Origin of the sequence: Alteromonas confluentis, assembly GCF_001757105.1 — a bacterium.
In the GTDB taxonomy this organism is placed as follows: Bacteria; Pseudomonadota; Gammaproteobacteria; order Enterobacterales; family Alteromonadaceae; genus Alteromonas; species Alteromonas confluentis.
In genome coordinates this window covers 170,713-228,383 of the sequence record NZ_MDHN01000010.1, presented here as the reverse complement: position 1 = coordinate 228,383, position 57,671 = coordinate 170,713, and the positions used below count along the sequence as shown (strand labels likewise).

At 48.2% G+C, this 57,671-nt stretch carries 48 protein-coding genes and 1 tRNA gene (2 of these 49 only partly in view); 24 read left to right on the top strand and 25 right to left on the bottom strand.

What is annotated here, in order from left to right; translation table 11 throughout:
• From BFC18_RS05560 to gap, 3 genes are all read right to left on the bottom strand, one after another.
• Positions 1–1,231: the 5' portion of a DUF3500 domain-containing protein gene (locus BFC18_RS05560; RefSeq protein ID WP_070124237.1), read on the bottom strand. Its footprint begins 35 nt before the window's first position; only the first 1,231 of its 1,266 coding nucleotides appear in the window; its start codon is at positions 1,229–1,231; the stop codon falls past the left edge of the window.
• A 125-nt stretch (positions 1,232–1,356) separates the two neighbouring features.
• Positions 1,357–2,208 (bottom strand): D-hexose-6-phosphate mutarotase, encoded by an 852-nt coding sequence (locus tag BFC18_RS05555; protein WP_070124235.1) that lies wholly within the window; start codon positions 2,206–2,208, stop codon positions 1,357–1,359.
• Positions 2,209–2,333: 125 nt separating this feature from the next.
• Complete coding sequence (gene gap, locus BFC18_RS05550) at positions 2,334–3,329, bottom strand: type I glyceraldehyde-3-phosphate dehydrogenase (RefSeq protein WP_070124233.1); 996 nt, start codon at positions 3,327–3,329, stop codon at positions 2,334–2,336.
• 243 nt (positions 3,330–3,572) lie between these two features.
• On the opposite strand from gap, the gene malQ reads away from it, so the two are divergent.
• The 13 genes from malQ (at position 3,573) to BFC18_RS05485 (ending at position 21,183) form a co-directional block, all read left to right on the top strand.
• The gene (malQ, locus tag BFC18_RS05545) at positions 3,573–5,780 is read left to right on the top strand and encodes a 4-alpha-glucanotransferase (RefSeq protein ID WP_070124231.1); all 2,208 of its coding nucleotides are present in this window, start codon (positions 3,573–3,575) and stop codon (positions 5,778–5,780) included.
• A 51-nt stretch (positions 5,781–5,831) separates the two neighbouring features.
• Positions 5,832–8,000 (top strand): 1,4-alpha-glucan branching protein GlgB, encoded by a 2,169-nt coding sequence (gene glgB / locus BFC18_RS05540; RefSeq protein WP_070124229.1) that lies wholly within the window; start codon positions 5,832–5,834, stop codon positions 7,998–8,000.
• 14 nt (positions 8,001–8,014) lie between these two features.
• Positions 8,015–10,090 carry a glycogen debranching protein GlgX gene (gene glgX, locus BFC18_RS05535; protein ID WP_070124227.1) on the top strand — a complete coding sequence of 692 codons (2,076 nt, stop codon included), beginning with the start codon at positions 8,015–8,017 and terminating at the stop codon, positions 10,088–10,090.
• A 138-nt stretch (positions 10,091–10,228) separates the two neighbouring features.
• Positions 10,229–11,776 (top strand): NADP-dependent phosphogluconate dehydrogenase, encoded by a 1,548-nt coding sequence (gene gndA, locus BFC18_RS05530; protein ID WP_070124225.1) that lies wholly within the window; start codon positions 10,229–10,231, stop codon positions 11,774–11,776.
• A gap of 21 nt (positions 11,777–11,797) precedes the next feature.
• Positions 11,798–12,199: a peptide-methionine (R)-S-oxide reductase MsrB gene (msrB, locus tag BFC18_RS05525; protein ID WP_070124223.1), complete on the top strand. Its 402-nt coding sequence runs from the start codon at positions 11,798–11,800 to the stop codon at positions 12,197–12,199.
• Positions 12,200–12,671: 472 nt separating this feature from the next.
• A complete protein-coding gene (locus tag BFC18_RS05520) occupies positions 12,672–14,117 on the top strand; it encodes a glyceraldehyde-3-phosphate dehydrogenase (protein WP_070124221.1) in 1,446 nt (481 codons plus the stop codon).
• A 218-nt stretch (positions 14,118–14,335) separates the two neighbouring features.
• Entirely contained in the window at positions 14,336–15,463 is a 1,128-nt protein-coding gene (locus tag BFC18_RS05515) for a M14 family metallopeptidase (protein WP_070124219.1), read from the top strand.
• 68 nt (positions 15,464–15,531) lie between these two features.
• Positions 15,532–17,196, top strand: coding sequence for an alanine/glycine:cation symporter family protein (locus BFC18_RS05510; RefSeq protein ID WP_070124217.1), 1,665 nt, complete (start codon positions 15,532–15,534; stop codon positions 17,194–17,196).
• Positions 17,197–17,315: 119 nt separating this feature from the next.
• A complete protein-coding gene (locus tag BFC18_RS05505) occupies positions 17,316–17,645 on the top strand; it encodes a zinc ribbon domain-containing protein (RefSeq protein WP_070124215.1) in 330 nt (109 codons plus the stop codon).
• Entirely contained in the window at positions 17,642–17,932 is a 291-nt protein-coding gene (locus tag BFC18_RS05500) for a YeaC family protein (protein ID WP_070124213.1), read from the top strand. The genes BFC18_RS05505 and BFC18_RS05500 overlap by 4 nt, the downstream gene beginning before the upstream one ends.
• Entirely contained in the window at positions 17,922–20,717 is a 2,796-nt protein-coding gene (locus BFC18_RS05495; protein ID WP_070124211.1) for a DUF349 domain-containing protein, read from the top strand. The genes BFC18_RS05500 and BFC18_RS05495 overlap by 11 nt, the downstream gene beginning before the upstream one ends.
• A complete protein-coding gene (locus BFC18_RS05490; RefSeq protein ID WP_070124209.1) occupies positions 20,717–20,935 on the top strand; it encodes a hypothetical protein in 219 nt (72 codons plus the stop codon). Before BFC18_RS05495 ends, BFC18_RS05490 begins: the two co-directional genes overlap by 1 nt.
• Positions 20,935–21,183 carry a hypothetical protein gene (locus BFC18_RS05485; RefSeq protein ID WP_070124207.1) on the top strand — a complete coding sequence of 83 codons (249 nt, stop codon included), beginning with the start codon at positions 20,935–20,937 and terminating at the stop codon, positions 21,181–21,183. The genes BFC18_RS05490 and BFC18_RS05485 overlap by 1 nt, the downstream gene beginning before the upstream one ends.
• Positions 21,184–21,302: 119 nt before the next feature.
• Here the strand turns inward: BFC18_RS05485 and BFC18_RS05480 are convergent, their stop codons facing one another.
• Entirely contained in the window at positions 21,303–22,139 is an 837-nt protein-coding gene (locus tag BFC18_RS05480; protein ID WP_070124205.1) for a DUF2797 domain-containing protein, read from the bottom strand.
• A gap of 12 nt (positions 22,140–22,151) precedes the next feature.
• Positions 22,152–23,162 carry an asparaginase gene (gene ansA / locus BFC18_RS05475; RefSeq protein WP_070124203.1) on the bottom strand — a complete coding sequence of 337 codons (1,011 nt, stop codon included), beginning with the start codon at positions 23,160–23,162 and terminating at the stop codon, positions 22,152–22,154.
• Between the two features lie 247 nt (positions 23,163–23,409).
• Between ansA and BFC18_RS05470 the strand changes: the two genes are divergently transcribed.
• Genes BFC18_RS05470 through BFC18_RS05460 form a run of 3 tightly spaced genes read left to right on the top strand, consistent with a single transcriptional unit; the run spans position 23,410 to position 26,145 of the window.
• The gene (locus BFC18_RS05470; protein ID WP_083272932.1) at positions 23,410–24,228 is read left to right on the top strand and encodes an SAM-dependent methyltransferase; all 819 of its coding nucleotides are present in this window, start codon (positions 23,410–23,412) and stop codon (positions 24,226–24,228) included.
• A complete protein-coding gene (locus BFC18_RS05465; protein ID WP_070124199.1) occupies positions 24,212–24,418 on the top strand; it encodes a hypothetical protein in 207 nt (68 codons plus the stop codon). Before BFC18_RS05470 ends, BFC18_RS05465 begins: the two co-directional genes overlap by 17 nt.
• A gap of 5 nt (positions 24,419–24,423) precedes the next feature.
• Positions 24,424–26,145, top strand: coding sequence for a GGDEF domain-containing protein (locus BFC18_RS05460; protein WP_083272931.1), 1,722 nt, complete (start codon positions 24,424–24,426; stop codon positions 26,143–26,145).
• Between the two features lie 72 nt (positions 26,146–26,217).
• Here the strand turns inward: BFC18_RS05460 and lipA are convergent, their stop codons facing one another.
• From lipA to BFC18_RS05395, 13 genes are all read right to left on the bottom strand, one after another.
• Positions 26,218–27,180 (bottom strand): lipoyl synthase, encoded by a 963-nt coding sequence (lipA, locus tag BFC18_RS05455; RefSeq protein ID WP_070124195.1) that lies wholly within the window; start codon positions 27,178–27,180, stop codon positions 26,218–26,220.
• Positions 27,173–27,757, bottom strand: a complete 585-nt coding sequence (gene lipB, locus BFC18_RS05450; RefSeq protein WP_245680346.1) for a lipoyl(octanoyl) transferase LipB — start codon at positions 27,755–27,757, stop codon at positions 27,173–27,175. Before lipB ends, lipA begins: the two co-directional genes overlap by 8 nt.
• A 72-nt stretch (positions 27,758–27,829) precedes the next feature.
• Positions 27,830–28,093 (bottom strand): DUF493 family protein YbeD, encoded by a 264-nt coding sequence (ybeD, locus tag BFC18_RS05445; protein ID WP_070124191.1) that lies wholly within the window; start codon positions 28,091–28,093, stop codon positions 27,830–27,832.
• An 85-nt stretch (positions 28,094–28,178) separates the two neighbouring features.
• A complete protein-coding gene (locus BFC18_RS05440) occupies positions 28,179–29,375 on the bottom strand; it encodes a serine hydrolase (protein WP_083272930.1) in 1,197 nt (398 codons plus the stop codon).
• 169 nt (positions 29,376–29,544) lie between these two features.
• Positions 29,545–30,396, bottom strand: a complete 852-nt coding sequence (locus tag BFC18_RS05435) for a septal ring lytic transglycosylase RlpA family protein (protein ID WP_070124189.1) — start codon at positions 30,394–30,396, stop codon at positions 29,545–29,547.
• A 3-nt stretch (positions 30,397–30,399) separates the two neighbouring features.
• On the bottom strand, positions 30,400–31,515 hold the full coding sequence (gene rodA, locus BFC18_RS05430; protein ID WP_070124187.1) for a rod shape-determining protein RodA: 1,116 nt from the start codon (positions 31,513–31,515) through the stop codon (positions 30,400–30,402).
• Positions 31,512–33,425 carry a penicillin-binding protein 2 gene (mrdA, locus tag BFC18_RS05425; protein WP_070124185.1) on the bottom strand — a complete coding sequence of 638 codons (1,914 nt, stop codon included), beginning with the start codon at positions 33,423–33,425 and terminating at the stop codon, positions 31,512–31,514. Before mrdA ends, rodA begins: the two co-directional genes overlap by 4 nt.
• A 2-nt stretch (positions 33,426–33,427) precedes the next feature.
• A complete protein-coding gene (rlmH, locus tag BFC18_RS05420; RefSeq protein WP_070124183.1) occupies positions 33,428–33,898 on the bottom strand; it encodes a 23S rRNA (pseudouridine(1915)-N(3))-methyltransferase RlmH in 471 nt (156 codons plus the stop codon).
• An 88-nt stretch (positions 33,899–33,986) separates the two neighbouring features.
• Positions 33,987–34,304, bottom strand: a complete 318-nt coding sequence (gene rsfS / locus BFC18_RS05415; RefSeq protein ID WP_070124181.1) for a ribosome silencing factor — start codon at positions 34,302–34,304, stop codon at positions 33,987–33,989.
• A 91-nt stretch (positions 34,305–34,395) separates the two neighbouring features.
• Positions 34,396–35,421 carry a DNA polymerase III subunit delta gene (gene holA, locus BFC18_RS05410; protein WP_070124180.1) on the bottom strand — a complete coding sequence of 342 codons (1,026 nt, stop codon included), beginning with the start codon at positions 35,419–35,421 and terminating at the stop codon, positions 34,396–34,398.
• Between the two features lie 9 nt (positions 35,422–35,430).
• A complete protein-coding gene (locus BFC18_RS05405; protein ID WP_070124178.1) occupies positions 35,431–35,949 on the bottom strand; it encodes an LPS-assembly lipoprotein LptE in 519 nt (172 codons plus the stop codon).
• A complete protein-coding gene (leuS, locus tag BFC18_RS05400) occupies positions 35,949–38,555 on the bottom strand; it encodes a leucine--tRNA ligase (RefSeq protein WP_070124176.1) in 2,607 nt (868 codons plus the stop codon). The genes BFC18_RS05405 and leuS overlap by 1 nt, the downstream gene beginning before the upstream one ends.
• Positions 38,556–38,672: 117 nt before the next feature.
• The gene (locus BFC18_RS05395) at positions 38,673–39,209 is read right to left on the bottom strand and encodes an SRPBCC family protein (protein ID WP_070124175.1); all 537 of its coding nucleotides are present in this window, start codon (positions 39,207–39,209) and stop codon (positions 38,673–38,675) included.
• A 276-nt stretch (positions 39,210–39,485) separates the two neighbouring features.
• On the opposite strand from BFC18_RS05395, the gene BFC18_RS05390 reads away from it, so the two are divergent.
• Both BFC18_RS05390 and BFC18_RS05385 read left to right on the top strand, forming a co-directional pair.
• Positions 39,486–41,891, top strand: a complete 2,406-nt coding sequence (locus BFC18_RS05390) for a Lon protease family protein (protein ID WP_070124174.1) — start codon at positions 39,486–39,488, stop codon at positions 41,889–41,891.
• 19 nt (positions 41,892–41,910) lie between these two features.
• A complete protein-coding gene (locus tag BFC18_RS05385; RefSeq protein ID WP_070124173.1) occupies positions 41,911–42,996 on the top strand; it encodes a DUF2891 domain-containing protein in 1,086 nt (361 codons plus the stop codon).
• A 47-nt stretch (positions 42,997–43,043) separates the two neighbouring features.
• On the opposite strand, the gene BFC18_RS05380 is transcribed toward BFC18_RS05385, so the two are convergent.
• On the bottom strand, positions 43,044–43,838 hold the full coding sequence (locus BFC18_RS05380) for an SDR family NAD(P)-dependent oxidoreductase (RefSeq protein WP_083272929.1): 795 nt from the start codon (positions 43,836–43,838) through the stop codon (positions 43,044–43,046).
• Positions 43,839–43,932: 94 nt separating this feature from the next.
• Complete coding sequence (gene yhbY / locus BFC18_RS05375; protein ID WP_070124172.1) at positions 43,933–44,226, bottom strand: ribosome assembly RNA-binding protein YhbY; 294 nt, start codon at positions 44,224–44,226, stop codon at positions 43,933–43,935.
• A gap of 459 nt (positions 44,227–44,685) precedes the next feature.
• Between yhbY and ftsH the strand changes: the two genes are divergently transcribed.
• The 6 genes from ftsH (at position 44,686) to BFC18_RS05345 (ending at position 50,263) form a co-directional block, all read left to right on the top strand.
• Positions 44,686–46,635, top strand: coding sequence for an ATP-dependent zinc metalloprotease FtsH (ftsH, locus tag BFC18_RS05370; protein WP_070124171.1), 1,950 nt, complete (start codon positions 44,686–44,688; stop codon positions 46,633–46,635).
• 97 nt (positions 46,636–46,732) lie between these two features.
• Positions 46,733–47,575 (top strand): dihydropteroate synthase, encoded by an 843-nt coding sequence (gene folP, locus BFC18_RS05365; protein WP_070124170.1) that lies wholly within the window; start codon positions 46,733–46,735, stop codon positions 47,573–47,575.
• A gap of 1 nt (position 47,576) precedes the next feature.
• Positions 47,577–48,920, top strand: coding sequence for a phosphoglucosamine mutase (gene glmM, locus BFC18_RS05360; RefSeq protein ID WP_070124169.1), 1,344 nt, complete (start codon positions 47,577–47,579; stop codon positions 48,918–48,920).
• 94 nt (positions 48,921–49,014) lie between these two features.
• Positions 49,015–49,761, top strand: coding sequence for a triose-phosphate isomerase (gene tpiA / locus BFC18_RS05355; protein WP_070124168.1), 747 nt, complete (start codon positions 49,015–49,017; stop codon positions 49,759–49,761).
• Positions 49,762–49,771: 10 nt separating this feature from the next.
• The gene (secG, locus tag BFC18_RS05350; RefSeq protein ID WP_070124288.1) at positions 49,772–50,167 is read left to right on the top strand and encodes a preprotein translocase subunit SecG; all 396 of its coding nucleotides are present in this window, start codon (positions 49,772–49,774) and stop codon (positions 50,165–50,167) included.
• A gap of 11 nt (positions 50,168–50,178) precedes the next feature.
• A tRNA-Leu gene (locus BFC18_RS05345) sits at positions 50,179–50,263 on the top strand.
• Positions 50,264–50,398: 135 nt separating this feature from the next.
• Here the strand turns inward: BFC18_RS05345 and BFC18_RS05340 are convergent.
• The 5 genes from BFC18_RS05340 to BFC18_RS05320 all read right to left on the bottom strand — a co-directional run.
• The gene (locus BFC18_RS05340; RefSeq protein WP_070124167.1) at positions 50,399–51,961 is read right to left on the bottom strand and encodes a PKD domain-containing protein; all 1,563 of its coding nucleotides are present in this window, start codon (positions 51,959–51,961) and stop codon (positions 50,399–50,401) included.
• The gene (locus BFC18_RS05335; protein ID WP_070124166.1) at positions 51,958–54,768 is read right to left on the bottom strand and encodes a hypothetical protein; all 2,811 of its coding nucleotides are present in this window, start codon (positions 54,766–54,768) and stop codon (positions 51,958–51,960) included. The genes BFC18_RS05340 and BFC18_RS05335 overlap by 4 nt, the downstream gene beginning before the upstream one ends.
• 22 nt (positions 54,769–54,790) lie before the next feature.
• Positions 54,791–55,177, bottom strand: coding sequence for a hypothetical protein (locus BFC18_RS05330; RefSeq protein WP_070124165.1), 387 nt, complete (start codon positions 55,175–55,177; stop codon positions 54,791–54,793).
• Positions 55,178–55,366: 189 nt separating this feature from the next.
• Positions 55,367–55,753, bottom strand: a complete 387-nt coding sequence (locus tag BFC18_RS05325) for a hypothetical protein (RefSeq protein ID WP_070124164.1) — start codon at positions 55,751–55,753, stop codon at positions 55,367–55,369.
• An 11-nt stretch (positions 55,754–55,764) separates the two neighbouring features.
• Positions 55,765–57,671, bottom strand: the 3' portion of a protein-coding gene (locus BFC18_RS05320; RefSeq protein WP_070124163.1) for a phage tail protein. The gene runs 3,736 nt beyond the window's last position; the window shows 1,907 of its 5,643 coding nt (coding positions 3,737–5,643); its start codon lies beyond the right edge, outside the window; its stop codon occupies positions 55,765–55,767.

Here is a 57,671-nt window from a genome sequence, read left to right as displayed (position 1 = left end):
GGTAGATAGTATGGTAGTGCGTCTCACCGCGTATCACCACGCCGCCCTGGCACGCGAGTTCAATCCAAACTCTAGGCCCGTCTATACGAAGATAAGTGCCATTGGTATCCACATCAACGCCAGCCGACTGTGAGCCAGCCCAAGCAATATACGTATCAGCTAACGCTTCGTCAGTCGTGTAGTCGGCCATCAGCGGGTCGGAAATTTCAGCTTGATAATCGTCAACCCATTGCGCCATCGCGGCGATAACCAGAGCTTGTTGTGCTTCAGTGAGTGAGGACACCAGAATACCACCGCGATCATCACCGGTAGGGTAGTCTGTGGGATAGTTACCGCTACCGTTATCGGGGCCAACTAAAACATCCGAGTAGGATTCACCTGAGAGATAGGCTTCGCTGAGTTCTGCGCTACTTAATGCGTCAAACATAGCCACCATGGCATCACCTTCCTCAACAATTGGCGCATACGTGGTGCTGTTAAGTTCAAATGCGGCTTTCGGCTCTGTCGCAAGATGGTTAGGTACTGGATAACCAACGCCATCGACAAAAGTCACGTTGTAAGCCAGGTGGTGTCCGCCAAGCTGAATCATCCAGCTTTCGTCACGTGCTGGCGTGCCAAAGATGGCGATGTAGTAATTGGCTGAGCTGTAAGTACTGCCGCCACCTTGTTCCTGAAGATAATCATCGGCTGCGAGCACGCCTTGAAAATCCTCGTAACCTTCATCGTTCAAGAGAATTTGAGCTACATCAATTAACGCAGAATAGGCAGCGTCACTGAGTTCGCCAATACGCATGCCGTTGCGTTGAACATTGCCAGTGGGCAGATTCGACCAAATCGTTCTTTCAGTATTGGAGTTATCCCAGTCGTAAAGCACGCTGGCCTGTTCGCTTTCTGAAAGGGTGTCGATAAACATTTCGGTGGCACAGATAAGTGCGTCAATTTGTGAAGTACTGTCTTCATCACACGAAGACGCTGTGACTGTGGAGCTATCTGAGCTGTCATCTGCCGTGTCGTCCTCTGTACCATCCTCGCCTGTGGTGTCATCGTCAGTGTCGTCGCCAGTCTCTGATTCATCAGTGGTATCATCACCGGTATCTGCCGATGCAGAGTCGTCTGTGGCGGTTTCAGTGGTTGGGGTAGTTGTGGTGTTGTCGCTGCTGTCTCCACCGCAGCCCTGTAAGGCCATAAGTGAGGCCAGCAAAAGTGTGGCAAGTGAAATTGGTTTGATCACAAAATTCTCCCGATGAAAAAATAATCTGCGTCATTATTCATCGGGAATGTAAGAAAACGATACTCTCTTAACGCTACTTTACCCAGCTTTACGGGGTCTTTACTTAGCTAGCGTAAATTGTGTTTTTATAAAGGCGTTACAATCTGCGTGATGCTGTGGGCATGATCCGGTTCGATGGTCACGCCGTTCGTTACCGAAGTTTCTATGCACAGCATGTGACGATATCCAAAGGCATCCATGTCTGCAATCGATGCCGCTCCCTGCCACGGGTTCCACACCACGATGGAATCGTGCCCCATGGAAGTGACGCGTGTCAGCGCAGTATTTTCGACGTCTATGGTGACATCGGGCGCGGCATGTTGATGAATACGATCGGTTTCACCAGAGAATACATAGGGGCTCGGGGTTGGCTTGATGGCCCAATCTTCGAGCTTGTCTTTATATTCACCTTCAATACCGGTAATTTCCGTTTTACCAATACTTTCCACTGCAAAGTAACTATGCAGTGCCGCGTTAAAGGTAAACGGAACGATGCCGGTGTTTTCCGTTTTTAGCGTTACCGATAATTGTTCACCCACAAGAATTTCATAGCTCACCTGACAATCGTATTCGAAACCTTCACCACGACTGAAGTTAGGCGTAAGCACAATGCGGGTGCCTGCTTCGGTGTCTTCAGACGACTGAATTTGCCAGGTTTGGGTGCGTAAAAAGCCGTGAGCTGGCAGCTCACCTTTTTCGCGGCCATGGTTGTCTGCGAACCAAGGCCAGCAAATTGGGATGCCACCACGAATAGGGCGTTCGCCATTTAAAAAGGCATGCGGACTAAGCCAGAGACGGTCAACGTTGTCTGACTTCGGCACGAACGACAGTACGTGGGCACCAAATAGACTAATTCGACTGGTAGCAAAAGCGTTGTCTACCTGTAAAAAGGTGATACCCGATGATTCTTCGACAGAAATTGAGTCACAAATACTCACGCTTTGTCTCCTTGCCAATAATTAATTCCAACTTGCATTGTGCATGGTAAAAGAAAAAGGTGCGATAGTTAATCGCACCTTTTTTGCTTTTTATTTCATTGTTTTACCCGTCTAACGGGAAAGTATTACTTGGAAATGTGCTGAACCAAATCCAGAACTTTGTTTGAGTAACCCCATTCGTTGTCATACCAAGATACAACTTTCACGAAAGTGTCGGTCAGTGCGATACCTGCATCTGCATCGAATACAGAGGTACGTGCATCACCGAGGAAGTCATTCGATACCACTGCATCTTCTGTGTAACCTAAAATACCTTTCAGCTCACCTTCAGACGCCGCTTTCATTACAGCGCAGATTTCTTCGTAAGTCGCAGGTTTTGCCAGGTTAACAGTCAGGTCAACAACGGATACGTCAGGCGTAGGTACGCGGAATGCCATACCAGTTAATTTACCGTTCAGCTCAGGGATTACCTTGCCTACAGCTTTTGCTGCACCGGTAGATGAAGGAATGATATTTTGGCCAGCGCCACGTCCGCCACGCCAGTCTTTGTGAGACGGGCCATCTACGGTTTTCTGGGTTGCTGTGGTTGCGTGTACCGTTGTCATCAAGCCGTCAACGATACCGAAGTTATCGTTAAGAACTTTAGCAACGGGTGCCAGACAGTTAGTAGTACAAGACGCGTTAGAAACGATTTCCTGACCAGCATATTCTTTATGGTTAACACCCATAACAAACATTGGCGTGTCATCTTTAGAAGGCGCAGACATCACGACTTTCTTCGCACCCGCTACCAAGTGAGCAGAAGCCGTTTCTTTGGTCAGGAACAGACCAGTTGATTCAACAACAACGTCAACATTGACATCATTCCAAGCCAAGTCAGCCGGGTTTCTTTCTGATGTAACACGAATTGTTTTACCATTTACGATTAACTGATTATCGTCTACCTTTATTTCACCATTAAAAATGCCATGGGTAGAATCATACTTCAGCATGTAAGCGATATAGTCTAAGTCGAGCAGGTCGTTGATAGCAACAACCTCGATGTCGTCACGCTGCTGTGCAGCGCGCATTACCAAGCGACCAATGCGTCCAAAGCCATTGATACCGATGCGTATAGTCATGTCATACCTCTGTTGTAAGTTGGTACAAGTGTAAATAAATTACGTAAAGTATGGATCAAAATGGCATAATTGGCAAAGCAAAATGCGCTATTTTGTTGCAAAATTACAACTATGAACTATGCAAACGTATTCAGTTTCTTCGAACACAGTCTTTATTTGATAATGCAAAAAAATGTGCGTTGACACGAATGTCCGGCATTTGCCGTACAAACCTCAACGCTAGAAAAACAGGAAAGGACACGAATGACAAATCCCGTTTTACAACGACTGGTTGAGATGCGAGGCATAGAAACCCACTATACCGATGCGTGGGGAAAGCCGGCCGCTATTTCAGCGTCAAGTCAGGCCAAATTATTGAACGTACTGGGTTACGACACCAGTAACGAACTCGCAATTGAAGAACAGCTTAAAGCAGAGGCCAGAAAGATCTGGCAAACACCGCTTAATCCTGTTCAGGTACTACGCCAATCTGAAACCTTATCTTTCTCAATTCGGTTACCCATAGAATTGGTAACCGACACTTATACTGTAAACCTCAATACAGAAGATGGGCAGACATTCGTCCACAGTTTTGTGCCGGTTGACGAAACACTGGCGCACGTGGCTGAATTAGATGACGTTGAGTTTCACGAATACATTATTGCGTTACCGTTTGATGTGCCTCTTGGTTATCACGACCTTGTCCTCTTGGTGGAAGGGGATGACGAGCCTCTGTGTTCCATGCGAATTATCATGGCGCCGAACAAATGCTTTATTCCTGAAGCCATTGAAAAGGGCAAAAAGATCTGGGGCCTTAGTGTGCAACTTTACTGCGTGCGTAGTGAAAATAACTGGGGCATGGGCGATTTTACCGATCTGGCAAACCTCACCGCTAAGGCCGCGGAATCAGGTGCTGAATTTATCGGCTTGAACCCCATTCACGCGTTGTACCCGGCAAACCCTGATGCTTGCAGCCCTTACGGACCGTCTTCTCGCCGTTGGTTAAACTACTTATACCTGGATGTAACTGCATTGCCGTATTTCGATGATGAGCATGTCCAGGCGGTGGTAAACACGGATGATTTTCAGCAGCAACTGGCAGCAGCCAGGGGCACTGATTTTATTGACTACGCTGCCGTAGCCGGTTTAAAACTGCCTGCACTCAGTGCCGTTTTCGATATTTACTATGAAAAGCATTTAAAGACCAACACGAAGCAGAATCGTGAATTTAAAGCCTTTGTTGAAGCGGGTGGCGAAAGCCTAGATATGCTGGCGGTGTACGACACGCTACAAGAAAAATTGGCAGAAGAAGGTAAACCGTCTTGGGGCTGGCCTGTGTTCCCGGATGAGTTTAAGGAATACCACAAACCAGAAGTGGCCGCGTTTAAAAAGAAAAACAAAAAACGTGTCACTTTCTTCTTGTTCTTGCAATGGCAAGCTGCGATTCAGCTTCAAGCCGCCAGTGATGTGGCCGTAGCCTCGGGTATGTCAGTGGGCTTGTACCGGGACCTTGCTGTTGGTGTTAGCGAGGGAAGTGCGGAAATCTGGGGTAATAAAGATCTCTATTGTGTGGGGGCTTCTGTGGGCGCGCCACCAGACATTCTTGGTCCATTGGGTCAGAATTGGGGCTTGCCGCCAATGGACCCCCACAAATTATACGAGCAAAAGTACCAGCCATTTATTGATTTATTTGCCTCTAACATGGCAGGTTCAGGGGCATTGCGTATAGACCACGTGATGGCACTATTGCGCTTATGGTGGGTTGTGAAAGGCGATCACGCGAAAGATGGCGGTTATGTGTATTATCCGGTAGACGATTTGCTGGCCATTCTGGCGCTGGAAAGCCACCGTAATCAAAGCTTAGTGATCGGCGAAGACCTGGGTACCGTACCTGAAGAAATTCGAGAAAAATTGGCCGATAATGGGGTACATTCATACCGCGTATTTTTCTTTGAACAGGCTGAAGACGGCGGCTTCTTTTCGCCTTCCCATTACCCGGTGCAATCGATGTCAACATTGACCACTCACGATATGCCGACACTCACGGGTTTTTGGCATTGTCTCGATTTAGAAATGGGCAAAGAGTTGGGGCTGTATCCTACTGATGAAATATTGTCTCAGTTGTACACCGACAGACACGAAAATAAACAAGCGATACTGGATACCCTCCATGGTCATCATTCCATAAGCGAAAATGTCAGTCGCGATGTGAACTATACCGGTATGAACACCGAATTGAATCGTGGTATGCAATTGCATATGGCAAGTGGTTCAAGTGCATTACTGAGTTTGCAGTTAGAAGACTGGTTGGAAATGGATAAGCCTGTTAATGTACCCGGTACGTTTAATGAATACCCTAACTGGCGCAGAAAACTCTCGCAGACGCTGGAAAGTATTTTTAATAATCAGGACATTACTCATCTTGCCCGTCAACTGACAGAAGTCAGAAAACAGGCCAGTACAGATAAGTAAAGCGGTCCGGGATCTGCCGGCATTTACCGGCAGATTTTAAAGGAGTAAGTAATGGTAGTAGAGCAGCAACTGGCACAGGCTCGATGTAATTCACCTTTTTCCGTACTGGGTCCACAAAAGACCGGCAACGGTCTTATTATCACCGCTTTTATCCCCGATGCTGATAAAGTTGCCGTGCGCAGAATCAAATCAACTAAACTGCTCGGCACACTCACCCGGCAGGGCGATTCCGATTTATTTTCAGCTCCCATCGAGGGTCTTAAAGCAGGGCAGCGCTATGAACTGGTGATCAGTCGTTCAGGCGAGGAGCATATTGTCGCCGACCCTTATCAGTTCACCGATGAAGCGTATCACGCTGTTCATTTTATCGATCATGAACCGGCAAACCTCTACAAACAGGCGGGCGCCCAGTTAAAAGTCATCGATGAAGTGGCCGGTACCCGCTTTGCCGTATATGCCCCTAATGCGACTGCCGTTTCCGTCATCGGCGATTTCAATCGCTGGGATGGTCGTTGTCATCCTATGCAAAAAACAGACATCGGTTACTGGGTGTTGTTTATTCCAGGCGTAGGCGAGGGCGAACGTTACAAATATGAGCTCAAAGATGGTTGGGGCAACCCGTTACCACACAAGGCGGATCCACTAGGATATTCTGCCGAGCAATATCCTTCACACGCGTCCCGGGTGTTTAATCACGATAACTATGATTGGCAGGATGATGCCTGGATGCAGGCGCGTCAGAACGATAAGTATCATTCGCCGATGAGTGTGTACGAAGTGCACCTGGGCTCATGGAAGCGACCAGCAGAGGACAGTGGTGAACGCTATCTGAGCTATCGCGAACTGGCTGAAACGCTCATTCCCTATGTGCTGGACATGGGTTACACGCACCTGGAACTACTGCCTGTTTCTGAATTTCCTTTTGACGGTTCATGGGGCTATCAGCCCGTTGGACTGTATGCACCAACCAGCCGCTTCGGCTCCCCTGACGATTTCAAATTTTTTGTCGATAAATGCCATCAGGCTGGCATTGGTGTCATTGTCGACTGGGTGCCTGCGCACTTTCCTGAAGATGCCCATGGCCTGGCCCGTTTCGATGGTAGCCACGTTTATGAGTACGACGACCCGCGTAAAGGCTGGCATCCAGACTGGAATTCCTGCATTTACGATTTTGGCAAAGACACCGTACGCCAGTTTTTGGTGGCGAATGCGCTGTTTTGGGCTGACAAATTCCATATCGACGGTTTACGGGTTGATGCGGTGGCGTCTATGCTTTATCTCGATTACTCGCGCAATGAAGGGGAGTGGATCCCGAACATTCACGGTGGCAACGAAAACTACGAAGCCATTAGTCTGCTGCGTTGGATGAACGAGGAAGTGTACAAGGCGCATCCTGGTATCATGACCATTGCTGAAGAGTCTACCTCGTTCCCGGGCGTGTCCAGACCGGTCTCAAGTGGCGGCCTGGGTTTCGGCTTCAAATGGAACATGGGCTGGATGCATGATTCACTACACTATATCAGCAAGGATCCGGCTTATCGTCGATACCACCATGGCGAAATTACCTTCTCGATGGTGTATGCCTTCGATGAAAACTTTGTGCTGCCGATTTCTCACGACGAGGTTGTTCACGGCAAAGGCAGTTTGATTGGTAAGATGCCTGGTGATGAGTGGCAACAGGCGGCCAACCAACGGTGTTATGCAAGCTTTATGTTTGGACACCCGGGTAAAAAGCTGAACTTTATGGGCAACGAAATTGCCCAACCCCGGGAATGGAATCACGACAGCCAATTGGATTGGTGGTTACTCGAGTTTGAAAAACACAGCGGTATTCAGTCGCTGTACCGTAAACTTAATCAGCTTTATCGTGAGTATCCCGCTCTGCATGAACTCGATCACAGTCATGAGGGCTTTGCCTGGATCGACCATAATTATGCCGAACTGAGCATGCTGTCTTTCGTTAGAAAAGCAAAGTCGAGCTCGCAGAAGGTGTATGTGGTGAATAATTTCACCCCTTCACCCCGTGAAGCTTTTCGAGTGGGCGTGCAGGATGCGGGTGAATACCAACTTATTCTCAATTCAGACAGTAGTGCGTTTTGGGGAAGCGACTTCCCGGTGGCGGAAAAAGTAACAGCGCAAGCGGTGCCGTGGAACGACCAACCCTATTCAATTGAAGTTAACCTCCCGCCACTCGCGACACTGTATTGGCTATTTGATTAGGAGAACCTGGCAAGGTGCAACAGGAATCTTTCGGCAGTAACACGGTTACAACAGGTTCACCTTCACCCTTAGGGGCAACACTTACCGGCAGCGGCTGCAATTTTGCCGTTGTCAGCCCAGATGCGCGAGCGGTGGTGCTGTGTCTTTTTCAAAGCGACACCGAAGAGCTTGTGGCGGAAATCCCCATGGCTGCAAAAACCGGACAGGTTTGGCATTGTGAGGTTGAAGGGGTAGGTGAACATCAACATTATGCATACCGGGTAGAGCGGGGAGAAGATGCGTTGCATCATGTGACCGCAGAGAAGCTGCTCATCGATCCTTATGCACAAAAGCTGAGTCGTCCCATTCACTGGAATGCCAGACATTACGAGCATGACTCCCAGTTTATGGTGCCCAAATGTGTTGTGGTCAGTCACGATAATGTTGAACGGCCACCAAGGCCGGGTTATCAGCCTCATGAGCGCATTATCTATGAAGCGCATGTGAAAGGGATGACAAAATTACATCCCAATGTGCCTGATGAAGATAAAGGAAAATATCCCGGCGCAGCGCACCCTGATGTCATACAACATCTTGTGGACTTAGGTGTGACTACGGTGCAGTTTATGCCCTTGTCTACGTTTATGCCTGAGCCTTACATCACCGAAAAGGGAATGACTAACTATTGGGGTTACAACCCGGTTAATTATTTTGCCCCTGAACCGCGTTACGGAAAAGCGGATGCGGTAAGAGAACTCAAAGCCATGGTCGATGCCTACCATAAGGCAGGTCTTGAGGTGATCGTCGACGTGGTTTACAACCACACTGCGGAAGGCGGAGACGGCGGCCCTGTGTTGTCGTTCAAAGGTCTGTTTCCCCATCAGGCGTATCTTTACGAGCAAACCAAAGCCGGCGCGATTGTATACAGTAACCATTCTGGTTGCGGAAACACGGTTAACACGTCAACGCCCATCATGATGACCATGATCATGGATGCCATGCGCTATTGGGTAGACGTTATTGGTATCGATGGTTTCCGTTTCGATTTAGCGGTCTGCCTGGGACGTGATCCACAAAACTTCTCGGCACAATCCGGCCTGTTAAAAGCCATGGCGCAAGACCCTATCTTAAAAGATATCGTGCTGGTGGCCGAGCCTTGGGATATTGGTCCTAACGGCTATCAGTTGGGCGCGTTTGCAGCTCCGTGGCTGGAAGTTAACGACCGATATCGCGATACCGTGCGCGCTTTCTGGCGTGGCGATCATGCGTTAACCGGGGAATTTGCCACCCGCTTAATGGGCTCCAGAGATATTTTCCACAAAGGATTCCGCCCCATTTACACCTCGGTGAATAACGTTACGTACCACGATGGTTTCACGCTGCATGATATGGTGAGTTACGTTGAGCGGCACAACGAAGCGAATGGCGAAAATAACCGTGATGGGCACGGGCACAACCTGTCGGCCAACTATGGTGTAGAAGGGCAAACCAGTGACGAGGCCATTTTGCAACTGCGTGAGCGACAAAAGCGCAATTTGTTCGTTTCACTGATGTTGTCTCAGGGTGTCCCGCATATTTTGGGCGGCGATGAGCTGAGTAAAACGCAAAACGGTAACAACAATGCCTATTGCCAGGATAACGCCTTAAACTGGTACGATTGGGCACTCAACAAACGTCAGTCTGACTTTTTACATTTTTGTCAGTACGTCACCGGTCTGCGACGGGAAAGCACCTTACTGTCAAACCTGTTGCTAGATGATGATGAATACCAGCGTACTACTAATGTGTCGGCAATTCGCTGGTACAAACCCGATGGCCAGGATAAAGAGTCTGAAGACTGGCAGTCGCCAAACAGTCAGGCTTTTGGTGTGGAAATTCGCGGTACTACGCAAACCGATGACAGCGGCGAACACTGGTTCCTGTGTTTCAACGCCAGTACACAAGACAAACGCTTCAATTTGCCAACCCTTTCTCCCAAAATGGCCTGGGAATTAGCCGTAGACACGCGCTATGTTTCTTTAGCGGAACAGCCTGATATTTGTATTCAGCGGGTGTTTCTGCAAGCGGCCCGAAGTGTGGCGGTGTTCAGAATGACACAAATTGTGCCGTGATCAGGTTTACTGGTGTTTAGGGAATAGGCAAACAGTCTTGTTTACACAATAAATCAACGAAAAAAGCGCTTCTTATAGTGTTCGTGCGTATAACGGGTGGTATGATCCGCAGCCATCTGTAACCTGAGGTGACACCCAATGCAAAAAGAAGATGGAAAACACACTGATCCTAAGTGTGATATTGGTTTTATTGGTTTAGGCGTAATGGGCGCCAACCTAACGCTTAACCTTGTTGATCATGGTTTTCGCGTAGCGTGCTTCGACCTGGATCAAACCAAAGTCGACGCCATCATTGCCAAAGACGAAGAAGAGCGTGGCGATTCGCCAGCCCGAGTTGAAGGGTGTAGCTCGTACACAGAATTACTCAGTAAGTTAAAGTCACCTCACATGGTAATTCTGTCTGTGCCTGCTGGTGAGCCAGTAGACCACGTTTGTTCGCACCTGATTGATGCGGGCATACAGGCCGATGACATTGTCGTCGATACGGGTAACAGTCTTTGGACTGATTCCGTAGAGCGGGAAGAGAAGTACAAAAGTAAATTCATCTTTTTCTCCACCGCTGTGTCAGGCGGTGAAGTCGGTGCCCGTTTCGGACCTTCACTTATGCCATCAGGCAATCCTTATGCCTGGACACGATTAGAACCCATCTTAAAAGCGATTTCAGCGAAGGTTGATGCACAAAGTGGTCTGCCTATCGAATCTTTCACGCCGGGTGAACCGGTAACAGAAGGCGAGCCGTGTGCCACGTATATTGGCCCAGTGGGTGCTGGTCACTATGTGAAAATGGTGCACAATGGTATCGAATACGCCGATATGCAGCTCATTTGTGAAACGTATCAGGTTATGCGTACCGCTTTGCATATGTCTGCAGCAGAAATTGCTGAAGTGTTCCGTCGCTGGAATAAAGGAAAACTTAACAGCTACCTGATTGAGATTAGCGCGGAAGTGCTTGAACAGCTCGACCCTGAAACGGGTGTACCGCTGGTGGATGTTATCCTCGACAAAGCGGGTCAAAAAGGCACCGGCCTATGGACTGCAGTCAGTGCGCTACAAGTAGGTAGCCCAGCGCAAACGATTACCTCAGCGGTATTTGCCCGCAGCCTTTCAAGTCTTAAAGATGAGCGTGTCGCTGCCAGTAAGGTATTGCGAGGCCCTGATGTGAAGCCGTTGTCTGATGAAGAGAAATTTGCAGCCATCGATAAGCTGGAATATGCGCTGTACTGTTCAAAAATCTGTGCATACGCTCAAGGCTTCCAGTTAATGGCCGTTGCCTCGAAAGAACATGGTTGGGAACTGGATTTTGGTGGTATTGCAAAAATCTGGCGTGCGGGTTGTATCATTCGCGCAGTATTCTTGCAGTCGATTGCCAAAGCATACGAAAACAACGAAGAACTGGCTAACTTGCTGCTTGACCCATTCTTTGCCGAGCAGATCACCGAATATCAATCTGATTGGCGTGAATCACTGGCGCAGGCTGCCTTGGCAGGTATTCCATGCCCGGCAATGATGTCAGCATTGAGTTATTACGATTCTTACCGCACCGCAGTGCTTCCTGCGAATCTGTTGCAAGGCCAACGCGACTATTTCGGCGCGCACACTTATCAACGTGTTGATAAGCCGGCTGGTAAGAAGTTCCACCTTGACTGGAGTGATCCAGCAAGGCCTCAGGTTGCTATCAAAAAATAGATTACCTAACCGGAGTGCATCATGACAGACAATACAGACTGGAAAAAAACGCTGACCGACGACGAGTACCATGTTACCCGTCAGGCGGGAACAGAGCGCCCGTTTACCGGTGTATTGCTGAATGAGAAACGCCCCGGTGAGTACTTGTGCAAGTGTTGTGGCGCAGTGCTATTTACTGCAGATGCAAAATTCGACTCACATTGTGGTTGGCCATCCTTCGACCGACAATCTGATGATGAGAACGTTGAGTATCATCAAGACAATAGTCACGGTATGCGCCGCACCGAAATTGTTTGTAAGTCGTGCAAAGCCCATTTGGGCCATGTATTTCCCGATGGCCCTACCGAAACCGGCCAGCGTTACTGCGTGAACTCGTTGTCTCTTTCGTTTAAAACTGAAAAGGATGAGTTGGTACGCGGCTAGCACACTTCACTTGTGGTCAAAAAATAAACACCGCTTATGTCATAAGCGGTGTTTTTGTTTATGGGATGTCCATAAATCTACAAAATACAGAAAATTACCATGAAAGTTGTTTTCAGAAATTTTGTAACTGCTAGAACAGCCATTTTCTTTATAAGTTGATCAATCAACGCTTTTCACGTTGTTTTCCTGTCCGTAATCCTACCGTTTTAAAACTGCTACCTAATTTGCTGGATGAAGATTCTTGCTGCCTGTTGGGAAGAATTCCATTTATTGTTGGAAACTTACTAAAGAAATCGACTAAAGGACAAAAAAATCTATATTTCTGAAATTTTTCAACAGTTTGGTTATCGGCATACCTTTCCATAGAATAGCTGTCGTTCATGCAGAGAACGAATTTAACACCTTGTGTACCCTACACCTTACACAGCCTGCATGAGCACTCTGGTTAAATTATATTGGCGAAGGCAAAGGCATGAATCAACAGTTTGAACAGGAATTGCAAAGCAGCTGGCAGGAGCGTCAGGAATACGCTGAAATGATGTTGCCACTGGTAGGTAAACTCTACAGAAACCATTCAGTGGAAGTATCAGTCTACGGTCGTTCATTACTGGGCGCGAGCGTGATTGATATCATTAAGGCTCACCGTAAGGTTCGTCTTCATGAAGGCATCAAGCTGCGTTTACGTGAGAGCTTTCCAATCCTAGAAGCCCTTACCACTATGTCTCTGGCGCCATCTCAAATTGACATTGGTAAGCTTGCATTCGATTTCAATTACGGCAGCGCGGTGGATCAAAAAGATCTCGACGCCTATCTGGCTGAAAAGTTGGGTGACGTGGTTAATAAAGACGACGAGCAAGTGCCACAAGATGTGGTGCTGTATGGCTTTGGACGTATCGGTCGTTTACTTGCCCGTTTGCTTATCGAAAGACAGGGTAAAGCGAACAAATTGCGTTTGCGCGCCATTGTTGTCCGTGGTGGTAAAGAGGGTGACCTTGAAAAGCGCGCCAGCTTACTGCGTCGTGACTCTGTGCATGGCCCATTCAATGGCAGCATTACTATTGACCACGAACGCCAGGCAATCAAAGCAAACGGCTCATTTATTCAAATTATTTACGCTAACAGCCCGGATGAAGTGGATTACACCAAATACGGTATCAACAATGCCATTGTTGTTGATAACACGGGTATGTGGCGTGACCGCGACGGTTTAGGTTTGCACCTGAAGTCGAAAGGTGCAGCCAAAGCACTACTGACGGCGCCGGGTAAAGGCGATATCAAGAACATCGTGCATGGCGTGAACCACGAAGATGTGTTGGCTTCAGATACCATTCTATCTGCTGCGAGTTGTACGACCAATGCGATTACGCCAGTACTGAAAGCACTGGACGAAGAATACGGTATTGAGTCAGGTCATGTGGAAACGGTACACAGTTTCACTAACGATCAAAACTTGATTGATAACTACCATAAAGCTGACCGTCGAGGCCGAGCTGCACCACTTAACATGGTTATCACCGAAACCGGTGCTGCAAAAGCCGTGGCGAAAGCCTATCCCAAGTTGGCTGGCAAACTCACAGGCAATGCGATTCGTGTACCTACCCCTAATGTGTCGATGGCGATTTTGAATCTGAATTTAAAAACGTCTACCGATAAGTTAGCCGTTAACGAATTTCTTCGCGACACCGCGCTGTTTTCTACCTTGCAACATCAAATTGATTACACCGCAAGTAAAGAAATCGTCTCTACCGATTTAGTCGGTTCACGGGCTGCCAGTGTGGTGGATTCGCAAGCGACCATCGTGGCTGAAAATCGTTTAACCCTGTACGTATGGTACGACAACGAATTTGGCTACAGCTGTCAGGTTCTACGCGTAGTACGTGACATGGCGGGGATCACTTTCCCAACGTTACCTGCATAAGTTGTAACGCAGGCGTTATTACCGGTGCTGCCATTTGGTTGCACCGGTTTTTTTATGCCTGGTGTACAAATGGCGAGGTACTCTTATTCCATGGTCTGACCAATGAACGAACTGCACAAAACTCAGACAGAATAGTCGTTGCAGGGATGTTAAACATGGTATTTACAAGGCTGTCTATGCTAAATTAAGCGGCAAAAATATAAGGGCACGACAGTACCATGCATATCTCCAGTCAATTCGACAGCGGCAACATTCGCGTAATCAAAGCCGACTCTCCAGACAACATCGTTCTGGGTATCAACAAAGACAATCAATCCGATTTCTACCAGTGGTTTCACTTCCGTTTGTTTGGTGACGTATTTGAAACACACAATATCACTATCTCTGAATTAGCGAAGTCTGCATATCCCGGTGGTTGGAAAGATTATGATGTACTGGCATCCTATGACCGTCAGACCTGGTTCCGGGTAAACAGTGAATTCGACGGCGATAACCTTACCTTCAGTTTCACTCCCGAACAGTCTTCCATTTATTTCGCTTATTTCATTCCCTACAGCTACGAACGCCACCTCGATCTCGTTGGCGATGCACAAATGTCGCTGCGCTGTGAGCACCGTTTCCTGGGCGAAACCCTCGACGGTCGTGATATGAACCTGTTGGTTATTGGTGAAGAAGAGCCCACGAAAAAGAAAATCTGGATCACGGCCCGCCAACATCCAGGAGAAACCATGGCAGAGTGGTGTGCTGAAGCCCTTATTTATCGCTTGCTTGATGAACAAGACGGGCTTGCCAGACAATTGCTCGATGAAGCCGTTTTCTATGTGGTGCCGAATATGAATCCGGATGGTTCTGCAAGAGGTCATCTGCGTACCAATGCGGTAGGAACAAACTTGAACCGCGAGTGGGCCACGCCGTCAGCGGAAAAGAGCCCGGAGGTATTGTACGTATTGAATACCATGGCTGAAACCGGTGTGGACATGTATCTGGATATCCACGGCGATGAGGCACTGCCTTACAACTTTGTTGCTGGTAGTGAGGGTATTCCATGTTACTCAGAGCGACTGGCGCACCTTGAAAACACATTCAAATCTGCATTGCTGTTGGCCACGCCTGAATTCCAGGACGAGTTTGGTTATGCCAAAGACGAACCTGGCCAAGCAAACCTCACTGTTGCGTCAAATGCGGTAGGCGAGAAATTCGACTGTCTGGCTTACACGCTCGAAATGCCTTTTAAAGATAATAAAAATTTACCGGACCCAGTTTATGGCTGGTCCGTGCAACGCTGTCGTCAACTCGGTGAAGATTTACTCGTTGCCGTACGTGCGGTAGTGTCACAACTGCGATAATAATAATCACGCAACATACATAACAACAATAGTATTGATAACAACAAAAGTATTGAGGGGAACTCGTCTTGGAAGGCTTGTATAATTTCTTAACGTCACTTGATGGCATGCTTGGGGGCGCTCCATGGTTCCCCTTCGTACTGCTTGGGGTTGGTCTATTTTTCACGGTTTATCTTAAATTTCCACAAATCCGTTTCTTTAAACATGCATGGCTGGTAGTAACCGGCAAGTATGACAAGGACGGCGAGGAAGGGGATACCACACACTTCCGTGCATTAACGACTGCACTGTCTGGTACTGTGGGCACAGGTAACATTTCCGGTGTGGCATTTGCCATATTCTTAGGTGGTCCTGCAGCACTGTTCTGGATGTGGGCAACCGCATTTTTGGGTATGACCACAAAATTTGTGGAAGTCACCCTGTCGCACAAATACCGTGTTAAAACGGAAGACGGCACCATGGCGGGTGGTCCTATGTATTACATGGACCGTCGTCTTAACATGAAATGGCTGGCAGTGGCGTTCGCTATCGCCACCGTAGTCAGTTCTTTCGGTACCGGTAACCTGCCGCAAAGTAATGGTATTGCGCAGAGTATTGAAGCGACATTCGGTTTTGACCCACTGGTAGTGGGTAGTGTACTGGGTATATTACTGGCCTTGGTTATTTTAGGTGGTATTCAGCGTATTGCTGCTTTTACCTCGAAAATTGTTCCTATTATGGCGGTTATTTATCTGATTGGTGCCCTTGCGGTTATTTTCGCGAATGCGGAGAACATTGGGCCATCTTTCGCTGCGGTTATTGGTGATGCATTTAGCGGTTCAGCAGCGGCGGGTGGTTTCCTTGGTGCATCATTAGCCTATGCATTTAACCGTGGTGTTAACCGAGGACTGTTTTCTAACGAGGCGGGTCAGGGCTCGGCGCCAATTGCGCACGCCGCGGCACGTACCAGCGAGCCGGCATCGGAAGGTATGGTGTCACTGCTGGAGCCTTTCATCGATACCATTCTGATTTGTACTGTCACCGGTCTGGTTATTTTGTCGTCTGGTGTGTGGAAAGAAAAACACCAGAATGTCTTCGATCGTTCAGACATGTACTTTGTTCAAGGTGTTTATGCAGACGACAATCCAGCTGACAAAGAAGCGCTGTACAAGTACCTCAATGACATTGAGGACAGTGGTGTTGAGAACTACACCGGTCCTATTTCGGTGGTTAACGGTACCGCGGTAAGTGAAGGCTTTACGCTGATTAACGCCCGTTCAATTGCCGAAGATGTGAATTACTCATTAGGTGATGAAGACGCCTACACAGGAACACTTCAAATTAAAGACGGCAAGCCAGTAAAAGCCAACCTTGAAGTGTCTGGTAAATCACTGGTGCACTCGGCGGCACTCACCACTATAGCCTTTACCCGTGGCTATTTCGGCAGCTTTGGTCAGTACATTGTGTCTATTGGCTTGATGTTGTTTGCCTTCTCTACGGCAATAGCCTGGTCGTACTACGGCGACCGTGCCATGACTTATCTGCTTGGGCCACGCTCTGTGATGCCATACCGAGTCATTTACGTGGCAGGCTTTGTGTGGGCATCGTTTTCAGATACCACACTGGTATGGGCATTATCGGCTGTAGCGATTGTTGTTATGACACTGCCTAACCTGTTTGGTATAGTAATGCTAAGCAAGGAAATGAAGCAGACGGTTGATGAATATTGGACGCGGGTCCGCGACGATAAGTAAAGTCAGCCAGATAACGAAAAAGGGCACGTTGGTGCCCTTTTTTGCACAATGCGTTTGTCATCGACGACTGAACAACATGACGAAGATGTAAGCAGCAAAATAAACGTACAGGAGCAATAATGGCATTAACAGATTGTCCAGCGTGTAATAAGAAGATTTCGGATAAATCCGACGTGTGCCCGCATTGCGGATTTCAGGTAGGCGATGCCTCTGCTGAAGATATTCTGAGAAAACAGAGTCTTCAGCGTTACAAAAAACAGCAGAGCATTCAAAATCAGTCACTACTGGCTGTATTGCTGTTTGTGGCTGGTTTCGGCTTTATGTATTGGGGCGGTACTCAGCCTGGTGATATGCAGCACAACCTTGCGATTACTGCCACAGTGTTAGGCTTTGTGTGGTATGTTATCAACCGTGTCAGATTAGTTATTGTGAAACGATTTAATTCATGAATATAGATGCATTACTCTCAGCCATGACACCAGAGGTGTACACGCGCCTCCGTCAGGCTGTCGAAACCGGGAAATGGCCTGATGGCACAGTGTTGTCAGAAGAACAACGCGAAAGTTGTATGCAGGCCGTATTGCTTTATCAATCAAAAATTGAAAAATCCTCTGAGCACATGACGGTGAATGAAGCCGGTGAAATTGTGCACAAAAGTAAAAGAGAGTTCCGTGAAGCACTTCAGGCGGAACAAGATGAAAACACCATAGCCCGGTTCAGTCAGGATGATATTTAGTCGACTATTTCCACCCGCGCACAGCAGTCCCAATCCAGAGAAACGTATACAGGCCATCGCCAAATTATCACCGGAAAAAGCGACAGAACGCGCCACCTTGCACGAGCTTGCGTTTAACGATGATGACTGTGATGTCAGCCTGGCGGCATTAGAGAAACTGGATTCTTTTCCGCTTTGGCTAAAAATGTCGCAGACGGCGAATGACGCCAAACTACGGCGTCGTGCTGTTAGTCGGGTGGAGGATGTCGTTGGCAACCCTACCAGTACCGAAATTTCAGCCGAGGAAAAAGCCGAGTACCTGATCAAGCAGGCACCGGTTGAACTTGTAAAAAAAGTGCTGGAATCCCAGCAGAATGCGCCACTCGGTGACGATCTCGTGTTGTCATTATTGGCAAAAATTGGGCGTAGTGATTTCACGCTACAATTTTACAGTCGTCATGCCTCTGCAGGTGTGCAACAGCAAATCATTACTGATGCAGCAGATATCCCATTTTTAAACAGGTTGCTGAAGAAAACCAATGATGCAGCGTTAAGTCAGCGCATTAATGACAAGCTTTCTTTGCTTACTGAAGCGGCAGAAAAGCCGAAACAGCTCGAACAGGCTTACACGCTGACATTATCCAAGCTGCAAGCCCTGACCGACCGACACGACTTCAATGATGTTGATGCACGTCTTTCTGCTTGTCGACAAGAATTGGCTGCGCAGGATGAACACCTTGATGTGCTTAATGAGGACGTACGTTCTACATTAATCGAAAAGCGGGAACGGCTAGAAGATAAAGTCAGTCGCCATCATCATAAATTGGAAGCTGTGTGGAAAGCAGAATCCGCTGCCCGTGAAGCCGAGGCGTCCCGTCAGGCATTCTTACAGCAGGTAGACGATGCGAAAGCAAAGGTGAAATGGTTGTATACCGAACGCCTGTGTGAAGCTACGCTACAGGATGTTGAGTCGGTGAATGGCCAGGTGCGCGACCTTGAAAACACCTTAACTCATTTTGCGAGTAATCCTGATACGCGGGAACATCGTCAACTGCAACAAACTATCTCTGATCTCATTACCCAGCTGGACATGTTTTCTGCCCAGCAGCAAATTGCCACACGTTTGCTGGATGTGCTTAAACGCGCAGAAGCACTTAGCACTGAAACCTCTGGGCCATTACCTGCTGATGAATGGCAGGGGTTGAAAAAGCAGTGGGCTGAATCAGACAATTTAGTGTATCCGGTCAGCGATAGCTGGCGTAAGCGGTGGGGGGCGGTATCGCGTAGCCAAAAGCAACACGAAACAGCAGCCCGCGCACAGGCCGAGCAAGGCTTAAAGCAGTGTCGTCGATTATTATCGCTAATCACAAATCTTGTCGATTCTGGGCGTTATCGTGCTGCCATGAGTCGTTTTAGTGAGCTGGAAACCGCTTACCAATCGTTAGACGAACGCGGGCAGGAACAACTTAGCCGACGCTTTAGTCAGGTTAGTGAACAAATTTCCCGTCTTGAAGGCTGGCAAAGTTATCTGGCCGCGCCACGTAAACCCGCCATGTTGGAACAGGCACAGCAGTTAGCAGCCAGTCCGACTGACGATATTCCAGCCCGTGCAGAAAATATCAGGCAGCTACGCCAACAGTGGCAATCGCTTTCTGTTGGACAGCCAAAAGATGAGCAGGACCAGGCTTTCGATAACGCACTTGAAGCCGCCTTTGCGCCGTGTCGTGAATTCTATGCAGAACAAGAGCGTCAACGGGCTGAAGCTGCTGAAGTCCGTGAAGCATTAATTCAGTCGCTTAGCGCGCTGTCTTCACAGGAAGATGACATTGCCGCTTTGTCCAGACAGCTTGAAAAACTGAAACAGCGCTGGCGTGATGCCGGTACGGTAGAAAAAGACAAATATAACCGCCTTAAAAAGCGTTGGGATACGGCACTTGCACCGATTAACGAACGTGTAACCGCTTGGTTTGCTGATAACCGCAGTAAAAAGCAGGCGGTGATAGACGAAGCCAAAGCCCTTGCTGAGAGTGATGATTTGCAACAAAGTGCAGCCAGAGCACAGGAATTGCAACAGCATTGGAAGACAATAGGGCATGCCGGCAAGCGTTATGAAACACGTTTATGGCAAGCGTTTAAAGAGGTAAACGACAAGCTCTTTAACGAGGTAAAATCGGTTCGACAAGCGCAGCAGAAGCAACAAAGTGATGAAGTTGAGCGTTTACTCGAGCAGATTAAAACCATAAGCCGCTCGGTGCACCAACAGCCTGAGGCCGTTGATGCCGCACTTGTGCCGCTCATTGACACCATGAAAACATTGGACAGCCGCAAGCAGGCTGTGATCCAGCAACGTATTGAAAAGCTCCGCCGTAGTGTGGACAGCCAGTTGCAAGAAAATGCGCTGGATGATCGACGGGGCGCAATAATTGCGCTGGTTGAAGTATTAGCGATCTGGTCTGATGGGTCTGTTAAACCACAGGATGCCGACAGTTGGGACGCGCTGCCTAAAACATGGCGGTTGGCGATTTCCGGTAACACGACAAAACCCGCAAATAGCCGTAGTTGGTATGCCCATGTTCTTGAAATTCAGCTAGACATCCCCGCCACTGCAGCATTGATGCAAGAGCGTCGTGACGTTCAGTTGTCATTAATGGCTGCCCGTTTGGAAAGGGGTGACGAAGATTCTTTCTCTGATTCTGTTGCTAATTGGTTAGCCTGTGGCGTACCGCAAGCTGATGAGTTGCAACGAATGGCGATTATCCTAAGTACGGTGCAGGAAAATGCAGTGGTACTGAAGGGAGTGCGTTAATGCTAGTGCAAGTAGAGTTTGCTTTTGAGACCGAGCCCAATGCTTACCGGTTTCTAAACACAGTAAAACACTTCGATGCGAAAGAGTTGGTGGTAAAACGTGGTCGAAGTGCGCAGCATGTGCTCATCAAATATCGCTACGCCGATGGCAGTTTTGATGACACTGCAGCAAAACTCGACGATATTGCCCGGGAAATGGGTGGCGAGGAGTGTCATTAATGGCGGATTTTCATTTACAGGCACTGAATGAAGCCGGCCAGGGTAACTGGCAGAAATCTCATGATATGGTAGAAAACTTTGATGATGCGTTTTCCTGCCTCATACATGGGTTTCTGCACCGTCAGGAAGGTGATATGCCTAACGCCCGTTACTGGTACAACAGAGCAGGGCAAAGCATGCCGAACAACTCGCTGGATGATGAGTTCGTGCGTATCTACGAATTAGTCAGTGCGGAAGATGGATTGTAAAAAAATAAAAAGCGACAGTGATTGTCGCTTTTTTCGTATACACAGCTTCGATTTATGAGGCTACTGTAATTCCTGACGGAAAATGACCACAGAATTAGCCAGAGAGACGTAAAACGCTCTTAAACGGAAAGCGTTGCCTGATAACCTGAATATTTTCTGATATTAATGACCCGATCTTCGTCGAGCATTAGATACTGCCCTTTGATACCAGTTAGTACACCGGTAAACGCGGGGGTTTTATCCAGGTTAATCGATTTAATTTTCACCGGGTAGGTGTCTACGGGATAGTTAATCTCCACAGCAGGCGTCGCCGCCTCGCTTACTGCATCCAGTCCATGTTGCTGGCGGATCTCATCAAGGCCCGCATCAATTTTTTCCAACAACGCCGTTTTCAATGCCTCAAGATCCTGCTGTTCCGGCGTACCTTTTAACATGGTTCGCCAGTTCGTTTTATCACCAATATGCTGTTTACACAGGGTTTCCACCAAGCCACTGGTAAGCCGGTCTTTCACTCTTAAGAACACCAGTGCTTGCGATGCGCCTTGATCCATCCAACGACTCGATATGGCATCGCTGACGTGGCGGGTAATACCCACTTTCAAATTGCCGGTGTTGGCCAAATACACAAAATGATCACTCAGGCAGTGGGTTTCGCCCCATTCCGGTTCACGGCAGGTACCTTCATGATAGTGGCAGAGTTCCGGTTTAATAATGCAACTGTCACACTGTGCAAGGGTGATTAAACAGCGGTAGCAGTAGCCCTGATTGAAACTCTTTTTGGTTTTCTTGTCGCAATGTACGCAACGAATTTCACCTGCTGACGTTAGCGTTATCTCGCTGCCAATCAGGCTGTTCATGTCAACGCGGTGGTCACCAATGGCCAGAGTGTATTGCACCTGGTGTTCGTCATTCACCGAGACTTTCATTTTGCTCAAAGAGCCAGTGTATTCTTGCATGCTTGCGTTTTCTTATCCGTCGCTGAGTTCGCCACGCAAATTCGTGGTGAGTTTTTGTTTAATTTCTTCATAACTGAAATTCTGGCTAAGCAGGTAATGCAGTTTGGCCAAAGCCGCTTCGGGCGTCATATCACTACCAGATAACACACCGACTTCTCTTAGGCTGTTACCTGTGGCGTAGCCGCCCATATTCACGCGGCCGCGCAAACATTGCGTGCAGTTGAGCACCACAATTTCCCGTTCGGCAGCGTATTGCAATTGCTGCAGTAACGCCGGTTGTTGCGGAGCATTACCCACGCCATAGCTAAGTAAAATTAAGGCGTTGACCGGCTGTTGCAGGGTGTTTTTAATCACTTCAGAGGCAATACCCGGATACAAGCTAACTAACCCGATGGGTTGCGATTTTACCTGACAGACTTTTAGTGGCTTGGTTGTGGGTTCCGCCAGTTTGCCTGCTTTAACCCGGATATTAATGCCAGCTTCAAGCAGAGGGGGGAAATTCGGCGAGTCGAAGGCATTAAACCCGTCTGCGTCTACCTTGCGGCTGCGGTTTCCTCGTAGCAGGCGGTTATTGAAGAACAGACCAACTTCGGCAATAGGATAATTTGCTGCAACGAAAAGCGCATTTAGCAGATTAACTTGGCCATCAGAACGCAGCTCGGCCAACGGAATTTGCGATCCCGTTACGATAACCGGTTTTGAGAGGTCTTCAAGCATAAAGCTAAGTGCCGAGGCGGTGTACGCCATGGTATCGGTGCCATGCAGAATGATGAAACCGTCATACTTATCGTAATTTGCGGCAATATCGTCGGCGATGCGTTGCCAGTCTGAAGGGTTCATGTCTGATGAATCAATCAGGTTGTCGTATTCATGAAGGGTGTACAAGGGCATTTCCGGGCGGTGAAATTCTGGCATGTTTTCCAGTGTTTTTCCTAAGAACCCTGAAGCCGGTACATAGCCCTGTTTAGAGGGTTTCATACCGATGGTGCCGCCGGTATAAGCGATATAAATGTGTTTTCTCATGACGTACTCCTGATAATCCGGCGTATTGTAACAGCCCTGTTAGGCAAGTCATCAACTTGCTGGCTACTCAGGCAGGGTTATTCTGGATCACATCTTTGTTCGATTTAATGCCAGCGAGGGCATTTGTTACTTGCCCAGCGCAAATAGTCCGGCATAATTAGGGCTCTTCGATCGGCTAAGCATAGAAATAAATGGCCAGATCAGCACCGATGGATATAAATAATAAATAAGCAGTACGGTTGTTACCATGCAAAGTAATACAGGAAGTTTAGTTTGTGTCGGCCCTGGTATGACGTTGGGTGCACACATGTCCGCCCGTTGTCGTAGTCATATCGAGCATGCCGATGTGGTGTTCACCAATTGCCATCCTATTATGGAGCGCTGGCTGGCAACCATGAATAAAGACACCCGCTCACTGCAGTCATTGTACGCAGATGGAAAAGACCGCAGAGTGACTTATCAGGAAATGGTTAAATTGATCATGACTGAAATTCGCAGCGGTAAGTCTGTGGTGGGGGCGTTTTACGGTCATCCAGGTGTGTTCGCTCAGGTACCTCATACCGCCATCGCGCAAGCTCGAAAGGAAGGGTTTTCTGCGCATATGGAGCCTGGCATTTCTGCAGAAGATTGTCTCTATGCTGATATGGGTATTGACCCGGGTGCATACGGCAGTCAGCACTTTGAGGCCAGTCAGTTAATGATGTTCGAGCGTGTTATCGATACATCAGCCTATCTGTTCTTATGGCAAATTGCGCTTGCCGGCGATTTAACCATTGCCGCAAAGACGTCGAGTGCAGCGCAGCGACAAGTGTTGGTGTCGATGTTAACTGAACATTACGGCTACCCCAACGATCACGCTGTGGCGCTCTATGAATGCCCTACCTTAATTACCGATAAAACGCGCATTGAATGGATACCCCTTAATTGTCTTCCAGAGGCAAACCTTACTTTGGTGACCACCTTGGTGGTGCCGCCATGTAAGAAGCTCACTAAAAACACCGCCATTCTGGATAAATTACATCAATTACAACAGCAACAAGGAAGCACACATGACAAAAGCAATTGAAATTCTGGCATCATTGGCAAACGACACAACGCGTTCCGTTGACGACCTTAGTGTAGAAGAACTAAACAGCATTGCCGCACTAAAAGCAGAAGCCGCAGAAATAAAGCCAATTATGACAATAACAGAGCCAAACGAGCCCACTGAGCCAACGCCGGACCCTGAACCGGAAAAGAACCCCAAGGTTGCCTGATCCCAATGAAATACTGGTTAGTTGTTTTTCTTATCTTCACGTCGACAGCATGTTTTGCTGTCGACGACCATGAAAGATTAAGGCATATAGAGTCTTTGGCATTGTCTGATTGGGACACTGCCAAAGTACTGCTTGCTGATCTCGATGAAAAGCAACTATCAGGTTCAGATAGAGATTTTTACGATTATTTATCTATCTATTTCACCACCAAAGACATTCCGTTTGAAACCTTGTCTGAGAACTACAAGAGACTCTACGACAAGCTGCCTCCCGGCGAAGCTCGGATTAAATTAGCTAAATCGTTGCTTAGTTTGTCGGCGCATTTGAGTGAATGGGATTACGCATTTGCACTTTCTAAAGATGTAGAACAACAATTAGAAACTATCGATGATCCCAATCTTCTGGCTGCTGGTTGGAAGGGAATGCTTGTATTTTATAATACGGCAGGTCTACGTCAACAGGGAGAATCCATGGTTAAGAAGATTCTCAACAGTACTGTTGCCGACAGCAAGCTACGATGTTTCGCGAGGACAATGCGTGCCGAAATGAACCTAGAGGTAAATAAGGCAACCGAGTTGCAGTTCAACGATGCCATCGATAACTGTAAGCGTGCCGGCGAAACTTTTTTTATTGCATTTAACTTTGTTCACTTGCTCGACTTCTATGTAACGACGGCCGAATACAATAAAGCCAGGATCATTGAAAGAGAAGCCCAGTGGCGAGTGGATGAACTCAAATTTGCGCCTCTATCTGGCAGCTTTTTACTGTCACAAGCGGAAATGCGTCTCGGCGAAAATCGAATTGATGAAGCCGAAGCCTTGGCGATTCAATCCATAAACAGTAACTCGCAAGGTGAGTACAAACAGGGTGTAAAAGGCGCCTATCGGATTTTGATAGACATCTATCAGGGCAGGAAGGATTACGAAAAAGCCTACCAATATTTACTATTAAAACAAGAGATTGAAGCACTGCTTACGTCGGAGCAAAGTATTCGGGAACTGGCATATCAAAAAGCTACCTTCGATGTGAAAGCCAAAGAAAATGAAATTCTCTTGCTGGACAAGCAAAATAAACTGCTTCAGGCAGAAGCGCTTTATTCTGGCCAGAAAATGAAAACCACCATGCTGGCGTTAGCAATGGTATCTGTTGTCGGGGTGGCGCTGTTATTCTGGAGTTATCGTAGTAGAAAGTTAACCCGCAAACTGCGTTACCTTGCCACCCGAGACAGCCTCACCGGTTTATATAATCGTGGCTTCTTTAGTGAAAAAGCCGTTACGCTACTTACACAGGCGCAGAAATCGGGTCAGCCAGTTTCTATGTTACTGCTCGATCTTGATTTGTTTAAGAGTGTGAATGACACCTACGGTCATCAAGTGGGCGACTGGGTACTACGTGAAGTTGCTGCTTCACTGTTACGGGTGTGTCCTAAGGAAGGTATTGTTACCCGAATGGGCGGCGAAGAATTTGGCTTAATCGTAACGGGGCTCTCTGCTAAAGACAGTTTTCAGTTAGCTGAGCGATGCCGACAAGACATTGAAAAAATCGACTCGAGCATTTCAGGACACAAATTCAAAGTGTCTGCGAGCTTCGGTGTTAGTACAAGCTCGCAAGTAGGATACAGTTTGGACAATTTGTTTTCTGCTTCAGATTTGGCGTTGTATCAATCGAAGCGATTTGGCCGAAATCAAGTTTACGAATACAACAGTAACCTAACGCAGTTTGGTTAACACCGAATAATCCTAACCAATAAAAAAGAAACCCGGCAGATGCCGGGTTTTGTGTTCGTAGCAGGCAATAAATTACTTAACTTCTTTACCGGCAGCTTGTTGGTCTGCGTGGTAGCTCGAACGCACCATAGGGCCGCAGGCAGCGTGAACGAAACCAATGTCTTTAGCGTAATCGCCCAGCGCATCAAATTCGTTAGGGTGCACATAACGTTTTACGGGGTAGTGGTGACGTGACGGTTGCAGGTATTGCCCTAATGTCAGCATGTCTACATCGTGGGCACGCAAGTCCCGTAGCACGCCTTCAATTTCTTTGTTTTCTTCGCCCATGCCCATCATCAAGCCGGACTTCGTTTTCACATCAGGGTGTTGCGCTTTGAATTTCTTCAGCAAGTCCAACGACCATTGATAGTTTGCGCCGGGGCGACATTCACGATACAAGCGTGGAATGGTTTCCAGGTTGTGGTTGAATACGTCTGGTACGCCATTTTTAAAGATTTCCAGTGCGCGGTCCATACGACCACGGAAATCCGGCACCAGCACCTCAATGGTTGTGGCAGGGCTGTGTTCACGAATAGCGTTAATGCAGTCGACAAAGTGCTGCGCACCGCCATCACGAAGATCATCACGGTCTACCGACGTAATTACCACGTATTTCAGTTTCATTTCAGCAATGGTTTTCGCCAGCTTTTCTGGTTCTTCAGCGCTAGGCGGAAGGGGTTTACCGTGGGCCACATCACAGAACGGACAACGACGGGTACAGATATCACCAAGGATCATAAAGGTTGCCGTGCCGTGATTAAAACACTCAGCCAGGTTGGGGCAGGAGGCTTCTTCACACACAGAGTGTAGTTTGTTTTTACGCAGTGTCTGTTTAATCTCGTCGATGCGATCTGTTGTACGTGGCAGTTTAATCTTGATCCACGACGGCTTACGCAACATTTCTTCCTTTTCAGTAGGAATAATGGTGATAGGAATGTGTTTTACTTTCTCATCATCGCGGAGCTTAACTCCGGCTTTAGGACGTGCGTTACTCATCAAAACCTTCTTTATTTATGACCTCGCTGATATTCAATATATTCAGCAGGTGTTGCGTCAGGGCAGGGCCGGCATCACTGAGTGATTGGGGGCCTGACAGACGCGCAGTATCAATCATTTCCATACCGGCATAACCGCAAGGATTAATTCGATCGAACGGCGCTAAGTCCATATTAACATTGAGCGCCAGTCCATGAAACGAGCAGCCTTTACGAATTCGCAATCCTAACGAACAAACTTTTCGTTCATCAACGTAAACGCCGGGGGCGTCTTTTTTGGCATATGCAGTAATATTGAAGTCGGCCAATAAGGCAATAACCGCATTTTCCATCGCTGTGACCAGTTCGCGTACGCCCAATTTGCGACGTTTTATGTTCAACATCAGGTACATAACTTGCTGGCCTGGGCCATGGTACGTAACCTGACCGCCGCGGTCCACATTAACAACCGGAATGTCACCGGGCATCAAAATATGCTCAGCCTTTCCTGCCTGCCCCTGAGTGAATACAGCATCATGCTCAACCAGCCAAATTTCATCGGTGTCTTCACTGCCTCTTTCATCAGTGAAGCGCTGCATATCGTGCCAGATGGGCTCGTATGGACGTCGGTGTAGTTGGCGAACAATCACCGGATAGGATGGTGCTGTCACTTACAGAACAACCCGTACCAGTTCAACTTTCGCCAATTCAGTGTAAATGGTTTCCATATGCTCTTTACTGGTTACCTTTACACTCACCGACACCGAGTGATAATTACCTTTGGCACTGGGTTTTACTGTCGGTGAATAGTCACCAGGCGCATGGGTTTGCAAACAGCTTACTACCATTTGCGGTAAATCTTCGTGGGCAACGCCCATCACTTTAAAAGTCTGGAAACAGGGAAAGTCCAGCAATTCATCGAAACGGGTATCCATTACGACTTCCTTACATCTTCAAATAAACAAAACGGCCAGATTATAACAATCTGGCCGCTTATGAACTAGCACAACCTGTTGGTGGTTATTCTTCACCCCAACCAAGCTGCAGCATCAGGTAATCATAAGCACGGTCGAAGAAGCCACCTTCGTTAACTTCTTGCAGGGCTACAAGCGGGTACTCCGCCACATCTTCGCCATCGAGTTGCAAATAGAGCTTACCTACAACCTGACCTTTCGCGAGCGGTGCTTCGAGTTTCTTATCGAGTTCGAAGTTTGCTTGTAAATTCGACGCCTGACCTTTAGGAATGGTAATGGGGGTAGATTGGTTAATTCCAAGGTCTACCGTTTCACGGTCACCCATATAAATGCGGTGCGATACAAAGCTATCACCGGCTTTATAAGGCGTTACCGTTTCATAGAAGTCAAAACCGTAGCGCAGCAGTTTGCGGTTTTCTTCGTTACGGGCAGAAATGCTTTCTGTTCCCATGACAACTGAGATAATGCGACGGCCATTTTGCTTTGGATCAACCGCAGAAGTGATGAGGCTGTATCCCGCATCTGAAGTATGGCCGGTTTTAATGCCATCTACGTCCAGGTTGCGGTCCCACAATAAGCTGTTACGGTTATGCTGCTTAATGCCGTTATAGCTAAATTCTTTTTCACTGTAGATGTCGTAGATTTCAGGTGTTTCTGAAACCAGTGCCTGAGATAGCAGCATCATATCGCGGGCAGTAACATAGTGCTCAGGGTCGTGCAGACCGTGGCTGTTTACAAAGTGCGAATGCGTCATACCCAAAGATTGCGCGTATGCGTTCATCATGCTGGCAAACGCGCTTTCTGAACCGGCGACATGTTCTGCCATGGCCACACAAGCGTCGTTACCTGACTGAATGATAATACCGCGAATCAAATCAGAAGCTTTTACTTCAGTGCCTACTTCGATGAACATTTTGGAAGAATCCGGGAAATTCTTTGCCCATGCATTTTTAGAAATTGGCACCATGTCGTCCATGCTGATATTTCCGGCTTCCAGTGCTTTACCAATGACGTAGGTGGTCATCATTTTGGTTAGACTGGCAGGGTAGAGTTGCTCGTCAGCATTCTCTTCGGCAATCACATAGCCCGTTTCGTTGTCCATCATGATAAACGCTTTCGCGTTCACTTTTGGTGGCGGTGGAATGACAACCTTTGCCTGAACTTTGGCAACAAAGGTCATGAGCAACATGAGGATCATGGCGGTCATGAAAGTCGGTTTAGCGCGGTTTATAGTTTTATGCATGGGAATTTCAATTACCGTTTTTATATTTAAGACAATCTTGAGAATTTTAACGTAAGCGTTCCGCTTGGACTAGGTTTTACCCAAAAAGTTTACCGAAATACAGCGCTCGTCGATGGATTCCACAGGAATAACACTGAATTGCCAGATGAGCGCCACATTTGCTGAATACTCACAACGCCGCGCCCACTGAATAGGCACCCGGATAACCATTTTGTTTTAGGTCATCGAGCAGCATGCGGGCCTGGAAACGGTCAGCTAATGGACCAAGTCGAAGCTTATACACGTTATCAACAAGGGGAATTTCAGCAGGCACCTGATAAAGCTGAGATAAGACCGTAGACACACTTTTTGCTCGCTCTGCGTCGCTCACCGCGGCCACCTGAATATACCAACCTTCTGGTTCTGTGGTTTCTTCAGGCTCTGGCTCAACGGGCAGGGGAACAATGCCGGCATACTCCTGGTAAGAAACCGTTGGTTGGTTGCCTACCGTGACCTGATTATTCTTATCAAAATGGATGACTTCCAGTTTCACTTGCGCCGTACCATGCTTTTGATAATCGAGCTTTTTCGCGGCGGCGTATGATAAATCAATAATACGGTCGGAGTGGAATGGGCCCCGGTCGTTCACCCGCACAATAGCGGTTTTACCGTTACTCAGGTTGGTGACCTTCACATAAGACGGCAGCGGCAATGTTTTGTGCGCCGCCGTCATAGAAAACATATTGTAAGTTTCGCCGTTGGATGTGAGGTGGCCATGAAATTTCTGGCCATACCAGGACGCTTGCCCGGTTTCGACAAACCCTTTACCGGTTAACAGCGGGAAATAACGCTTACCCAGTACCTCATAAGGACGGGAATTCCACTCGCGATAAGGCTCATACTGAGGATCAGCATCGATGTAGTCCGGTTCGTCGTAAACAAACGTGGGAGCCGAATCGCTGTGCTGAGCATAACGACCGGATGACTGGCAGCCCGTTACGAGTACTGCCAGAATAAGCAATAACCAATTTTTAGCGCACATAGTTTATCGGGATAAGAATCTTTTTTGTGTACCGATTGCCATCAGAATGCCAAAACCTGCCATCAAAGTCACCATTGATGTTCCGCCGAAACTCACCAGCGGCAGGGGCACACCGACCACAGGTAATAATCCTGACACCATGCCCATGTTTACAAATACATAAACAAAGAAGGTGAGGGTGATTGAGCCTGCTAATAACTTACTGTAGGCGTCCTGTGCCCGATTGGCAATAATCAGCCCACGGATAATAATAAACAGGTAAATTGCCAGCAGTGCGAGTACGCCAACCAGGCCAAATTCTTCACTGAAAACCGCAAAGATAAAATCGGTATGGCGTTCTGGCAGAAATTCCAGTTGTGACTGAGTACCTTGCAGCCAGCCTTTGCCTTCTAGGCCGCCAGAGCCAATGGCAATTTGTGACTGGATGATATGATAGCCAGAGCCCAGAGGATCAGATTCGGGATTCAAAAATGTGGTAACCCGTTGTTTCTGATAATCCTGCATCAGGAAGAACCACATAATGGGCGTAAAGCCCCCGGCGAGGGCGGCCACAAACCCGATCAGTTTCCAACTCATTCCGGCAAGGAAAATGGCGAAAATCCCGGAACTGGCAATCAACAGCGAAGTTCCTAAGTCGGGCTGTTTAGCAATTAAAATGGTGGGTACGATAACTAAAGCGAAACCAATACCAATCTGCATGAGTTTGGGCGGTAGAGTAAATTTGCTGATGTACCAGGCGACCATCATCGGCACGGCCAATTTCATCAGTTCCGAGGGCTGAAAACGCACAAATTTTAAATCCAGCCAGCGCTGAGCACCTTTACCCACGTCACCAAATAACAGTACGGCTATTAGCATAAGCAATCCTGCAATATACGCGTACGTCGATAAGCGTCGGTAGGCCATGGGCGGCACCTGCGCCATTACAAACATGACGCCCATGGCAATACCCAAGCGGGTGAACTGTCGCTCCATCTGGCCCATATCCTGACCGGATGCCGAGTAGAGGGTGTACAAACCCACCACCATCAACACCAGCAAGCCAATCAGTAACCAACCGTCGATATGTATGCGTTCCAGCAACGTTGATTGATTTTGTTTTAACTGGGTACGTTTCACTGGCCTACCTCCTGACCTTGCTGCTCAGGGGGAACATAATCCGGGTCCATGAAATCCCGTTCACGAAAGAAAAAGTCGATAACCTGACGGGCTACCGGGGCTGCATTTGAGCTGCCTCCACCGGCGTTTTCTACCACAACGGCAACGGAGACTTCCGGCTGTTCAAACGGCGCAAACGCCACATACATGGCGTTGTCACGAAGGTGCTCAGACACTTCTTCTTCTTTGTAAGACTCGTTCTGGGCGACCGAGAACAGCTGTGCCGTACCCGACTTCCCGCCCGACTGATAAGGTGCGTCGGAGAAAGAACGGCGGCCCGTGCCTTCTTCATCGTGATTCACTTTATGCATTGCGTCGAGCATTAAATCCCAGTTTTTCTTTTCTTTTACAGCAATCGGTCGCCAGGTTTTCAACGGTTCTTCAATAACCTCACCCTGATCGCCCATAAAGCCCATAATGATTTGCGGCACGTAGCGCTCGCCATGATTAATCAGTGTATTAATGGCCTGATTCAGTTGGATGGGAGTGGCAGTCCAGTAGCTTTGACCTATACCCACAGGAATGGTGTCACCGATATACCAAGGCTGATTAAAGCGCGCTCTTTTCCAGCCACGACTCGGCATATTGGCATCTGACTCTTCATACAAATCCACACCCGTATATTCGCCGAAGCCGAATTCAGACATGGACTCGCTAATTCTATCGATACCGAGTTTGTAGGCTAAGTCGTAGTAGAAGGTGTCACAGGATTGCATAACGGCCCGCACCACATTTACCTTGCCATGGCCCCACTTTTTCCAGTCTCGCCACACGTGTTTTACGTTGGGTAACCGGTAGCGACCGGTGTCGTTAATGGTGGTTTTCGGGGTGATCACGCCATCTTCCAGGCCCACCAGGCCCAAGAGCGGTTTAATCGTAGACGCAGGTGGATATTGCCCTTGTGTCGCGCGATTGATCAGCGGGCGATCCGGTGAATTTAATAGCGCACTGTAGTTTTTGCTGCTGATCCCGTGAACAAACAAGTTGGGGTCGTAACTTGGGCTTGAGTACATGGCCAGTACACCGCCTGTTTGCGGCGAAGACACCACCACGGTACCGCGTTGACCATTGAGGGATTTTTTCGCCGCCAACTGAAGTGCTAAATCAATATTTAACACAATGTCTTTGCCGGGGACGGGGGGATCAATACTCAATGTGCGGATGATGCGCCCCTGACTGTTTACCTCTACCTGTTGGTAGCCAACCTGACCATGCAGTTCTTCTTCATGATACTTTTCAACGCCAAGCTTTCCGATGTCGTAGGTGGCAGCGTAGTTGGCTTCTTGTCCTGCTTCGACAAGCTTCTGCAAGTCCTTTTTGTTGATTTTCGCCACGTAACCTAACACATGCGTGAGGGTTTCACCGTAGGGGTAGTAACGGGAAAGACGCGCCTCCACAGACACACCGTCATAATGGTGTTGTTGTGCAGAAAATAACGCCACTTCCTGTTCACTTAACTGTGTTCGCAGGGTGATGGGTTTGAACCGGCGCTGGCCGCGATAGGTTTTTTGAAAATTCTCACGTTCTTCCGGTGTGATGCCCATGAGCGTGGTGAGGCTATCTAAGGTCGCTTCCAAATCATCGACTTCTTCCGGGATAATTTCGAGGCTAAATACCGGGCGGTTTTCAGCCAGCAAAATGCCATTTCGGTCGTAAATAAGGCCGCGATTTGGGGCAATGGGTAATACCTTGATACGGTTACCGTTCGATCGTGTCTGGTACGCATCGTGTTTTTCTACCTGTAAGACATACAGGTTACTCACGACAATGCCGAGCATGGCTATGACGATAAGTAGCGAAACCACAGCCCGGCGGGCAAACAGGTTAGCTTCAGCTGAGTGATCACGAATAGCCTGACGTTTACGGGCCATGGCTACTCTCTGTGGTAAGGGTGATTTTGAGTGACTGACCAGGCGCGGTACAGGCTCTCAGTAACAATGATGCGCACTAATGGATGGGGAAGGGTGAGATTTGATAAAGACCAACGCTGTTCAGAAGCCGCAATGCATTCTGGCGCCAGACCTTCAGGACCACCAATTAATAAGCTAACATCCCGGCCGTCCATTTTCCAGGCGTCGAGTTGACGCGCGAGTTGCGGGGTATCCCAGGGTTTACCGGTCACCTCCAGCGTTACAATGCGGTTGCCTTTGGGTATTGCAGCCAGTGTTGCTTCGCCTTCTTTTTGCAAAATACGAGGTATATCGGCATTTTTGCCCCGTTTGCCGGCAGCGATTTCTGTAAAACTCACCGGCATATCGGCAGGAAAGCGTCGGATAAATTCATCCACACCTTTGGTTACCCAATCCGGCATTTTCGTTCCGACTGCTACAATCTGTATTTTCACCGTTCTACAACTTCCCGGTTTTTCGTTAGCCACTGAAAACTACAAGCAAAAACAAAAACGGGAAAATGCTTTCCCGTTTTCGTTTAGATTAACCCCAGAGTTTTTCTAACTGATAGAAATCGCGGGCTTCGTCTTGCATCACGTGAACGATAATGTCACCTAAATCTACCAGTACCCATTCACCGGTTTCTTTACCTTCCACGCTTAAAGGTGCATGACCGGCATTTTTGGTTTCAACATGCAGATTATCTGCGATGGCCATAACATGGCGCTTTGAATTACCGGAACAGATGATCATCAAATCGGTAATTGATGATTTACCGCTTACATCAAGTTCAATGATGTCGCGGGCCTTCATGTCGTCAATCTTATCTAACACGAATTGTTTGAACTGATTACTGTCCAAAAGTTCTCCTCAAATCACACAAAAATTAGTTTTTGGTTACATCTAAACTATAGCGAAGTTTAACTTAAATCCCACCAGTAGGCGAAAGGGCTTATTCCATTACCGGCAGGTGACCTAGTGGTACGCCCATAAACAGCATACAAAGATGCGCAAGTTTTACGTAGGGACGTACAACGGTGTATTGCTTAAAGGCGAGATCTGCTTGTTCGAGTTCCTGGCGGATGTGCTTCATCTGCGCGGGAGTAAGCCGATTCAATGCCGACTGGTAAACCGCCTGGCGGTTTTTCCATATGCCCAATTTCATCCACTGAATTTGTTGCCCGGATTTTAACTGGTCCTGTAATTGGGTTAGCGTTTGCCATTCCCGGACCAGCGCCCAAATCAAAATATTTGGCTCAATACCTTCACTTTCCAGGCGATAGAGCATTTTAATACAACGCTGCTGTTCACCGCCCAGCATGACATCCACCAACTGAAACACGTTAAAGCGGGATTGATCCACAATCGCTGCTTCCACTTGTTCTGGGGTGATGGTTTGCCCTGCAAACACCAACGACAGTTTTTGAATTTCCTGGCTGGCCGCGAGCATATTGCCTTCACACATGTCGGCAATCATGCGTACGCACGCTGCATCTGCGTTAAGTTTAGCTTGCTGAAGTTCCTGCTGAATCCAACTGTTGAGGTTGTTGCCTTCGAGGGGATAGCAGATACTGTGCACGCCAATGTCGTCCAATACCTTGAACCACTTACCTTTTTGAACGTCTTTACCAATGCGGGGACCGTGCACCAAAAGCAATATATCCTGACCCAGGTTGGGCGCAATGGCTTGCAAGGTTTGACTGCCTTCGGTGCCAGGTTTACCGGTTGGCAATTCCAGTTCTATTAATTGCTGAGAGGCAAATAACGACAACGATTGTGTCGCCTCAATAAGCTGACTCCAGCTGAAGCCACTGTCGGCAACAAACACAGTACGTTCGGTAAAACCTTCCGCTTTGGCTTTTTCCCGCAGCGCTTCAATCATCGAAAATTTCTGTTGTGGTTCATCACCAAACAGCAGGTAGCAAGGTTTTAAACCTCGCTGTAACTCTTGATTAAAACGGTTGGGGTAGACTTGCATAATGCGCCGTTATTCCGCGACAGCGCGGGTAGATTGGCTGGCAATACGTCGAATAATCTTGTCCGCAGCCTCTTCACGCATCTCGCTGAGTACCAGTTCGAGTTCTCTGGACTTTGCGAGTACCTGCTGAGGATCGTCCTGATAGTCTCGAAGCACTTCAAAATAGGCGGGCAGGGGCGCTTTACCGGGGAATGTCACCGTGTAACGTACCCCGTAAATCAGCTCATATTCCGCTACCTGACCAGTAGCAAACAACGATAGCAGTCGGCGTTCTAACTGTTCAGGCTGAATATTAATGAGCACCGCCATGTTTTCAGAAGGGCTGTCTTTCAGGTTGCCACCTTTCAGATTATAGACTGACAGTTGCTTTTTCAGTGCCCGGGCAAGCGGCGCATGGGACTGCGCGGATGTCACTGCCACATAGTTCACTGTGGGCGGCAAGGTTTCGTTGCCGCGTAGGTGAAAGCCACAGCCGGTAAGTACCAGCGTGGCAGCAGTGAAAAACAGACCTCTGACTAGTGCTTTCATTAGTTAGCCACAATGTTCACAAGTTTACCGGGAACAACGATGATTTTACGCACGGTTTTTCCATCGATAAATTGTTGTACGTTTTCCTGAGCCAGCGCATCGGCCTCGATGGCATCTTTAGCGGCATCAGCGGCGACAGTGATTTTCGCACGCACTTTACCGTTAACCTGTACCACGATGAGTTTTTCATCTTCCACCAGGGCTTTCGCGTCGGCCTGTGGCCAGCCAGACTGTTCAACAGGCGTGGTATGACCCAGTGCCTGCCACAGGCTGTGACTGATATGTGGTGTGATTGGGTTAAGCAGGCGCAGCACTGATTCAATCGCTTCACGCATGACGGCGTGGTCTGTGTTACTTTCCTGTGGTGCTTTCTGCAGGTGGTTAAGCAATTCCATCACCGCTGCTACAGCCGTGTTGAAAGTTTGACGACGACCTAAATCATCAGACACCTTAGCGATGGTCTTATGCACTTCACGACGCAGTGCTTGTTGATCTTTTGATAGGGCAGAAGGATCTACCGCGGCTGGGCTGTCACACGCTTCTAGGTGTTCATTAACCAGCTTCCAGATACGTCTAAGGAAACGGTTAGCCCCTTCAACACCTGAGTCTACCCATTCCAGTGTTTGTTCTGGTGGCGCGGCGAACATGGTGAACAGACGTACGGTATCGGCACCGTATTGGTCGATAACAGCTTGTGGATCGATACCGTTGTTTTTCGACTTCGACATTTTGGTCATGCCGCCATGCTCAACCGGTGTGCCGTCTTCTGTCAGCCAGGCCTTAACAATACGCCCTTTGTCGTCTTTCTCGGTGGAAACGGCCAGCGGTGAATACCAGGTTTTCTTGCCTGCTTCGTCTTCACTGAAGTATGAATCGGCCAGTACCATGCCCTGACATAGTAGACGCTTAAACGGTTCGTCGGAATCAACTAAACCTTCATCACGCAATAACTTGTGGAAGAAGCGTGAGTAAAGCAGGTGAAGAATGGCGTGTTCGATACCACCGATATACTGATCAACCGGCAGCCAGTAGTTTGCTTGGGTAGGATCGAGCATGGCGTCGCCATTTTGCGCACAGCTGTAGCGAGCGTAGTACCAGGACGATTCCATAAAGGTATCGAAAGTGTCGGTTTCACGCAGCGCTGGCTCGCCATTAAACATGGTTTTTGCCCACTCCGGGTTGGCTTTAATCGGTGAGGTAACGCCATTCATTTCAACGTCTTCAGGCAGTACTACCGGTAACTGGTCTGCCGGAACCGGAACACTTTCACCGTTCTCCAGGTTCAGCATTGGAATAGGCGCACCCCAATAACGCTGACGGCTTACGCCCCAGTCGCGCAAACGGTAGTTAACTTTACGTGAGCCACATCCTGCAGCTTCCAGCTTATCGGTAATGGCGTTAAACGCGTCTTCAAATGCCAGACCATCAAATTCGCCAGAATGAATCAATGTGCCTTTCTCGGTATAAGCAGATTCAGCCAGATTACACTCGCTCTCAGCACCTTCGGCCGATGCAATAACCTGTTTAATCGGTAAGTCGTACTTGGTGGCAAATTCCCAGTCGCGCTGGTCGTGGCCAGGTACTGCCATCACTGCGCCAGAGCCGTAACCCATCAGCACGAAGTTGGCTACCCATACTGGCACCTCTTCACCGGTTAATGGGTGAATGGCTGTCAGGCCCGTATCACAACCTTTCTTCTCCATCGTGGCCAGTTCAGCTTCTGCCACTTTGGTGTTTTTGCATTCTTCAATAAATGCCGCCAGCGCAGGGCTATTCTTTGCGGCAAATTCAGCAATCGGATGCTGCGCCGCTACGCCAACATACGTTACACCAAAGAAGGTGTCTGGACGGGTGGTGTAAACGGTGAGTTCTTCCACATCGCCAGCGGGAGTGGTCAGTTTAAAGGTGATTTCTGCGCCTTCAGAACGGCCAATCCAGTTCGCTTGCATGGCACGAACCTGATCTGGCCACTCTTCCAGTTTCTCCAGATCAGCAAGCAGCTCTTCGGCGTAATCGGTAATTTTGATAAACCACTGTGGAATTTCTTTTTGTTCTACCAGTGCACCAGAGCGCCAGCCACGGCCATCGATAACCTGCTCGTTAGCCAGTACGGTTTGGTCAACCGGGTCCCAGTTCACCGTTGCATTTTTCTTATACACCAGGCCTTTTTCATACAGGCGGGTGAAGAACCATTGTTCCCAGCGGTAGTAATCTGGTTTACAGGTGGCCACTTCACGGTCCCAATCGTAACCGAAACCCAACGACTTAAGCTGGCCTTTCATATACTCGATGTTTGAGTAAGTCCAGTTTGCGGGCGCGGTATTGTTATTAATGGCGGCATTTTCTGCAGGCAGGCCGAAAGCGTCCCAGCCCATGGGTTGCAGTACATTTTTACCCTGCATTCGCTGGAAGCGGCTTATTACGTCACCAATGGTGTAGTTCCGCACGTGACCCATGTGTAAACGTCCACTTGGGTAGGGAAACATGGACAGACAGTAGAATTTTTCTTTGTCGTTATCTTCTACGGCTTTGAATGATTGGTTTTGATCCCAGTATTGCTGGACATCTTGTTCAATTTGTTTGGGATTGTAATGATTTTCGGCCATTGTGAATTAGGCTTCCGCGTTGGTAGTAATATCTTCGTGATTAGCCGCATAGAATAACCCACGGCCATAGACGCCCACAATAGTCAGGCGGTCTTTTTATCCTTATCTGGTGGGAATTTAGTCAGTTTCGCCTGGTTGAAGGAAATCAGCGAGGGCCTGAAGCTGTAATCCCTGCACATGATCGACTATCGGCGCGAGTTCAGTGTATCCGGAATCCGCGTATCCGTGAACATGATAGCGCAGGGTAATTGTGGTGGTGCCGGGTACATCCTTCGATTCGCCAAATTGCCAGTCTAGCGCACCGTACATGCCCATGCCTTGAAGTGGGCCGAGGCCGCCGGTCATACGCAAGGTTTTTACCGGGTCAACAAATACCACACGCATATGCTCTGCCGACCGCGCATCGCGGGTTTCACAAAAGCAGCCTCCTGCAGTGGCCGTTATAGAGAACGTGCCATTCCACCAACTATGGTCTTTGGGCCACCATTCATCGACATTATCGGTAAGGGCATGCCATGACTGCTCGGGCGTCGCATTTACCGTCACCATATTGGTTACCACAAAACCATTGTCAGCTACCGATTCCAGGCCCGCGTTGGCAATTGGTGCAAGAAATAAAATAAATATGAAAAATATCCCTGCGACAGCCTTCATACAATGTCCCTCTTGGTGAGTTTTGTTGGTTATTTAATCTTATTTTTTGACATTAAAGCGCAAAAGTAGCGCTGATTCATCACGATTTTGACCTGAGTGGTGAAAATAATCACTTTTGGCCGGTTTTTGGTTTGACAGTGGGGATCTTTCGCGCTTCACTAGCCTTAAAATTGTGTCTGAACGTATGTGTAGCAAGGTGTTGCTGAGCCGGAACGAAAAAATTCCGGTCGACAGGTAAGTTCAACCGAAATATAGAATGAACACTAGCAGGAAGTTATGACCGACTCGAGTACGCCACGTGCAGTGCAAGCATTGCAAGCACCTTCTCTTTCTCCCGAATTGAATCGTCGGCAAATTAATCAAGCGCTCAAAGATAGCGAAGCAGTTAATACCTCTTTCATCGGCCAGGAACGGGCGAGAGAAGCCTTGTCTTTTGGGCTTGGTGTGAAAACCCGGGGATATAATCTTTATGTAATGGGCGAACCTGCCACGGGGCGTTTTACCTTAGTAAAAGATTATATAGAACGACAGGTGGCAAGTTTACCGGCGCCTGAAGATTGGGTGTACCTGAATAATTTTGATGAAGAACGTGAACCCGTGGTACTGAGAATGGCACCGGGTGAAGGGAAAGCGTTGGTGAAAGACATCAGTAATCTGATTGATGATTTACTTGATACCTTTCCTGCTGCTTTCGACAACCCTGGCTATCAGCGTCAGAAGTCGGCCATCTCCCGGGATTTTGAACGCCGATACGATGAAGCCATTGATGCCGTTGAACGTTATGCGCAGGCCAATGATGTGGCGTTATACGACGAATCAAATGCAATCACCTTTGCTCCCATTGTTAACGGTAAGCCCATCACCGATGAAGAGTTTGCCGTACTCGACGATGAAAAGCGCCAGTATTTTTACGATTTAATTGCTGATTTAGAAAACCGCCTGAGCGAGAGCTTGTTAGGATTACCCGCCTGGAAGCGGGAAAGTTCTGAGCGGGTACGCCAGCTTAATAAAAAGACAGCTGAGCAGGGAATTCGTCCGTTACTCAAAGTGCTAGAGCACAAATACGCGGGCCAGCTGGGTGTGTTGAAAACCTTGCGGCATATGCGGTCTCATTTGGTCGATACCATCGTGTCTTTACTGGCCGAAGAAAGCAAAGACGAAAAACCCGATGAACTGGACCGTCGCCTGTATCTGGAAGAACTCTATTTACCTAATGTGCTGGTTGGTCATCAACTCGAAGATGGCGCGCCGGTTGTCTACGAGCCCAATCCCACGTATCAGAATCTGTTTGGCAAAATTGAATATACCAACCTTCACGGCAGCGTTTATACCAACTACCGGATGATTCGTGCGGGAGCGATTCACCGCGCAAACGGGGGGTATTTACTGCTTGATGTGGATCAGGTGATTGAACAGCCGTTTGTGTGGGACGCATTGAAACTGGCGATTAAATCCGGTTCTATAAAAATGGATTTACCACAACAAGATGTGGGCATGGTGAATGCCATTACATTGAACCCGCAACCGGTTGATCTTGATGTAAAGGTGATCCTGCTCGGTTCCCGTGATCTGTACTACACACTACAGGATTACGATGACGAGTTTGATGAACTTTTCCGGGTGCTGGTGGATTTCGATTACGAAATTCCGGTAACCCGCCAGTCTGTTTTCGACTTCGTCGGCAAGGTTCGTCATCAGGTTGAGCAAATCGGTATGACGGGCATCTCTTCTAAAGCCATGTACCGGCTGGTGGAATACTCATTGCGCATGGCAGAACATCAGCAAAAATTTTCTGCCCACTTTGCCGAAGTTATCGAGCTTATAAATGAGGCCCATTATTTTGCATCACAACAGCAAAATACCCACCTTGAACTGGATCATATTGAAATTGCGCTGAATGCGAAAAAACGCCGTACCGGCCGGGTAAGTCATGCGCTATTAAATGATATCAAGGAAGGCCACGTATTGATTGCCACTGAAGGTAAAGCGGTGGGTAAAGTGAATGGCCTGACGGTGCTGGAAGTGGGAGGAACGGCATTTGGTACGCCCGCTCGTATCACAACCACCGTTTATGCAGGGGCAAACGGGGTGGTGGATATTGAACGTGAGGTAGAATTAGGGCAGCCAATCCACTCTAAAGGCGTGATGTTGCTAACGGGCTATCTCGGCAATAAATACGCTCAGCACTTTCCGCTAACGTTGTCTGCCAACATTGCCCTTGAGCAATCCTATGGTCATATCGATGGTGATAGTGCCTCGCTGGCGGAACTCATTGCACTGATTTCAGCCCTCACTGAAATACCCGCTACCCAATCACTGGCCGTGACAGGCTCAATTAACCAGTATGGTGAAGTACAGGCCGTGGGCGGCGTTAACGAAAAAATTGAAGGGTATTTCGACCTTTGTTTGCATCGTGGCCTGACCGGCGAGCAGGGGGTTGTGATCCCGGCATCCAATGCAATTAATCTTGTGCTTGATAAAGCGGTAATTGATGCGGTGAAAAAAGGGCAGTTTCATATTTATACCGTGGCAACGGTGGATGATGCCATTACGCTGCTTATGCAGAAGGAAGCGGGGACAATGACTGCCAGAGGCCGCTATAAGAAGAACACGGTTAACTACCATGCGGTGAATCGCCTTTACAATATTGCCCTCATCGTGAATGGTGGAGACGATGAATAAATAATAACAAGGAACATTGATGTCGCTGAAATTCTGGACCCGCGCTTTTGTTGTCACTTCTGCGTCTGTTTGGTCCACCTTAACGTTTGCAAACACCCCATCGTTAACTGTTGAAGAAGCCAGCCGTCTTGCCGCAATGCCTTTACACTGCACCCAGGTTGAGTACCCCAATAAACTCAACCAGGTGCTGGCTGACAAACAATACCTGAAGGGGCCCAAAGCGTTGCATCCCGCCTTCTACGGGTGTTTTGACTGGCATTCGAGCGTGCACGGCCATTGGATGATAGTAAATTTGCTGCGTCATTTTCCCACGATCAGTGAAGAGCCGGCAATTCGTGAAATCCTCAAAACCAACATAACACAAGCGAACATCGAGCAAGAGGTGGCTTATTTCCACACGCCTGAAAATGCCAACTATGAGCGCACTTATGGTTGGGCGTGGTTATTGGCGCTGGCTGCTGAACTTCATCAATGGGACGACCCGTTAGCCAGAGAACTGGAAACGAACCTGGCTCCGCTCACCGCATTGATGGTGGAAAAGTTCGAGGGTTTTCTACCTAAATTAGTTTACCCCATTCGCACTGGTGAGCATCCCAACACGGCGTTCGGGTTATCACTGGCTTACGACTACGCCCAAGTTGTGGGTGATAAAGAACTTGCCGCTTTAATCACCCATCGTGCCAGCGATTGGTATGCGACTGATAAACAATGTCCGCTGTCATGGGAACCTAATGGGTTTGACTTTCTGTCTCCTTGCTTCGAGGAACTCAACTTGATGCGCAAAGTCATGGATGAAAAAACATTCTTAACCTGGGCAGACACGTTCTTACCTCACTTGCGTGATAAAGCATTTACACTGGCACCTGCAAAAGTGGGCGATCGTAGCGATGGTAAGCTGGTACATCTTGATGGTTTGAACTTCAGTCGTGCGTGGACGTTCTACGGGATGGCAAAAGCCTTTCCAGCCACTTATGGTCATTTAAAAGCGGTGGGCGATACCCACGTTAATTCTGCATTACCTTCTGTGGTCGACAACAATTACCAGGGAACGCATTGGCTGGGTAGCTTTGCGGTGTATGCATTGCAACAGCGTGAAGGGCTTTAGCACAGTCGAAAATCAATATAAGGAAAGGGGAAGGTTATTCCCCTTTTTCATTTCGGCGGCATACGTAATGCGCCGTCCAATCTGATGGTTTCCCCATTAATGTAACTATTCGCAGCAATGTGCATGACCAGGTGTGCGAATTCTTCAGGCAGACCCAGCCTTTTCGGGAAGGGCACATTGGCAGCAAGCGCACTCTGCACCTCTTCTGGCATTGCAAGAAGCATGGGGGTTCCCATTATTCCCGGCGCGATAGCGTTTACCCGGATTGCGCTGGCCGATAAGTCTCGCGCCATGGGTAGCGTCAAACCGATAATCGCCGCTTTGCTGGATGCATACGCGGTCTGGCCTATCTGACCTTCAAAGCCAGCAATTGACGCGGTGTTAATGATGACACCTCGCTCACCTTGCGCATTAAGTTGTTGTGCCGCCATTGTCTTTGCTACCAACCGGGCCACGTTAAACGTACCAATAAGGTTAATATTAATCACATTGGTAAAGTGAGACAGGGCGACCGCCTCACCGTCACGATTGAGTAAGCGTTTTGCAGGTGCGATGCCTGCACAATTAACACAAAGGTTAATGTGTCCGACTATTTGTTTAAATTCAGCAAGTGCACCGGCAACCTGATGTTCATCACAAACATCAACGCCAAAAAAATGTGCGAGAGGGCCCAGTTTTGCTGCGGCTTCACTACCTGCATCCTGGTTGATATCGAAAAGGGCGACACGATAGCCATGTTGGCACAGTCGTTGTGCAGTTGCGAAACCTAGCCCTGAACTGCCACCGGTAATGACAGCTGCCATTGGCGTTGTTTCTGAAGGGGGATTAACTTTTTCCACCATATTGAGTCCTGATAAACGTTTACGTTAACGTAAGTTTACCTCGGACCAATATGTTTACAAAGTTGTTACAAATGATTCAGCGAAAACAGAATTATTATTTTGGCAACTGAATTTTACGCTCTTCGCTTGGACGGAACAGAATAAGTACATGGCCAATAGCCTGTACCTTTACTGACTCGGTCTCACGAATGATGGCGTCCATGATGAGTGCTTTTTCTTCTTTGTCGTCTGTCGGCACTTTCACTTTGATCAGTTCGTGATGTGAAAGGGCATGGTCAATTTCAGCCACAACGCCCTCAGTGAGTCCATTCGCGCCAAGTTGTACGACAGGTTTAATAGAGTGGGCAAGGCCCTTGAGGAATTGTTTCTGTTTATTTGAAAGTTTCATTTATTCGGATTTCTTACAATTAAAAATAGGTTACGTCTTGAATTTACGTATTCTAACGCCATCTTCGACACAATCCCAATGACATTCCTCCGGAATGCCAAAAAATAAGCAAATGGTGTAGATGTTAAGCTGTTTTAACGGATGTTTATGGGAAAGTTGTGATAATGAAGTCTTCTTAATCTGACTTTTGAACACAATGGGCGGTCAGCACGTAATGATTACGATGTGATCAGCTTAATTCACCTTGCACGTTTGACGCCTCGGTTTCGCCGTGTATTAGGTGGCTACAGGCATTATTTTGTAGTAGGCTGTAATTTGACGAAGTAAGGATCGCATTTCGTACGGAAACAAAGGGAAGGCAAAGCGTTATGGTAGAGCATTTGCTTATTTATCAAAGCGTGACGGGCATTCAATTGTCATTAGTCCCCGGATGTTCCGGTTTTTTTAGAGGTTAATAGCTTGAGCGATATGGCAAAAAATTTAATTTTATGGTTGGTTATCGCCGTTGTCCTGATGTCGGTATTTCAGAGTTTTTCTCCTGGTGAATCGACAAAAGACCAAACGGATTACACAACATTCCTGAAAGAAGCAAATCAGGGAAATATCCGTGAAGTTCGCATCAACAGTGATGCGAAAGAAATTCGCGGTACCAGACGTAGTGGCGACTCTTTCGTTACCTACATCCCTTATTTCGATGACCAGCTTATTTCTGACTTGGTGAAGAAAGATGTGCGTGTATTAGGTGTACCACCTGAACAGCCTTCTATTCTTACTTCCATTTTCATTTCATGGTTCCCCATGTTACTGCTTATCGCCGTATGGATTTTCTTCATGCGTCAGATGCAGGGTGGCGGTGGCCGTGGTGCCATGTCATTTGGTAAGAGCAAGGCGCGTCTGCTTGGCGAAGACCAAATTAAAACGACGTTTGCTGACGTCGCAGGTTGTGATGAAGCCAAAGAAGACGTGGTAGAGCTGGTAGATTTTCTGCGCGATCCTTCTAAGTTCCAGAAGCTAGGCGGTAAAATTCCTAAAGGCGTACTGATGGTTGGTCCTCCGGGAACCGGTAAAACGCTGCTAGCCAAGGCCATTGCTGGTGAAGCGAAAGTGCCGTTCTTCTCTATTTCTGGTTCTGACTTCGTTGAAATGTTTGTGGGTGTGGGTGCCTCGCGTGTTCGTGATATGTTCGAACAAGCGAAGAAAGCCGCTCCGTGTATCATTTTCATTGATGAAATCGATGCCGTAGGACGTCAGCGTGGTGCTGGACTAGGTGGGGGTCACGACGAGCGCGAGCAAACCCTGAACCAAATGCTGGTTGAAATGGATGGTTTTGAAGGTCACGAAGGCATTATCGTTATTGCCGCGACCAACCGTCCTGACGTACTAGACCCTGCATTACTGCGTCCTGGTCGTTTCGACCGTCAGGTAATTGTTGGTCTGCCGGACATCCGTGGACGTGAGCAAATTCTGAAAGTACACATGCGCAAGGTGCCAATTGGCGACAATGTGGAAGCGGCGGTTATCGCTCGTGGTACACCTGGTTTCTCCGGTGCTGATCTTGCTAACCTGGTTAACGAAGCGGCCCTATTCGCAGCTCGTGCGAATAAACGCGTGGTTGCCATGGAAGAGTTCGAAAAAGCAAAAGACAAAATCATGATGGGCGCAGAGCGTAAGTCTATGGTGATGTCTGAGAACGAAAAAGCCATGACGGCTTACCACGAAGCGGGTCACGCCATTGTGGGTCGTTTAGTGCCAGAGCATGATCCTGTTTATAAAGTGTCCATTATTCCTCGTGGCCGTGCATTGGGTGTAACCATGTATCTGCCTGAGCAGGATCGTGTTAGCCATTCTAAACAGCATCTTGAAAGTATGATTTCAAGTCTGTTTGGTGGTCGTATTGCCGAGCAAATCATTTATGGCGATGACATGGTGACAACGGGTGCGTCAAACGACATCGAGCGTGCAACCGAAATTGCTCGCAAGATGGTGACGCAGTGGGGTCTGTCTACCAAAATGGGCCCAATGTTGTACGCAGAAGATGAAGGTGAAGTTTTCTTAGGCAAGTCAATGTCTAAAGCTTCTCACATGTCTGATGACACAGCCCGTGCCATCGACGCTGAAGTGAAGTCTTTCATCGATTCTAACTACGACCGTGCATACAAAATTTTGGAAGAGAATATCGATATTCTACACTCCATGAAAGATGCACTAATGAAGTATGAAACCATCGACGCCAAACAAATCGACGATCTGATGGCACGCCGTGACGTTCGTCCACCTTCTGATTGGGACGATCGTGCGCCGAAAGGTGGCGACACGCCTCCAGGTGGAAAGCCTGCTCGCGAGGGTGAAATTACCGATGATGGTTTAAATAAACCATCGGTAGGAAAGCCCGGCGACCTGCCAAGCTAAAGAGCTAAAAGCGCCAGTTTCTACTGGCGCTTTTTGTTTTACCTCCACAAATCCTCTTGTGTTTTCCTGAATATATTCATAATGATAGATATACGTTATGCACTTTAAACATACCGAAATAGACCTCTCTCTTGCCCACGTAATGGGTATACTCAATGTCACACCGGATTCCTTTTCTGATGGAGGAAAACACAATACGGTTGAAAAGGCCTGCGCCCACGCGCATGCCATGGTAAAAGCCGGTGCAACCTTTATTGATATAGGTGGCGAGTCTACTCGTCCTGGCGCGCCAGAAGTGTCTGAACAAGAAGAGCTAGATAGAGTGATACCGGTAATTGAAAAATTAGCGGGGCAAACCGAAGCGGTAATTTCTGTCGACACCAGTAAAGCTGCTGTAATTCGTGAATCGGTAAACGCCGGGGCAGGGTTAATTAATGACGTTCGCGCCCTGCAGGAGCCAGGGGCACTTGAGGTTTCAGCGGCAGCGGGTGTGCCTGTATGTTTAATGCATATGCAGGGTCAACCTGATTCGATGCAGACATCGCCGGAATACACGGATATTGCAGATGAAGTGATCAATTTTTTGCTTGAGCGGGTAGATGCTTGCAAGCAAGCGGGTATTGATGATGCAAACATTATCCTCGATCCTGGGTTTGGTTTTGGTAAAACCCTAGACCATAATTATCAGCTGCTTGCCGAAATGCAACGTGTTCAGCATTTAGGCTACCCGCTATTGGTGGGAATGTCGCGAAAATCAATGATAGGTCAGTTGCTCAATAAGCCGACTGATCAGCGTCTGGCTGGGAGTCTTGCATTGGCAACGATTTCGGCACAAATGGGCGCAAAAATTATTCGTGTTCACGACGTAGAAGAAACCGTGGATGCGATAAAAATAGTAAACAAGATTCAACAAATTCAAAAGATAATCCAAGGAGCCTGAAATGGGTCAGCGCAAATATTTTGGTACAGATGGTATTCGGGGAAAGGTAGGGGAAAGTGCTATCAACCCTGAATTTGTCACCAAATTGGGCTGGGCTGCCGGAAAAATACTGGCGGGTCACGGTACGAATAAAGTGCTTATCGGTAAGGACACGAGAATTTCTGGTTACATGCTGGAATCTGCGTTAGAGGCTGGTTTGTCAGCAGCCGGTATTAATATCGGCTTGTTAGGCCCGATGCCTACACCTGCTATTGCCTACCTCACTAAAACTTTCCGTTCCGAAGCGGGTATCGTTATTTCTGCTTCCCATAATCCTTATTATGACAATGGAATAAAGTTCTTTTCCGCTGATGGTTATAAACTGGATGACGATATTGAGCTGGCTATTGAAGCCATGATGGATAAGCCAATGACTTGCGTGGCTTCCAATCAGTTAGGTAAAGCCACGCGGATCAACGACGCGGCAGGTCGCTATATTGAGTTCTGTAAAGGTTCATTTCCTTCTGACTTGTCTCTTAAAGGCATGAAGATTGTTGTCGATTGTGCCCATGGCGCTACTTACCATATTGCGCCAAATGTGTTGTCTGAACTCGGTGCTGAAGTCATCGAAATTGGTACCAAGCCCGACGGGTTGAATATCAACGACAAAGTTGGCGCTACCAGTATGAAGGCCACCGTTGATAAAGTACTGGAAACAGGGGCCGACCTTGGCTTTGCCCTCGACGGCGACGGCGACCGTATTATGTTAGTCGATCATTTAGGTAATGTGCTTGATGGTGACCAAATCCTTTACATCATTGCCCGCGACGCACTGAAGTCAGGCCGATTGTCTGGTGGTGTAGTGGGAACACTTATGAGTAACCTGGGTCTTGAAGTTGCACTGAGCAAACTGAGTATTCCATTCGCCAGAAGTGCGGTAGGCGACCGATACGTCATGGAGTTGCTGCAACAGAAAGGGTGGGCAATTGGTGGTGAGAATAGCGGTCATGTGCTTAACCTCAATATTGCATCAACAGGTGACGGTATTGTCGCAGGCCTTCAGGTTATTACCGCGATGTTGCGTTCAGGTATGGACTTGCACGATCTCAGTGGTGGCTTCGAGAAGTTCCCGCAGAAACTGATTAACGTTCGTTATGAAGAAAGTGCATCAAATCCCCTCGAGAATAAGGCTGTCAAAGACTCGGTAACAGAAGCCGAAGGATCACTGGGTAAATCCGGGCGCGTATTGCTGCGTAAGAGTGGTACAGAACCGTTGATCCGGGTTATGGTTGAGTCTGATGATGAGATGCAATCTCTGAAATGGGCTGAATTTATCGCCGATGCTGTACGTAAAGTGGCCAATTGATTGATTCGTCGAAAATAATGTGTTTTTGGGACTTGTATAATAGAGCGGGAATCGTTAATATCACGCCCGCTTCGAGACAGGGCTAGGTCTTATTGTGAATATAAACAAAAGAAAGCTTCTGGTTGCAGGCAACTGGAAAATGAACGGGACCCGTTCTTTAGTAAAAGAATTTATCAAAGATTTCGATACTAAATTTTTATCCTCAATGGATGTTGCATTATGTCCACCGAGTATTCTTATTGCAGAATTCTCAGAGGGTAGAATCCCAGTTGGTGCTCAGGACGTAAGTGCTTGCGATAACGGTGCTCACACAGGTGATTTATCCGTTTCTATGCTCAACGATTTTGAGTGCAAGTATTGCATCGTTGGTCACTCTGAACGCAGAGATGACCACGGCGAATCGAGCGAATTAGTGGCTGAAAAGGCGGCTAAATTAATCGAAGCAGGTATAACACCCATTATTTGTTGCGGTGAACCGCTCTCAGTAAGAGAAGCGGGCAAAGTTAACGAGTATGTGGAAGCACAGCTTAAAGCCGTGTTCGACCGCATTCCGGTATCGCAACTCGGTGACGCAGTTATTGCTTATGAGCCTATCTGGGCCATCGGCACAGGTGTAACGGCATCGCCACAGGAAGCGCAGGATGTTCACGCATTCATTCGTCAGTTTATCGCTTCCTACGATGGTAAGCTCGCTGATTCCATGCAAATCCTGTATGGTGGCAGTGTAAAACCAGATAACGCGAAAGAGTTGTTCGGCCAAGCTGATATAGACGGTGGTCTTATTGGTGGCGCGAGCCTCAAAGCGAAAGATTTTAATGCAATCTGCCAAGCGGCATATTGACGAGGATATTATGTTATACGAAGTGCTTTTAGTCGCTTACCTGATTGTAGCGCTGATGCTAATTGGTTTCGTTCTTATCCAACAGGGTAAAGGCGCAAACATGGGAGCTTCATTCGGTAGTGGCGGTTCAAACACCGTATTCGGTTCAAGTGGTTCTGGTAATTTTATGACCAAAACCACATCGATATTGGCTACGCTGTTTTTTGTACTGAGTTTATTTTTAGGTAACATCACTGCAAATGCAGAAAAACAAGGCGATAGCTGGGATGATTTAGAAGTTCCAGCGGCTGAGCAACAAGCGCCAGTGGTTCCTGTTGATGATGTACCTGCTGTAGATGCCTCTGATGTTCCTGCATCTGATGTACCAGCAACGGATAGCGCTGAAAGCGACATCCCAAGTAATTAATTAACGATTTTGCGGAAGTGGTGGAATTGGTAGACACGCCATCTTGAGGGGGTGGTGACTTCGGTCGTGCGGGTTCAAGTCCCGCTTTCCGCACCAAATAAAAAGCCCGGCTAATTAGCCGGGTTTTTTTATGCCTAAATGTAGCCGCGCACTTAGTTTGAACAATAGCGCAACTTAGTTTGAACAATAGCGCCGGACAGAACGACGCTTTGACCGGTGTTTAAACTCCTTTTACTGGCCCTGGAATCTCTTTCTAAACACTGACGCTTTGGCCAACGGTATCTGATGATTTGCAGTGAGAACGAACCCTAGAGGCTCTTCCTTCACATATGCAACGAACGTTAGTTCGAGAGTCGTTGAGTTGCTTAATTTTAAATCCCCCAGTCTAAGCCGGAGCCACTCATTATCTATTGAGTATAATGCGTCGTTCGTAGAAATCTTAGAGTCAATGCCCGCTATGACCTCAACTCTATCCCATCGGCTGTCGGACCAATCTATCATGCCGTTTCTGATAGGGAGGCCAACTTCGTTGTCAGGTCTGAATCCTATTTTTTCGCGGTTACCATAGCCTTCGAAGATCTGCAGGTTTTCATCGTGGACTATCTCGCAGCGTACAAGCTCAAGAGCGGCCACTAGGTCGCGAGAGTTAGCAGCGAGAACAGTAACGCTCACATCAGCACTAGATGTTTCACCGTCATCGTCTGTTACTGTGACACGGAACGTATAAGTTCCCGGCTCAGTGAGACCACTGGCCGTCGCTATTGCTGCCGTTGCATCATAGAACGTCACGCCCTGCTGCGCGGTTGTGAGCGTCCAGGTTCGGCTAACTATGGTACCGTCGTTGTCGATACTGCCAGATGAATCCAGCACTACGCTATCGCCGGGTGTGACAGTCGGGGTTGATGTTGTGGCGAAAGCTGTTGGTTTCATATTTGGAGCCTCAGTGGGGAATGGCTCTGTGCCCGTCAGCTGGGAAACCTCACTGTCAGACGCCGCAATGCGAAACTCTTTCACTTCTTGGGCGTTATCGAACAGCATTACGCCGTGCTGGCTCTCGTAAAGGTTAAAGTCATCTTTGAAGCTACCAACTGGGGAGCCGTTAAAGAATAAGGTTATCTCATCCCTAACGGCCCGAAGTCCCACTTCAAAGTCATCATTTGCCGGTATTTCTACTCCAGTATTACCAAGCGCAACATTAAAGCTCCCGTTTTCACGCTTTACTACGCAGAAGCCGTTGTTTGCTTCGTATGTGGCATATATGTGGTTGTTGTTATCTTTATATCTCAGCACGACAGCAACGTTACTTGCTGCTGTGCCATTCAGATTGAATGTAGCCTGAACGTGAGCATTACTGTCACCATCGACAGTTGCTAGCCACCAAGGGCGAGAAGGTAAATCCCCGGTACCCATCAGCGAGCCGTTTACTGCCGAAAACGTGCCGCTCTGTTGTGTCCAATAGTCGTGCAACTCATCAAACCCGTCATAATAAGGCGTCGGGCTTAGTTTGTACTCGCCTATAACAGATATCGTCGTAGTATACGTAGCGGTGTTCCCCCACTTATCGCGAACGATAAACGGGTGTTCGAAGTCGCCTAAGTGCCCTGCGTAAAACTCACCGTCCGGCTGAATGGCAAGGCTAATATCGCCCTGCTCGTCATCCGTAGCCAGCAGCCCTGATACAAGGCCGGTGGAATCTAACCGGCAAAAGCCAGCGACCCCCGATTCAGTGATAACAGGGGCGGCAGTATTACCCCTGATACCATATTGCATAGTGTTGACTAGTGGTAGGCTCATAATAAAACAACCCCGTTATTGTTAACCCATGCGCTGGTTTGCGTACCTAGAATGGTACGGGTGCGGAAGTCATACGTGCCTGCGGGTAGCGTTGGACGCCAACGCAAATCCCCACAATGCCCCACAGTAATTTTTGGCAGGTCGATCCATTCAGTATCCGCCGACAGTTTGTATTGGCCTTCAATTTCATCAAAAGCTGACTGTAGTGTATCCGGGATATTGGGTTGCGTCTTCAGGACGATGAATTTGTTAGGGATATCAGATGGAGACCTATCCGTGTACTCGCTGACGTCCGCGTCAGTAATATCCACTACCCGTTGGCCGGCAATCTCACAGTTAAATAACAAAGATTTACTGTCTGTATAACCGAGCCACTGGGCCTGATGACTATAACCAGGATCTGGAGGCGTTCCTAAGTGCTTAACGTTGGCATGAATACCAATATTCTTAGGGTGCTGACGAATATTACGGAACGAGTATCCGAATTCGGCATAGTTCAGGATATTGGTAATCTTACAATCAAGGTTGCCGTCGCCGCCGTTATAAAACGCGCCATTGAACAGGTTAAGGGACTGCTCTGCTAGACTGTGAGCATTATCGTTCATTACGAGACAGTCAGTGTTATTCCCGCCGCTATACCCGCCGTTAATGGAGGATTTTTTCAGGTCGATATATGTGTTGGTGATGTACACAGATGCAACACCGTCACCGTTGGTCGTTCCATTTGAAATGCCAAGTTCGAACTCCCACGGGCCATCTTCACTCGCAGGGTATCCCCCCTCACACCATAGGTTATCTACTATGAGAACATCACCGAGACCGCCATACATACTGATAGCTTCTTTTTTCTCAATGGAGCGGCAATCTACAAAACGGAAGTTGCCACCGCTACTAGCACGGTAGCCTAATCGTCCGCCGTTAGCTCCCAGCGTTTCGCCTGTGATGTCTTCCGTGAATGTGTAGTCGCTAAGTGTCGCGGGATCTAACACGGTTTCCAGTGCAGGGCGAATAACACAATTACCTTCGACGGGACAATTAGGCGGTTGCTGCCGCTGATTAACCTGACTTACATCAAGCCTTCTGGGCGCAATAACCGTGGAAGGCTTTTTGACACGCTTAACGTGCAACCCGTCGGTTGTACCGTCAAAACCGTTTTGATGTGTTAGTACAATTTGACTGCAATTAGCCGGTATCTTTAAATGCCAGACTTCACGCCCATCGCGGTCAAATGTATAGCGCGGTGTAAAAGTGGTGTCACCAATAGCAAGAGGTAAAATATCGCCCGTAGTACGCCCTGTCACATCAAACGCGACTTCATACGTATCACCCTCAGCATAGGCATAGGTAATAGTGGTGTCTGTCGAGTTTTCAGCAATATTTTCCTCAACCATAATTGAGGCAAGAATTGTTATGGTTAGACTTCGTGTGACACCGCCAGGGAGCATATACTCGAAAGTGTCTGTGTCCGTAGTATCTGGCTCCAAGTGATCGAACGCGCCGTCCGGCACATACTCGAAGAATCCGTTACGGTACGCAACAATGCCGCCTTTCGCAGTACGAACATTTCTATCACCATCAATTGGGACACCCTCGATAGCAACAACGTTATCCGGTAGTGTTGATGCAGAGGAAATCGCTTCGTTTGCGTAGCAATAAAGTGTCCCGCTAGTCGCGCCCACAATTGCCGTTCCGTTGTCAAATGGATACGCTCCCTCAAACACCGCACCAGTAAAAGGGAATCCTACGGGGCGATCAACACTAATAGACGCCACGCCATTATTAAACTCGACGGATGTATTAAAGAGAACGTCTGACGGGTCGTTTTCATGGTGAGCCTGAACCAAATATGATTGATAGCCCGGTGTGGCACCCGTCAGAATCAATTCCATTAATGACTCGTTAGTGTTGATACTCTCTCTCGCGTTTGCCATTCTGTTTGCTGCCTTTTCAGTTACCAGTGCATCCTCGACTATCACCCTTTTGGATAGCCTCGTTTCGTTATTGTTGTTATCCCGAATCTTCAGAAAGTAGTCGTATGTGCCTACTGTATCTGTGGTCACTACCGTTGGGACACCCTTTAAATCCTCGTACTCAATAAACTGTGAGATTACACCGTCAACGTTATCTTCGGCCGTTGCTGTTTCTACGTAGGTATCACCCTGGGTAAGGATGACAGTACCTTGAGTGTCTGTAATCACTGGCGGGATGGGATCGTCTGGAACAATAATGGTAGAGATACCCAGCTGATTGGTGTAAGTAATGTCACCAAGGCTAGCGGCCCTGTCACTACGATTGTTCAGTCCGTGGATGGTACTCCCCATATTGACATCAGACGTGAACGTAGCCTTTAAAACACCTTCGATATAAACCCTGAATGTGTTCCCATTCATTTCGAACGTGGCTTCGTATTCGTCTCCAGTACCATAGCCAAGCGTATGCGACACTGAATCAAGCTGGGAAAGTCCTTCATCGGTACTGTGGTAGAAATCTACAGTAGTACCTTTGATGTCTATAAACAGGAAGTCATAAGGGCCATTAAAACGGAAAGCGGGACCAGACATCCGGTGTGCGAAATCCTCATAATGCCGGATTGAGATGGTCATATCCGTCAGGCCAAAATCTTTCCATACAACGCGCTTTGCGCTGTGGCTTGGTACTTCCCCCCGGCCAGCGAACGCCAAGTTAGCTGTTACCGCCCAAGCGCACGGAACTGGTATCGAGAAACCTTCGCCGATGTCCTCGGAATTCTGGCCGTAGCCCGCACTTTCTACCGGGTACAATTTTCTTACAAAAATTGGGTCTGGCATATTCCTATGTACTCCTTAAATACTAAACTGCCACGCCGGGCGTAATTTCAATGTGTTCGTGTTGATCGTTCGCGCTTCTGTTGGGCGGAGCTGGTATGCGGCGCTTTACCGTCTTTGCTTTATGCTGATAAGTAACAAACCGGGCGCCGATGGTGTACAGTGCCTCGAAGGTTGCGAAATAAACCTCTCGCGGGTCTGCGTCTGTGTGTCCTGCGCCGAGGTACATGTGGGCGGTGTCATTGATGACGGTTGCCGAGCATGTGAAATCTCTCGGGTGGGGGCGGCCTGGCGTTCTGATATTTAACTGCTGTACCGACACGCTTTCTGTGTCTGTGTGCACGTGGAGTGTAGTGACAGTTTGAATCTCTACCTGGCGGCCTGATGATGCGGTGACTGTTTTGTACTGCATCCAGGCTTCCTCCGGTGGCGTTAAACGGCGTTTGAACAGGCTTTTAATTGTGTTTAAACCTGATTAATGCAGTTTGGTAATTTTTCAGAACGTGCGATTTTATTTAAGTATGGTGGGTGGTGTATGGGTGGTGGGTTTAGTCGGGGTTGTGGAAGAATCCGCCAGTGGTGAGCTGGCGGGCAGGGCGGTTTAAAGTAATGTGCGGCTGAGCATGGACTGCTTTCGGCGCATGACTTTGAATACCATCTCTTCGGTTACTATGGCAGCGAAATCCGTGATTGTCTGCTCCAGGGCTTCCATCTCGCTCAACGGTTTGCCTGGATTGTGGTAAACCTTAATTGTACTGCCGTTAACCGGCAGCAGCTCGCCTGTTGTTTCATCAATCAGTTCGCCGGTAGCGAGAGTTTGCAGGTAGTCGTCTGAGCCATCCAGGTCTCGGTCTTCCATTTTCTCTGTAATTGATACACGTACCATATCGCCTGTGGCAGGGCCTGAGAGTATGCGAAGCAAACGGTCGGCGGGCAGGGCCCACTGGTATGTGTCGTGGGCAACGGCTTCAAATTGCAAATCTGACATTCGTTAATTCCTTATGGTTTGTAAAAAATGTTGTGCGTGACTAGGCGTTTATCTGCAGATACACCACCGAGGAAGTTGGTACCGCCTAGTGATATGTGCATGACAGGTTGTGCAGCGGTGATCACCTTGTCTACAACAGGTTCCCACACCAATTCACCATCTGGCATTTCTGCCAGCATTTCATCACCGCGTTTTAAGTTCACCGCGAACCGGCTGCTGCCATCGCGCATATCCACCGGCGTGTATAGCGATACGGTTTTCTGGTTGCCGGATACTGTTATAAATGTGATGACATCTTCTGTTGCTGGGCAAATGCCAATGATTGGTGCTTTGTGCTTAACGCCGTTGGTCACAGCATCAATAACATCTCCGACTTTTGCATCCTTAGCTTGCAGCGTTGGTGTGAGCCACGTATCGGCGTGCGGACAGTCGCCAGGGTCGGGACGCGTTGTGCCACCGCCGTTTACGTAAGTAGTGAATTTACCAACTTTGTATATGTCATCACGAGCAAGGGATGCACCGTTCGTTGTTGCATAGTAGCTAACGTTGCCGCCCACGCCGTATGGGTCGAAGCAGTAGACGTGATACGTTGTGCCTTGTTCAAGGCTGTACACTGTGCCGCTGTTATAGCTGATGCTCTCGTTCGATACGGTAACCGAGTGAGCTGCAATGTCGATACGCGCCTTGTTACCATCGCTCGGATCGACATCACTAGACAACGAACTTGAATTGGCCGCAGCTGGTGTGCCCATGTTATTTGATGTTGGCAGAAGGCGAGAGCGGAGAATAGGTTGTAATGTGGGCGGTGCTGCCAGGGCGCTTGGTGTTGCGTTTCCGTCGTTGCGATATAGCTCCGGCATTGGCGCAGTAATTAAAACGACCTGCCCAGCGCTACAGTCATCTACATCAATACGAAGTGCAGCAGATGTACTCGCGTCATTAGTCAAATCGACAATAACAGAGATACGGCGCCAAGCCTGATATTCAGTAAATGACGCGGTGTGCGGGCTCCCCGTATAGCCGTTTGGGGTGCGCAGATACGCTTGAAATTTGGGGTAACCTAGCGAAGAACTGCCTTGTCGGAATACATAAAAACTAACTAACCACTTCTTGTTTGGCGGAATAGCAATATTGTAATCGGTGGTAGAGCGCCCAAACAACATCCAGGCATCCCCATTCGTTACTTGGTAGCGATAGCAACCTTCGATATTCGGACGATCACCGTTTCGATTAGCGTATGTTTCATGTATCAGTGTACTCGTCACATTCCCGGTAACCAGCGGTATACCGGTTCGCGGGTCAAAATACTTGGGATTGCAGAAGTTGTCCCCGTAGCCCGAGGGATTGCGCAGCATAGTATTTTGCAGAGCACGATTTACGGCTTCGTTTCTAAAACCGTCTGGAGTCCAATTAGGGACACTTCCTAGACCAACCTGTGATGCTGTTGTTCGGGAATTGCGGTAATCATCGTCGGGTCTCAACGCACCAATACGGCTATTTGCCCGCCCGTCTATGTGTGAGTCTGAAACGTAGTTCGCGCCACTCGCGGGCAGTGTTCCCCAGCCCGCACCTTGGCGTATATTTTCAGAAGATAGTTGATCGTTTCTAACACTAGCGGCCGCTTCTTTGACAAACATTTCGGCGTGATGTATCCACACATTCGCCGCAGCGCCGCCATTCCAACCGCTGTTTCCAGACCAACGATAAATCGCTAGAGAGACGTATTTTACACTGGCTGGCGGGGTGTAGTCGTAGTCAAACAACTGAGGTTCGTCATCAACGCCGCCATTCGAATGAAACGATTTGTATGAATTGCGGGCTACACCGTGCGGCGTTGATGCGTGAGTGCTGTTCACAACGTGCGTTTTATTCGCGGGCAATTCTGAATTGAGCTCAAGTAAGCGAATATACACGCCGC

Bases quoted from the DNA above. Each gene is read 5' to 3' on its own strand.
- gap (WP_070124233.1), bottom strand. From the start codon at position 3,329: ATGACTATACGCATCGGTATCAATGGCTTTGGACGCATTGGTCGCTTG.
- malQ (WP_070124231.1), top strand. From the start codon at position 3,573: ATGACAAATCCCGTTTTACAACGACTGGTTGAGATGCGAGGCATAGAA.
- glgB (WP_070124229.1), top strand. From the start codon at position 5,832: ATGGTAGTAGAGCAGCAACTGGCACAGGCTCGATGTAATTCACCTTTT.
- gndA (WP_070124225.1), top strand. From the start codon at position 10,229: ATGCAAAAAGAAGATGGAAAACACACTGATCCTAAGTGTGATATTGGT.
- msrB (WP_070124223.1), top strand. From the start codon at position 11,798: ATGACAGACAATACAGACTGGAAAAAAACGCTGACCGACGACGAGTAC.
- BFC18_RS05520 (WP_070124221.1), top strand. From the start codon at position 12,672: ATGAATCAACAGTTTGAACAGGAATTGCAAAGCAGCTGGCAGGAGCGT.
- BFC18_RS05515 (WP_070124219.1), top strand. From the start codon at position 14,336: ATGCATATCTCCAGTCAATTCGACAGCGGCAACATTCGCGTAATCAAA.
- BFC18_RS05505 (WP_070124215.1), top strand. From the start codon at position 17,316: ATGGCATTAACAGATTGTCCAGCGTGTAATAAGAAGATTTCGGATAAA.
- BFC18_RS05500 (WP_070124213.1), top strand. From the start codon at position 17,642: ATGAATATAGATGCATTACTCTCAGCCATGACACCAGAGGTGTACACG.
- BFC18_RS05495 (WP_070124211.1), top strand. From the start codon at position 17,922: ATGATATTTAGTCGACTATTTCCACCCGCGCACAGCAGTCCCAATCCA.
- BFC18_RS05490 (WP_070124209.1), top strand. From the start codon at position 20,717: ATGCTAGTGCAAGTAGAGTTTGCTTTTGAGACCGAGCCCAATGCTTAC.
- BFC18_RS05485 (WP_070124207.1), top strand. From the start codon at position 20,935: ATGGCGGATTTTCATTTACAGGCACTGAATGAAGCCGGCCAGGGTAAC.
- BFC18_RS05480 (WP_070124205.1), bottom strand. From the start codon at position 22,139: ATGCAAGAATACACTGGCTCTTTGAGCAAAATGAAAGTCTCGGTGAAT.
- ansA (WP_070124203.1), bottom strand. From the start codon at position 23,162: ATGAGAAAACACATTTATATCGCTTATACCGGCGGCACCATCGGTATG.
- BFC18_RS05470 (WP_083272932.1), top strand. From the start codon at position 23,410: ATGCAAAGTAATACAGGAAGTTTAGTTTGTGTCGGCCCTGGTATGACG.
- BFC18_RS05465 (WP_070124199.1), top strand. From the start codon at position 24,212: ATGACAAAAGCAATTGAAATTCTGGCATCATTGGCAAACGACACAACG.
- BFC18_RS05460 (WP_083272931.1), top strand. From the start codon at position 24,424: ATGAAATACTGGTTAGTTGTTTTTCTTATCTTCACGTCGACAGCATGT.
- lipA (WP_070124195.1), bottom strand. From the start codon at position 27,180: ATGAGTAACGCACGTCCTAAAGCCGGAGTTAAGCTCCGCGATGATGAG.
- lipB (WP_245680346.1), bottom strand. From the start codon at position 27,757: ATGCAGCGCTTCACTGATGAAAGAGGCAGTGAAGACACCGATGAAATT.
- ybeD (WP_070124191.1), bottom strand. From the start codon at position 28,093: ATGGATACCCGTTTCGATGAATTGCTGGACTTTCCCTGTTTCCAGACT.
- BFC18_RS05440 (WP_083272930.1), bottom strand. From the start codon at position 29,375: ATGCATAAAACTATAAACCGCGCTAAACCGACTTTCATGACCGCCATG.
- BFC18_RS05435 (WP_070124189.1), bottom strand. From the start codon at position 30,396: ATGTGCGCTAAAAATTGGTTATTGCTTATTCTGGCAGTACTCGTAACG.
- mrdA (WP_070124185.1), bottom strand. From the start codon at position 33,425: ATGGCCCGTAAACGTCAGGCTATTCGTGATCACTCAGCTGAAGCTAAC.
- holA (WP_070124180.1), bottom strand. From the start codon at position 35,421: ATGCAAGTCTACCCCAACCGTTTTAATCAAGAGTTACAGCGAGGTTTA.
- BFC18_RS05405 (WP_070124178.1), bottom strand. From the start codon at position 35,949: ATGAAAGCACTAGTCAGAGGTCTGTTTTTCACTGCTGCCACGCTGGTA.
- leuS (WP_070124176.1), bottom strand. From the start codon at position 38,555: ATGGCCGAAAATCATTACAATCCCAAACAAATTGAACAAGATGTCCAG.
- BFC18_RS05395 (WP_070124175.1), bottom strand. From the start codon at position 39,209: ATGAAGGCTGTCGCAGGGATATTTTTCATATTTATTTTATTTCTTGCA.
- BFC18_RS05390 (WP_070124174.1), top strand. From the start codon at position 39,486: ATGACCGACTCGAGTACGCCACGTGCAGTGCAAGCATTGCAAGCACCT.
- BFC18_RS05385 (WP_070124173.1), top strand. From the start codon at position 41,911: ATGTCGCTGAAATTCTGGACCCGCGCTTTTGTTGTCACTTCTGCGTCT.
- BFC18_RS05380 (WP_083272929.1), bottom strand. From the start codon at position 43,838: ATGGTGGAAAAAGTTAATCCCCCTTCAGAAACAACGCCAATGGCAGCT.
- yhbY (WP_070124172.1), bottom strand. From the start codon at position 44,226: ATGAAACTTTCAAATAAACAGAAACAATTCCTCAAGGGCCTTGCCCAC.
- folP (WP_070124170.1), top strand. From the start codon at position 46,733: ATGCACTTTAAACATACCGAAATAGACCTCTCTCTTGCCCACGTAATG.
- glmM (WP_070124169.1), top strand. From the start codon at position 47,577: ATGGGTCAGCGCAAATATTTTGGTACAGATGGTATTCGGGGAAAGGTA.
- secG (WP_070124288.1), top strand. From the start codon at position 49,772: ATGTTATACGAAGTGCTTTTAGTCGCTTACCTGATTGTAGCGCTGATG.
- BFC18_RS05340 (WP_070124167.1), bottom strand. From the start codon at position 51,961: ATGAGCCTACCACTAGTCAACACTATGCAATATGGTATCAGGGGTAAT.
- BFC18_RS05335 (WP_070124166.1), bottom strand. From the start codon at position 54,768: ATGCCAGACCCAATTTTTGTAAGAAAATTGTACCCGGTAGAAAGTGCG.
- BFC18_RS05330 (WP_070124165.1), bottom strand. From the start codon at position 55,177: ATGCAGTACAAAACAGTCACCGCATCATCAGGCCGCCAGGTAGAGATT.
- BFC18_RS05325 (WP_070124164.1), bottom strand. From the start codon at position 55,753: ATGTCAGATTTGCAATTTGAAGCCGTTGCCCACGACACATACCAGTGG.